General features: G+C 70.9%; 37 protein-coding genes and 1 pseudogene. 11 read left to right on the forward strand and 27 right to left on the reverse strand.

The features are described from left to right. The 5 genes from ACTOQ2_RS40005 to ACTOQ2_RS40025 form a co-directional block, all read right to left on the reverse strand. Window positions 1–413: ankyrin repeat domain-containing protein (locus ACTOQ2_RS40005; RefSeq protein WP_440106638.1), on the reverse strand; the 413-nt coding region annotated here is incomplete at its 3' end. 153 nt (window positions 414–566) lie between these two features. Continuing rightward, window positions 567–1,172 (reverse strand): tetratricopeptide repeat protein, encoded by a 606-nt coding sequence (locus tag ACTOQ2_RS40010; RefSeq protein WP_440106640.1) that lies wholly within the window; start codon window positions 1,170–1,172, stop codon window positions 567–569. Window positions 1,173–1,473: 301 nt separating this feature from the next. Continuing rightward, entirely contained in the window at window positions 1,474–1,899 is a 426-nt protein-coding gene (locus tag ACTOQ2_RS40015; protein ID WP_440072516.1) for a cellulose binding domain-containing protein, read from the reverse strand. 844 nt (window positions 1,900–2,743) lie between these two features. Continuing rightward, window positions 2,744–3,835, reverse strand: coding sequence for an alpha/beta fold hydrolase (locus ACTOQ2_RS40020; RefSeq protein WP_440106642.1), 1,092 nt, complete (start codon window positions 3,833–3,835; stop codon window positions 2,744–2,746). Then, window positions 3,832–4,308, reverse strand: a complete 477-nt coding sequence (locus ACTOQ2_RS40025; protein ID WP_440072518.1) for an anthrone oxygenase family protein — start codon at window positions 4,306–4,308, stop codon at window positions 3,832–3,834. The genes ACTOQ2_RS40020 and ACTOQ2_RS40025 overlap by 4 nt, the downstream gene beginning before the upstream one ends. 191 nt (window positions 4,309–4,499) lie before the next feature. Here ACTOQ2_RS40025 and ACTOQ2_RS40030 point away from each other — a divergent pair, with 191 nt between their 5' ends. Next, window positions 4,500–4,667, forward strand: coding sequence for a hypothetical protein (locus ACTOQ2_RS40030; RefSeq protein WP_440106644.1), 168 nt, complete (start codon window positions 4,500–4,502; stop codon window positions 4,665–4,667). A gap of 296 nt (window positions 4,668–4,963) precedes the next feature. On the opposite strand, the gene ACTOQ2_RS40035 is transcribed toward ACTOQ2_RS40030, so the two are convergent. Further along, window positions 4,964–5,653, reverse strand: coding sequence for a lysostaphin resistance A-like protein (locus ACTOQ2_RS40035; RefSeq protein WP_440106646.1), 690 nt, complete (start codon window positions 5,651–5,653; stop codon window positions 4,964–4,966). Window positions 5,654–5,995: 342 nt separating this feature from the next. Here ACTOQ2_RS40035 and ACTOQ2_RS40040 point away from each other — a divergent pair, with 342 nt between their 5' ends. Further along, window positions 5,996–6,796, forward strand: a complete 801-nt coding sequence (locus ACTOQ2_RS40040; RefSeq protein ID WP_440106648.1) for a hypothetical protein — start codon at window positions 5,996–5,998, stop codon at window positions 6,794–6,796. On the opposite strand, the gene ACTOQ2_RS40045 is transcribed toward ACTOQ2_RS40040, so the two are convergent. Together ACTOQ2_RS40045 and ACTOQ2_RS40050 are read right to left on the reverse strand one after the other, a co-directional pair. Next, entirely contained in the window at window positions 6,780–7,610 is an 831-nt protein-coding gene (locus ACTOQ2_RS40045; RefSeq protein WP_440106650.1) for a class I SAM-dependent methyltransferase, read from the reverse strand. The genes ACTOQ2_RS40040 and ACTOQ2_RS40045 overlap by 17 nt on opposite strands. A gap of 10 nt (window positions 7,611–7,620) precedes the next feature. After that, a complete protein-coding gene (locus ACTOQ2_RS40050; RefSeq protein WP_440106652.1) occupies window positions 7,621–8,763 on the reverse strand; it encodes a saccharopine dehydrogenase family protein in 1,143 nt (380 codons plus the stop codon). Window positions 8,764–8,851: 88 nt separating this feature from the next. Here ACTOQ2_RS40050 and ACTOQ2_RS40055 point away from each other — a divergent pair, with 88 nt between their 5' ends. Continuing rightward, window positions 8,852–9,805, forward strand: a complete 954-nt coding sequence (locus ACTOQ2_RS40055; RefSeq protein WP_440106654.1) for a LysR family transcriptional regulator — start codon at window positions 8,852–8,854, stop codon at window positions 9,803–9,805. Window positions 9,806–9,829: 24 nt separating this feature from the next. Here ACTOQ2_RS40055 and ACTOQ2_RS40060 read toward each other — a convergent pair whose 3' ends face one another. Further along, window positions 9,830–10,393, reverse strand: a complete 564-nt coding sequence (locus ACTOQ2_RS40060) for a CGNR zinc finger domain-containing protein (protein WP_440106656.1) — start codon at window positions 10,391–10,393, stop codon at window positions 9,830–9,832. Between the two features lie 66 nt (window positions 10,394–10,459). Here ACTOQ2_RS40060 and ACTOQ2_RS40065 point away from each other — a divergent pair, with 66 nt between their 5' ends. Continuing rightward, window positions 10,460–11,701, forward strand: coding sequence for an MFS transporter (locus ACTOQ2_RS40065; protein ID WP_440106658.1), 1,242 nt, complete (start codon window positions 10,460–10,462; stop codon window positions 11,699–11,701). A gap of 201 nt (window positions 11,702–11,902) precedes the next feature. Here the strand turns inward: ACTOQ2_RS40065 and ACTOQ2_RS40070 are convergent, their stop codons facing one another. Further along, window positions 11,903–12,289 carry a winged helix-turn-helix transcriptional regulator gene (locus ACTOQ2_RS40070; RefSeq protein WP_440106660.1) on the reverse strand — a complete coding sequence of 129 codons (387 nt, stop codon included), beginning with the start codon at window positions 12,287–12,289 and terminating at the stop codon, window positions 11,903–11,905. 102 nt (window positions 12,290–12,391) lie between these two features. Here ACTOQ2_RS40070 and ACTOQ2_RS40075 point away from each other — a divergent pair, with 102 nt between their 5' ends. From ACTOQ2_RS40075 to ACTOQ2_RS40095, 5 genes are all read left to right on the forward strand, one after another. After that, window positions 12,392–13,015 carry an NAD(P)-dependent oxidoreductase gene (locus ACTOQ2_RS40075; protein WP_440106662.1) on the forward strand — a complete coding sequence of 208 codons (624 nt, stop codon included), beginning with the start codon at window positions 12,392–12,394 and terminating at the stop codon, window positions 13,013–13,015. After that, entirely contained in the window at window positions 13,015–13,431 is a 417-nt protein-coding gene (locus ACTOQ2_RS40080) for a nitroreductase family deazaflavin-dependent oxidoreductase (protein ID WP_440072529.1), read from the forward strand. The genes ACTOQ2_RS40075 and ACTOQ2_RS40080 overlap by 1 nt, the downstream gene beginning before the upstream one ends. Before the next feature lie 280 nt (window positions 13,432–13,711). Then, window positions 13,712–16,045 carry a hypothetical protein gene (locus tag ACTOQ2_RS40085; RefSeq protein WP_440106664.1) on the forward strand — a complete coding sequence of 778 codons (2,334 nt, stop codon included), beginning with the start codon at window positions 13,712–13,714 and terminating at the stop codon, window positions 16,043–16,045. Window positions 16,046–16,249: 204 nt separating this feature from the next. Next, window positions 16,250–17,956: a hypothetical protein gene (locus ACTOQ2_RS40090; RefSeq protein WP_440106666.1), complete on the forward strand. Its 1,707-nt coding sequence runs from the start codon at window positions 16,250–16,252 to the stop codon at window positions 17,954–17,956. A 236-nt stretch (window positions 17,957–18,192) separates the two neighbouring features. Further along, window positions 18,193–19,332 carry an FAD-dependent oxidoreductase gene (locus tag ACTOQ2_RS40095; protein WP_440106668.1) on the forward strand — a complete coding sequence of 380 codons (1,140 nt, stop codon included), beginning with the start codon at window positions 18,193–18,195 and terminating at the stop codon, window positions 19,330–19,332. Window positions 19,333–19,361: 29 nt separating this feature from the next. Here the strand turns inward: ACTOQ2_RS40095 and ACTOQ2_RS40100 are convergent, their stop codons facing one another. Next, on the reverse strand, window positions 19,362–20,591 hold the full coding sequence (locus ACTOQ2_RS40100; protein ID WP_440106670.1) for a glycosyltransferase: 1,230 nt from the start codon (window positions 20,589–20,591) through the stop codon (window positions 19,362–19,364). A gap of 332 nt (window positions 20,592–20,923) precedes the next feature. On the opposite strand from ACTOQ2_RS40100, the gene ACTOQ2_RS40105 reads away from it, so the two are divergent. Beyond that, window positions 20,924–21,667 carry a helix-turn-helix domain-containing protein gene (locus ACTOQ2_RS40105; protein WP_440106672.1) on the forward strand — a complete coding sequence of 248 codons (744 nt, stop codon included), beginning with the start codon at window positions 20,924–20,926 and terminating at the stop codon, window positions 21,665–21,667. A 155-nt stretch (window positions 21,668–21,822) separates the two neighbouring features. Here ACTOQ2_RS40105 and ACTOQ2_RS40110 read toward each other — a convergent pair whose 3' ends face one another. The 10 genes from ACTOQ2_RS40110 to ACTOQ2_RS40155 all read right to left on the reverse strand — a co-directional run bounded on the left by ACTOQ2_RS40110 (window position 21,823) and on the right by ACTOQ2_RS40155 (window position 34,877). Then, a complete protein-coding gene (locus ACTOQ2_RS40110; RefSeq protein WP_440106674.1) occupies window positions 21,823–22,773 on the reverse strand; it encodes a cytochrome d ubiquinol oxidase subunit II in 951 nt (316 codons plus the stop codon). Beyond that, window positions 22,752–24,077 (reverse strand): cytochrome ubiquinol oxidase subunit I, encoded by a 1,326-nt coding sequence (locus tag ACTOQ2_RS40115; RefSeq protein WP_440106676.1) that lies wholly within the window; start codon window positions 24,075–24,077, stop codon window positions 22,752–22,754. Before ACTOQ2_RS40115 ends, ACTOQ2_RS40110 begins: the two co-directional genes overlap by 22 nt. Window positions 24,078–24,245: 168 nt before the next feature. After that, window positions 24,246–24,914 carry a response regulator gene (locus tag ACTOQ2_RS40120; protein ID WP_440106678.1) on the reverse strand — a complete coding sequence of 223 codons (669 nt, stop codon included), beginning with the start codon at window positions 24,912–24,914 and terminating at the stop codon, window positions 24,246–24,248. Then, window positions 24,911–26,101: a sensor histidine kinase gene (locus ACTOQ2_RS40125; RefSeq protein WP_440106680.1), complete on the reverse strand. Its 1,191-nt coding sequence runs from the start codon at window positions 26,099–26,101 to the stop codon at window positions 24,911–24,913. Before ACTOQ2_RS40125 ends, ACTOQ2_RS40120 begins: the two co-directional genes overlap by 4 nt. 337 nt (window positions 26,102–26,438) lie before the next feature. Next, on the reverse strand, window positions 26,439–29,306 hold the full coding sequence (locus ACTOQ2_RS40130) for a DUF5682 family protein (RefSeq protein ID WP_440106682.1): 2,868 nt from the start codon (window positions 29,304–29,306) through the stop codon (window positions 26,439–26,441). 20 nt (window positions 29,307–29,326) lie between these two features. After that, on the reverse strand, window positions 29,327–30,442 hold the full coding sequence (locus ACTOQ2_RS40135; protein ID WP_362846326.1) for an ATP-binding protein: 1,116 nt from the start codon (window positions 30,440–30,442) through the stop codon (window positions 29,327–29,329). A 10-nt stretch (window positions 30,443–30,452) separates the two neighbouring features. Beyond that, a complete protein-coding gene (locus ACTOQ2_RS40140) occupies window positions 30,453–31,898 on the reverse strand; it encodes a vWA domain-containing protein (protein ID WP_440106684.1) in 1,446 nt (481 codons plus the stop codon). Beyond that, complete coding sequence (locus ACTOQ2_RS40145; protein ID WP_440106686.1) at window positions 31,895–33,301, reverse strand: hypothetical protein; 1,407 nt, start codon at window positions 33,299–33,301, stop codon at window positions 31,895–31,897. Before ACTOQ2_RS40145 ends, ACTOQ2_RS40140 begins: the two co-directional genes overlap by 4 nt. Beyond that, on the reverse strand, window positions 33,301–33,816 hold the full coding sequence (locus ACTOQ2_RS40150) for a hypothetical protein (RefSeq protein WP_440106688.1): 516 nt from the start codon (window positions 33,814–33,816) through the stop codon (window positions 33,301–33,303). The genes ACTOQ2_RS40145 and ACTOQ2_RS40150 overlap by 1 nt, the downstream gene beginning before the upstream one ends. Before the next feature lie 161 nt (window positions 33,817–33,977). After that, complete coding sequence (locus tag ACTOQ2_RS40155) at window positions 33,978–34,877, reverse strand: AraC family transcriptional regulator (protein WP_440106690.1); 900 nt, start codon at window positions 34,875–34,877, stop codon at window positions 33,978–33,980. Between the two features lie 132 nt (window positions 34,878–35,009). Between ACTOQ2_RS40155 and ACTOQ2_RS40160 the strand changes: the two genes are divergently transcribed. Further along, window positions 35,010–35,825, forward strand: coding sequence for an NAD(P)H-binding protein (locus ACTOQ2_RS40160; RefSeq protein WP_440106692.1), 816 nt, complete (start codon window positions 35,010–35,012; stop codon window positions 35,823–35,825). A 66-nt stretch (window positions 35,826–35,891) separates the two neighbouring features. Here the strand turns inward: ACTOQ2_RS40160 and ACTOQ2_RS40165 are convergent, their stop codons facing one another. The 6 genes and pseudogenes from ACTOQ2_RS40165 to ACTOQ2_RS40190 form a co-directional block, all read right to left on the reverse strand. Then, window positions 35,892–36,734, reverse strand: coding sequence for a hypothetical protein (locus ACTOQ2_RS40165; RefSeq protein ID WP_440106694.1), 843 nt, complete (start codon window positions 36,732–36,734; stop codon window positions 35,892–35,894). Continuing rightward, complete coding sequence (locus ACTOQ2_RS40170; protein ID WP_440106696.1) at window positions 36,734–37,531, reverse strand: MerR family transcriptional regulator; 798 nt, start codon at window positions 37,529–37,531, stop codon at window positions 36,734–36,736. The genes ACTOQ2_RS40165 and ACTOQ2_RS40170 overlap by 1 nt, the downstream gene beginning before the upstream one ends. A 160-nt stretch (window positions 37,532–37,691) precedes the next feature. After that, entirely contained in the window at window positions 37,692–38,336 is a 645-nt protein-coding gene (locus ACTOQ2_RS40175; RefSeq protein WP_440106698.1) for a hypothetical protein, read from the reverse strand. Between the two features lie 158 nt (window positions 38,337–38,494). Further along, complete coding sequence (locus tag ACTOQ2_RS40180; RefSeq protein WP_440106702.1) at window positions 38,495–39,682, reverse strand: AI-2E family transporter; 1,188 nt, start codon at window positions 39,680–39,682, stop codon at window positions 38,495–38,497. Window positions 39,683–40,048: 366 nt separating this feature from the next. After that, window positions 40,049–41,263, reverse strand: coding sequence for a hypothetical protein (locus ACTOQ2_RS40185; protein WP_440106700.1), 1,215 nt, complete (start codon window positions 41,261–41,263; stop codon window positions 40,049–40,051). A gap of 110 nt (window positions 41,264–41,373) precedes the next feature. After that, window positions 41,374–41,760: pseudogene (locus tag ACTOQ2_RS40190) on the reverse strand (phospholipid carrier-dependent glycosyltransferase); the annotation flags it as partial.

Below are 41,760 nucleotides of genomic sequence, written 5' to 3' on the forward strand. Positions count from 1 at the left end.
ACGGCGGCGGCCTCGGCGGCGGACAGGCCGGCCTCCTCATCGGGAAGGGTGAACAGGTCGGGGGTGGGAGTGGCCAGTCTGAGCCGTCCGGGGGACCAGCCGTTCATCATCGGTCGCCACGGGTCCGCTCCGGCGGCGACCAGGGCGCGGGCGTTGTCGGGGCGGTTGTTGAAGACGGCTTCCCAGAGCGCGGTACGGCCTTCGTGCTCCGCGTCGACGTCGTCGACGCGCCGGGTCAGCTCCGCGACCACCTCGGGTGAGCCGCGCTCGGCCGCCTCGTGAAGCGGCCGTCCATGGAAGGACACCCCTGAGTTCGGGTCGGCTCCCGCGTCGAGCCGGGCACGGATCAGGCCGAGGTTCGTCCAGCCGTCCCAGCCGATGCCGGACCATCCGGATCCATCGTTGACGGCCATGGCCTCTCCCTAAGGGGATGTACGGGATGTATGACCGCCGATCATGGCGTACGAGGCCGACAGATTCGGGCCGCGGCGATGCGGTCCGGCAGAGCCCCGTTCCCGCGGTGTTGACGATCTCGCGCATCGCGTGGTTGTTCCGTACGGTTCTGATCAGCCCCGTTGGCGACGCAAGTCCATCAGGCATGCGTGTGCCATGGCCGCGAACTCCGGGTGCCGTGTCGCGATGACCCGCTCGAACGCCGCCTCGGCGTCCGCGACGCGACCCGCGGTGAACCACAGGGCGCCGAGCTGGGTCAGCGCTCCCGGCGACTCGTCGGGATGACCTGAATCCACCGCGCGCTGCAACGCGCGCATCGCCTCTTCGGTATGGCCCTCTCCGGCGAGCAGGCCCCCCAGATTGAACGCCCCTTTCGGCGCGGCCTGCGGGTGGCCCGACTCCATGGCGAGGGGCAGGAAGGTCCGGGCCTGCTTGGTGTCACCTTCGTAGAACAGGATGATCCCCAGGTTCAGCGCGGACATCGCCGCCGCCTCAGGATTGGGAGAGTTCACGGCCATCCGGTACGCGCGCTGGGCGCCGCGCGCATCACCGCGAGATTCCAGCACCACCCCCCAGTTGAAGGCTGCCATCCCGGCGGGGGACGGGCTGCCCTTGGTCGCGAGCAGGCGCAGCATTTCCTCCGCCGCGGCGACGTCACCTTTCTCGTAGGTACTCTTCGCCACCGCGATCGCCAGTTCCTCGGCCTCGGAACCGCTCACCTGGGCAGTGGGGATACCCCGTTTCCGCGCCGCCGCCAGCAAGAGGTCGGCGAAAGAGTCGGATTCGGCCGCACGTCGTCGCCAGCGTTCAGGCTACCACCGCATCCCCTGTCACCCCTTCGGCGAAGAGCCTTGCCTCATCCTTCAGCCACCCTCCTCGCGGGTCAACACAAAGCGGTGGCGAAAATTCGGAGTGGCCGACGACCGATGGGAGTGCCACTCGCGTGAGGCGGAGCCCCTTTTCTACCTAGGACGGTCGCGACCGGCGGAGTTTTGCCCGCAACCGTCGGATGCGCCGCCATCAGAAGGTGAGACCGCACCTTTTGAGTATGGGCAGAGGTGAGACATCCCAGGTGGGCGTGCGGACCTCAAACCCGAAGTATGCGCTCTGGCCCGGCCGGATGACTTTGTTCCACTCCACATGGGTCCACAGGTACTCCGTCACCTTCGTCACGTTCCAGTACTGCGGAATGACCGAGCCCGAGGGAAAGCGGATGGCCGTCCTCCAGTCGGTCGACGGCATCGCGCTGACGTTGGTGAGCGTCGCATCGACCTGCCACCTCACCTGCCCGTCGATGGTCGGCCAGGCGTTGGCCTTGAACGTTAACGTGCAGGTGACGGCGGCGCGGGCGGGAGTCACGATGGTGAGTGCGCCGACCGTACCGAGCAGGACGGCGACCAGCCCCGCGGTCAGACGCCGTCGCAGGGGGACACGCCGGTCTGTCATGGGCCTCTCCTGTCAGGAAATGCGCGCGGCAGGCCGCACGCATCAGGGGGAGCCGATCGCTACGATCAGCATCGACTGTTATCAATAGAAAGGAATGTCACGGCGTAGGGCATTGAGCTCACGCGAGCGAGCGCATCGAGTATTGTCTGGACCCGCCGGCGATCTTTTGGCTCCCACGATCAACGTGTCGACACGGAGAACGCGGCTTCGCGCTGTTCACCCAACGCCGGCGGACCCTGCGACACGCCGCCGCCGGCCCGAGTCTTCGAATACCGCTACCTACGAAATGCTTATTGAGATCACCTCACTGACTCCGCGCCACGATCGGTCCGCAGCCGGCTTTCGTGCTGTGGTCACAATACGGCGGGGGACTGGCCTTGAATATGCCCATCCCCCATAGACACCAGATTGTGTGGTCGAACGCCTTCGACGGGTTTCGTACGGCCCGCTCGCTTACATCGCGGTTTTCCCAGCCAGTCGACTTGCCTGGGAGAATCGCGGCCACCCGGCTCTCCGCGAACAGATCAAATCGCTGCGTGAGCCGGAAAAGAAACGTTCACGACATACTGCCCGCGACCGTCAGCCTCCTGCTGAAGCGACGCCGCCCCGATCGGCATGCGATCCCTCACTGCCGGACTGGCGTGACCCCGGACGGATGCGGATGTCCGGCCATGGGCAGATGTCGCATGATCCGGTGAGGCGATGCCGTCCCAACGCGCCCGCGGAGATCAGTGCTCATGGATTGCTGCCCTTTTTGTCCGTGTCGGTGCGCCCAGACGGGTATGTCCGGGCACACCGGAATGGTGAGGGACGACGTGGGGGGCGCCCGGTCCTGGACGAGTGCTCATTCGCCTGGCGCGTGCTGCCGGAGGAAGTCTCGCGCCGCGGCTTGTGCCTGACTCGCCTTCGGGCTGAGCCAGAAGCCCAGGTGATCGTCGTGTTCCATCCAGTACCGTTCTGCGCCGGGTATCCGCTCGGCTGCGAACTTCCCGTGGTCGAACGGCACATCGCCGTCTTGTGTGCCGTGGATCAGTAGTGCCGGAGCCGAGATCCGCTCCAGAGGCGGCTTTCCACGTCGGGCTTGCACCGCGTCGTTGTCCGTGCCCGCCCAGCGCTTCTGGTAGGGGAACGTCGTATCGAACATCGCTTTGAAGAGCTCCCGCACATGTGGCGTGTTCATGATGTGCGAGACGCGCTCCGCCCGTTGCCCGTCGGTGTAGGTGCTGGTCTCGCTCAACGTCCCCGCGACGACGGTCTCGAACGAGACCTCCGCCGTCAGCCGGGCCAGCTTCTGGCCCACCGTGTCCAGGAACGCTCTCCGCAGTGGCGAGCCCGTCCCGGCAGGCCGCGGTTTGCTCACTCCGCCGATGGAAACCAGTGCCCAGATCCGATCCGGATGGCGCGCGGCGAAGGTGTAGCCCACCGGGCTTCCTGCCGAGACCGCGAGGACTCCGACTCGGTCGATGCCGAGCTCGTCCAGCAGCGCCGCGAGCAGATCCGCCTGCTCCTCGTCGGTCCGGCCGCTCTCCAGCGGCGTTCCGAGGTAGCCGGGCCGTGAGGGGCTGAGAATGCGGAACCCGTCCTTCTGCAGCCAACCGGCGAACAGCCGTCCCTGGTCGGCTCCACCGAGCCCGGCGTGAACAGACAGCAGCACAGGGCCTTCTGTGCCGTGCAGGTCGTACTCGACCGGACCGAGCCGTGTCATGGCGGTCCGCAGATCGATCCGGACGTCACGGAGGATCGCCCGGCGTGGATCGGTGTCGATGCCGCCGTCCCAGAGGACGAGCCCGGCGACTCCCAGTGCCGGCACCCCGATCAGAACAGCGAGCGTCACACTGACGATCCTGACGACTCTTCGTTTCCACATGGCTTCACATCCTTCGGGTATCCGGTTCGGGTTGACGGCGGCGTCTCGCGGAGAGCCGAGCTCTTTCAACGGGTCTCGGGCCGGGTGAGGACAGCGATGCTGATTACCAGTGCAAAAGCAGATAAAGCGGTCAGAGTGCGGATCGTGTGGAAGAGCTCCCACCTTTGAAGGATCTCGGTGTGACCGGCCGGGGCGGAGGCGGCGGCGGCCCATCGCCTGATGTGGGCGTGCAGCGGGATGTTGCCGAAGACCGTCACCAGCAGCGAAGCCACTGTCAGGGCGCCGGCCCCGAGCGCCAGGCGCCGTGGCAGGCCGTGGCAGACGACGGCCAGGCCGAACGAGGTGAGGATCGCCAGCGCCATCGCACTCTGCATGATCGGCTCGTTGACCTCCATCATCGCGGTGTGGAAGGTCAGACGCACGTCCAGCGGGACGGTCCCGAAGGTGGGGACCACGTTGGCCGCGCCGTACCCGAAGGCTCCGGCGAGCAGCCCGGTGGCCAGCAGTGCGGCCCCGTGGACGTACCTGGCTGGGGTTCTCATGGCCGTAATCGTCGCTCGCCCGCCGACGCCGGTCGTCGCACCGCAGGAGACTTTCACCCGTACGACATCGGGAGGAGAGACGGTCTCTCTACGACACCGGGAGTAGGCACGCACCATGGCGCCACGCGGATGAGGAAGGTTCCATCTCGCCCGTAAAGTGCGGGGAGTTCGATCCGAGCGGGCGCGCCAAGGTGTCCGACGTCATCGCCGGCATGGCCCTGGCGGTCGTGCTCGGTGCCGGAGCCACGACGGTACCCGGCGTCGGGCCGCTGAGCTACGTGGTGGTCGCGATCGGCTGCCTCGCCGGATACGGCGGGGAGCGTCGTCCCGCCCCAGCCGTGAGCTCGGCCCAGCCGTGAGCACGGCCCAGAGCAGTGTCGTGGTCACGGTCGCGCTGAGGACGATCGCCACCACCTGTCGCAGCAGGACCCACCCTCGCGGCGTGCCGGAAGCGACGAGCATGGCGGACGTGAGCCGGGGGAATCACCAGGAGCTCGAGGACGCTCGCGCCGGGTACGCCGAATCGGACCGGGTACCTCCTGAAGCGCTGACGTCCCTTCGACTCGGCCTTGAACTCCGCGGGCGTCAGGGGTCGAGGAACATCGGAGCGAGAAGGGGTGCCAAAGACACGTGATCATGGTCTTTGGCGTGACGATCAGCCGGGCCCGGTGGTTCCGGTGATCAGTACGAACAGAGGCAGGCCCATGTTGTGGACGGTGTGGACGGCCACCGCGGGCCAGATCGACCCGCTGCGGCGCATCGCTTCGGCGGCGATGACGCCCACCACGAACGCCGTGGTCATGGCGATGTTGACGCCGTGGAAGAGGGCGAAGATCGCCGAGCTGGACAGGACGCCGACGACGGGCCCGTAGCGCAGCAGGGCGTTGGTGACGACACCGCGGAAGAGGAACTCCTCGCCGATGGGGGTGAGGACGGCCAGGAAGGCGAAGGTCAGGATCAGGGGCAGCACGCCGCCGCCGGCCGCGTCGTAGTACGGGCCCTGGGGATTGGCGTCGAACCCGGTCAGGGTGATGACGGCGTAGTTAACCACGCCTTTGAGCACGAACGCGATCACGCCCGCGGCCGCGCCGATGCCCATCCAGCGCCAGGTGGTGCGGCGCACGCCGAAGGCGCCCCAGGAGCGGACGCGGATCAGTGCGGCCGCGGCGAAGCCGACGAGGCAGACGATGCCCGACCAGGCGGCCAGGGTCAGCCCGTACACCACCGCGTCCAACTCCAGCCCCAGCGGGCCGAGGAACGGAAGCACGGCCGTGGCGGCCGCCATCGCGAGCAGGCCGACCACGATCTCGGGCCAGCCCGGGCGCGCTGGAAAAGTGGAGGACATGCCGTCGATTCCAGCAGTCGCCGTGCTCGGCGGGCAGTGCGACCACGTCACGACCTCGTCATGACATTTCCTGGCCGAACGTATGACGCAGCGTCACTGGTGGCGCCACGAAACGCGGAGAATAACGGACACTCGGCGCTATTTGCTCCCGGAAAGTCACTCGTGGGCACCGAAGCCCCGCGCATCCCGCCGACGGCCGCCGCGACCGTCTTCCTCTCGTGAACACCCCGGCGTGGCGTTCGAACGCGCCCGCGGGCGCACGCCACCTGGCGCCACTCCTCATGATCGATTGTAGGGTGAGGCGTTCGCTCCCATCCCCTCCGAATCCCCAGGAAGCGTCCCGTGTCACGTCGTCACCGCTCGGCCCTGCCCGCCCTGCTCGTCACCGGCCTGTACGGCGCCGCGCTGACGGTCGCCGTCGTCGTCGCCCTGGTCTCCGGCGACCTCGGCCCGTTGTGGTGGCTGACGCTGTTCGCGACCGTGACCGAAGGTGTCGCGGTGACAGGGCAGAGCCTGCTCCTCCTGGTCCTGGCCGGGCTGTCCTGGGCGTGGGGGATCTGGCAGATCCTGCGCGGGCCGCCGGCGGGGCCGCAGCCCCAGCAGGACCGGAACACTCTGCGGTTGCGGGTGGCGCTCTACGTCGCGACGGCCACGACGTGGCTGCTTTACGGCACCGAGTCGTGGATCTGGGTAGATGCGACGGTGATCGTCTCTGCGGCGATGTGGGTGGTCGTGCTGCTGTTCATGCGGGTGCTGGGCCGCGACCGGCAGTACACGGGGGGCGCGGGGGTGCTGGGGTACGGCGGGTTCACCGTCATCGGCGTGCTCGACCTCGTCGGCCGGCCCGTCCCGGATGAGGTGGAGCTGATCTGCGGCCTGGCCGGCCTGGCCTGGGCAGTGCTGATCCTGCGGGCCCAGTGGCACGACGACCGCTGGGAGACGGCGACCGTCGCATACGGTATCGCCGCCCTGGTGGTGCCCATCTTTCTGGTGCTGGTGGCATTGCCGTTCCCGGAGGAGGAAAGCGCCGCCGAGGCTCTCGGTGTGGTCTCGAGCGTCCTGATGATGATCTGGCTGGCCCGCTCCGCCCACGACCTCGCCGCCCCGCGTCCCCAACCGGCCGAGGTCACCGCCGGGCGGTGACCATCCAAAGCTCTCCGCCCAGGCGGACGCCTTCAGGACCCGCGTAAGGCCGCAGCGCGTCCTCCAGAACGGTTCGGGCGGCGTCGGCCGTCATGACCGCGTCGTCGAGAATCGCGCGAACGGGGCCGGTGCCGAGGAAGAAGCCGGCGGCGCTCGCGGCGTCCTGGCCGAAGAACAGGGGAACCTCGACGGCGGTCGTCGTGACGGACCCGAAGCCCGCCCCGCCGAGCACGTCTTCTATCCTCCCCCGGTCGGCGAGCGAGAACATCCCAGGTTCGTACGCGTTCGTGGAGGGCTCGGGAGGCCCGGTCAGGGCGGAGATCGGGATGGTGTACCACTCGCATCGGGTCATCTGCCGGGGGCACACGAAGACGAGGCGGCCCGCGGGTTTCAGGGCGCGGCCGATATTGGCGAAGGCGGCCACGGGGTCGGCGAAGAACATGATTCCGAACTGGCTGATGGCCACGTCGAACTCGCCGTCGCCCAAGGGATGGACCTGGGCGTCCCCTTCCTCGAACCGGAGGTTGGCGAGCCCGGTTCGGGCCTGGTCGGCGCGGGCCCGTTCCAGCATCGGCCGGGAGAGGTCGAGTCCCACGGCATGTCCGCGGGACGCCTGACGAGCTGCCAGGATGGTCGTCTCGCCCGCGCCGCATCCGATGTCCAGGACCTTGTCCGTTTCCTCTATCGCCGCGGCCTCGAACAACAGCCGCTGCAAGGCGGTGTTGCGGCCCGTGGTGCGGTCCGTGCTCTCGGCCCAATGGGTTCCTTCGGGCCCGTTCCATGAATTCGCCTGTGCGGCGTTCGGGAGGGACATGGGTCTCCTTTCACTCGGGTCGTTCGTTCGTGGCGCTGTGATCGACGGTCGTCAGGTGCTCGCGCAACTCCTCGAGAAGAGGCCGGGAGGGCTGAAGCGCGTCGATGTGCAGGACTCCGGCGGGAAGCGAGGTGGTGAACAGGTCGCGAGCCACCAGAGCCGCCACGGCGCCGGTGATCTGGCAGGAGTCGCGGCCCGTGACGGTGCTCGACACCGCGTTCCCCCCGGCGTCCGACGCCCTCACGTGGACGACGAAGCGGTCGGACCCGCGGTGCCACCGGGAGAGCGCTGACGCGAGTGGCGATTCGGCACGCAACCGACCCATCAGGGTGAAGAATCCGATGGCCGCGAGCCCGAAGAGGACCGAGGTGACGAGGGCCGAGTCGAAGCAGATCCGCGTGGTGACCGTGGTCCGCGACGATTCACCGATCGTCTGCTGGTCGGAGAAGGGGAACGGGTGGACGGTACGCGTCCCCCAGCCGGGAAGCCGGACGCGTGCTCGCCGGGCACCGGGCCGCCGCCGTCCGTCCGGGCGGGTGAGGCCGGCGACGATCCATCGCACCGAGTCCGCGCCGTGGTCGCCGCCCTGGCCCAGCAGGAGGCTGATGTCGACCCTGTTTCCCGACGGGAGGCGTTCGAGACAGTGACGGGCCAGCAGGTTGGTCAGCCCCGGGGCCACGCCGACGCTGAGAACGGCCGTCGCCCGGTTTCGCACCGCGAGCTTGTCCAGCGACTCGATCTCCCGGATCACCGAGGTGGACGCGCTGACGTCGACGTAGTGCACCCCCCGCCGCAGACACGCCTCGGCCAGTGCCGCATTGGCGCGCTCGACGCACATCACGACCACGGCCGCCTCGTCGAGCAGCCGATCCACATCGGCGGGATCGCCGACGTCGACGCCTTCCGCTCTGACCGCGGCGCCGGTGGATCGCGCCAAGGCCTGCGCCTTCGTCGGATCGCGCCCGGCCGCCACGGTCCGGCCGGGGAACCAGCGGCCGAGTTGTCGCGCGGTCGCGCCGCCGACCGCTCCGTACCCGCCGATGACGACGATCGACTTGCCCGCGCCGGGCCACTCCCGGTACTCGTCGGCGCTTGTGCGCATGCTGTGCCCTCGCAGTTCGGTGTCGGGAAGCGCTGAGGTTCCCAGGATCACGTGAGAGTGATATGCACACCACTGCGGATGTCTTATGGGGGACATGCGTGGCCCGCATGGCAGGCCGATCGGAGGGAGTGGCTCGCACATGCTTGATCCCTGGACGTTGCAGGTGATGGTCGAGGTGGAGGAACGCGGTTCCTTCTCGGCGGCGGCCGAAGCCCTGTCGATGACCCAGCCGGCCGTGTCACGGCAGATCGGCGGTCTGGAGCGCAGGCTCGGCGTGTCGCTCTTCCGGCGCACCGCGCGCGGCGTCGAGGCGACGGCGGCCGGTGAGATGGTCGTCAAGCAGGCGCGGGACGTCCTGGCGCGCCTGCGGGCTCTGGAGATGCGGGTGAACGCCTTCACCGGCGCCGAGACCGGGCATCTGCGCCTGTCGGCGTTCTCCAGCGCGAACACCTGGCTGATGCCGGAGGTCATCAGGCGGTTCAGCCGATCCCACCCCGGAGTGCGGCTGAGCCTGATGCGGGAGGACGCCGCGGGGCCGATGGCCGCGATCAAAGAGGCCCGGATCGACCTCACCCTGGTCACCGCCTGGAACCTGTACGCGGATCCGCCGGCGGCCAAGCGCGACTCGTCGGCCGAGCCCCTCGATCCCGCCGACCTCACCGGGGTCGATCTGCTGCCGTTGCTGGATGAGGAGTTCCAGGTCGCCTTGCCGGCCGACCATCGGCTGGCCAGGCTCAGCCAGGTGCCGCTGTCCGATCTGTGTGATGAGGTGTGGATCGAAGGCGGTTACCCCGACTGCCTCGGCCCGCTCCCGCAGCTCGCCGAAGCCCTGGGCCGACCCCCTCGGATCGGGTTCTTCTGCGAGGACTGGAACGGCAGGCAGGCCCTGGTCGCGGGCGGATCCGGCGTCATGCTCGTGCCCACGCTGGTGCGGGGCGCCGTACACCCGGGGGTGGTGATGAGGCCGACCGTTCCTTCGCTCCCTTCCCGCCGGTTGTACGCGGCCTCCCTGGCGCCGCCTTTCCGCCTCCCGGCCGTGACCGCCCTGCTGGACGTGATCGTCCGCGTGAGCCGGGAGCAGACCCGGGCCTGATCCGCCGGGCAATGGGTGGATCTCTCAGCGTCGCAGCCGGCCGCGGTACGCGGCGCTCTTGGCCCGGGCGGTGCAGGCGGGGCCACAGTACCGGCGCGATCCGTTGCGCGTGAGGTCGACGTAGACGGCGTCGCACCGATCGGCCGAGCACCGTCCGAAGCGCTCGGCCCCGTAGCCGTCCACGATCAGCGCCAGGGCGGTGGCGAACTCACCGCCCATCGCCTCCACGTAGGTGCCGCCCTGCCCGTGGAAGTGCAGGTGGAAGGGCTGACCGACGTCCTCCACCAGGTACGGCTGCGCGCCGTACCTGCGGATCATGGCGTTGATGAGCGCGGCCTGGTCCGCCGCCCGCTCCGCCAGCAGCGCCTCCCGCAGCTCCCCGGCCAGTTCGGCGAGGCGTTCCCCGGCGTCGGAGTCGTCCCGGAGCGCGGTCGCGACGCGGTCTCCGGCGGTGGAGGCGAACGCGGCCACCAGGTCGTCGCCGCGAGGGCACGGTGTGGCGACGCCACCCCGCCGCTGGGAGGTCGCCAGATTGACCAGCTCGGTGATCAACGGCACCTGCCGGGTCACGTTACAGGCTATTTCCACTTGACCAGTAACACCTTCTCGTGATGCGTTATGGGCTAAACAAGATTCGATGGTAACGGAGGCGTTGTGGTCACGTCCTATCGCCGCTTCCTCTCCCATCCGGGGGTGCCCTTCCTGCTCGCCGTGGAGGTGATCGCCAGGCTCAGCACTCCGATGCTCGGTCTCGCGCTGCTGCTGTCCGCCGCCGGTCAGGACGGCACGTACGCGACGGCCGGGCTCGTCCTCACCGGGCACGCCCTCTCCCTGGCCGGGTGCGCTCCCCTCGGCGGCCGCCTTGCCGACCGTCACGGCCCGCGCCGCACCCTCACGGCCTACCTCGGAGCCCACGCCGTCTCCTACGTGCTGCTCCTCGCCGCTCATCGGGCCGGGCCCGCCGCGATGGTCGGCACGGCGGTCCTTCTCGGCGCGACCACACCGCCCGTCTCGGCCGTCATCAGGGCCAACTGGCCCCGGCTCGTCCCGCCCGGCTCGCTGAAGACCGCCTACGCCGTGGACAACGCCGTCAACGAGGTGATGTTCATCCTCGGCCCCCTCCTCGTCCCTGTCCTGATGCTGGCCATGCCGGCGTACGGCGTGGTCGCCACGGCGGGCGCCGCCCTGCTCGTCGGCGGCGCGCTGACACTCCTCGCACCATCCGTCCGGCAGGCCGGACCCTCGAACACGCCGGCGGCGACCGGGTCCAGGCTGACAAGGCTGGCCGGGCCGCTGGCCCATCGCCCGACCCTGACCCTGCTGGTGCTGGCGGCGTTCGGCACCTTCACCTTCGGCTGCCTGCGCATCGCCACCGTGGCGGCGGCCACGGCGTCCGGCGCACCGTCATCGGCCGGAGTGCTGATGGCGCTGTTGTCCGCCGGCGCGCTCGCCGGCGCGCTCGGCTTCGGGGCCCGCGACCGGCCCGTCTCCGCCAGACGATTACTCGTCGTGATCTCGGTGGCCGACGGCGTCGTCATGGCGGCCGCCGCCCAGGCCCCGAATCTCCTCGTGCTGGCCGCGCTGATCACCGTGATCGGACTGGTGACGGGACCCCGTGACGCGCTCCATCCCACCCTGCTCGCCGAACACGCTCCCGCCCGCCACCGAACCGAGGTCTTCGCCTGGTTGAACACCTTCATGTGGACGGGCTACGGCCTGGGAACCGCCGTCGCGGGCTATCTGAGCGAGTCGGACACCGGCGGAGCGGCGGCGTTCACGGCCGCCTCGGTGGTCGCCCTGTCAAGCGCGATCGTCGCGGCCGTCGCCTACCGCCCGCATCACACGCCACCGAACGAGCGGGAAACGATTCATCCTGTTCCGGGAAGCGATCGTTAGGCGTCCGATCCGTTCCAGGTCAGACCCTCTCGTGAACACCGCGTCAGGTCAAAGGCCGTTTCCGAGCAACCGGGAACGGCCTTTCGCGTTGCCGGGTGACCGACTGAGTGACCAGCCCCGCCACCGGCGGTCGCCGCCTCCTCCATCGCGAGTTCGTTCAACTCGTCGAAGGCCATCACGTGCGGGTCGCGGCTCGACGCGTCAGCCGGCGCGGTCGAGGCGGGCGTTGTCGTCGTACGACTCGCGGGCGTCGAGCAGTTCGTCCCAGTGCTCCTGCGTCCAGGCGCAGGCGATCGCCATCGGCCGGAGCATGCTGTGGCCGAGCGGGGTCAGCTCGTACTCGACACGCGGGGTGGCGCTGGCGTGGACGGTGCGCTTGACCAGCCCGTCCCGTTCGAGGGAACGCAGTGACCGGGTGAGGACCTTGGGAGTGACGCGGCTCAGCGGCACGCGCAGCTCGGAGAACCGGCGCGGCCCGTGTTCGAGGCAGCGGATGACGAGCGCCGCCCACTTGTCGCCGAACCGGATCGGATTGAGCGAGGACGGGCACAGCTCGTCGAACATGTCGGCGGGCAGGGGTTCCCTCATGGCCTCACGATAGCCGGTATCCCAGCGGTAACCGGGGCCCTCGATAGCGTCCGCGAAGCGGCCGGGCGGATGGGATCCGGCCCCGGTGAAAGGTGGTTCGCCATGAACATCGTGGTCTTCGGCGCGGGCGGCAGGGCCGGTGGGCGGATCGTCGCCGAGGCGCACCGGCGTGGGCACCGGGTCACCGCCGTGGTGCGTGACCCCGCGGACCGCAGTGACCTGGCCGATGTGCGGGTGGTGGCGGGCGACGTCACGGACGGGACGAGCGTCGCGCACGCGGCCGCGGGGCACGACGCGGCCGTCAGCGCCGCCGCGGACCTGTCGGTGCCGCCGCACGAGTTCTTCACCGCGTCGGCTCGCGCCCTGACCACCGGCCTGGCGGAGGCGGGCGTGCGCCGGCTGGCGGTGGTCGGCCTCGCGTCGATCATGCCTGGGGCGTCGGGTGTTCCCCTGATGGACGAGCCCGGTTACCCCAACGAGTACCGCGCCTTCTATCTCGGCCACGCGGCGGGGCTCGCCGTGCTTCAGGGCTGCGACCTCGACTGGACGTACGTCGCGCCGGCCGGCGACTTCGACCACGCCGGCACGCGCACCGGCCGGTACCGGATCGCCGATCATGCGGACCCGGCCGCCAGGATCTCGTACGCGGACTTCGCGATCGCGCTGCTCGACGAGATCGAGACCCCTCGCCACCACCGCGCCGCCGTCGGCATCCGGGAGGCATGATGCCCGAGATCCATGACAGCCCGGATCCCTGGATCGCCGAGCACATCCGTCGTTTCCGGGAGACCGGCGGCCGGCCGCGGCCGGGCGTGAACGATCTCCTGCTGACGACCCGGGGCCGGAGAACCGGCGCGCTGCGCCGCACCGCGCTGGTCTACGGGCTCGACGGCGACCGCTACGTCCTGGTGGCCTCCAACCGTGGCGCCGACCGCCATCCAGCCTGGTACCTGAACCTGCTCGCCGACCCGTGCGTCACCGTGCAGGTCGGTACGGAGACCTTCGCCGCGCGAGCGCGTCCCGCCGTGGCCGCGGAGCGTCCGCCCCTATGGCGCCTGATGGTGTCGGCGCGGCCGGAGTACGCGGCCTACCAGGAGCGGACCACCCGCGAGATCCCCGTGGTCCTCCTGGAACGCCGGTGACGACCGGCACGGTGCTTTCGGGGCGCTTCTGGGCGGCGGTGGCCACGTCCTGACGCTCACGGCGAAGCTTGAGCGCGTCGGCGCGGCGCTTCGGGCCCACCGGGTGCGGCGCCTCGGGTTCACCGGGTGTAGGGCCCGGCGTCCCGGTGGGCGGGCGTCGTGGCGTGGCGAGAAGCGGCAGCGGGCCGGGAAAGCTCCGCACTCGCCGCAGCTTGATCAAATTTCTGGCGACTCGCTAGGGTTAGGCGCTTTGACCGCTCCGCCCTCCCGAGAGATGGCCATGCGTCGCTACCGTTTCGGCAGGATCGCCGCCCTGATCGCGCTCGGCCACCTCGTCGCGATCGCCGTGCTGGGCGTCTTCGCGCTGACCACCGACCAGGGCGATCTCCTCTGGAAGGTCGTCACCCGCGACTCCAGCATGGGCTGGTTCCTCGGTCCGGAGGAAGACACGTTCACCGTCCCGTGGGGGCTGGCGCTCGTCCTGGTCCTCATCGGGGCGCTCCAGGCGTGGGCCCTGTGGCAGGTGCTGCGCGGGCGCGCCCGCGGCGAGCTGACACGCCGGGGCAGGAAGGTCGGCCTGCTGCGGCTCGCCCTGTATGTCAGCGTCGGCCACGGCCTGATCAGCATCGTCAGCGTCCCGCTGATTCTCGCGTTGGAGATCTACTGGTTCTGGTCGGTGACGGGGATCGCCTCCGGTTTCGTGCAGCTGGCCATCGTCTGGCTGTTCTTCCTGGTGTTCCGTGACATCGTCTCCCGCAGGCTGCGGCTGTTCTCGCTCGTCGTCGGCGTCGTCGCCTGCGTGAGCGGCATCGGCCAGGAAATCACGGCCGCCTTCGACCTGGGCTCCGTCGCGCAGATCTTCACCCTTGCCGGAGGGTACGGCTACGTCTGGTCGGCGTGGTCGGTGTCGATCCTGATCGCCCAGGCCAGGGATCCCCGCTGGAGCGCGGCGACCGTCCGGATAGGCGTCATCGCGCAGGTGGTGTCCGTCCTCCAGCCCAGCGGAACCGTCTCCTTCGGCGGCAACGGGTTCCCCTACATCATCACGGTCTACACGCTCCTCGGCGCCGTCAGCGTCTTCGGGCTGGTGTGGAACGCCAGGACCGCCCACGAGCTGGCGAACCCCCTTCCGCGGCCGGTCCCGAGGCAGGCGCCGGCGCGGTCGGCGACCAGGCGGTGGCCACTGCCCGCCGTGGCGGTCGTGCTCCCGCTGATCCCCGCCGCCGTCAACCTCGCGCACGGCAGGTACCTCTGGATCGGTCCCAGAGGCACGATCGAGTATTTCGTCCGCGTGGACGGAGGCAGCGGGCACGCTCTGACCTGGTGGGTTCTGGACGCCTTCGTCGGTGTCGGCGGCCCCGCGCTGCTGATCCTGGCCGCCGTCCTGCGCCGGACCCGCCGCATCGTGCGGTTCGCGACGTCGGCGCTGACCATCGCCGCGGCCGTGGGCTTCGTCAGCGCGGTCACCGCGGTGCCGGTGTCAGACGACTTCGGCGACTTCTTCTACGAAGGCGCGCAGATCTACCCGGAGGGGCTGTTCACCCCGGGGAGGGACGGTGAGATCTTCTTCGGCATCTCACCGCTGTGGTACAGCGCGGCCCTGCTCGCCTCCGCCCTGCTCCTGCTGTTCCTGCACCCGGTCGCGCCCACCCGGCGCGTACGCCACCGCGTGCTGCTGGCCGGGCTCGCCACCCTGGTCACGCTCGGGTTCGTGCCCGTGGCGGACCAGGCCCGCAGCCCGGTCACCGCGGCCGAGGACTGCGCCCCGCGCGAGCCGTGGAGGGGCGAGCCCGAGGAACCCGAGCTCACCCGGGACCAGCGGTTCGTCTGCTCCCTGCGGCGGGGAAACCCGACCACGTTCGCCGCCACCGCGCCCGACTCCGTGGTCCTCGCCCGCGCCCGCTGGCTGTGCGGCATCTACACCCGCAACGATCCCCAGGAGGTCGCCCGCCTTCAGGCGACGGAGGGGCTGAAGCGCGATGACCTGGTCTACCCGCTCGCGGAGATCTGCCCCAGCGCCGGCGCCGTGGTCAAGGCCGCGGCCACCGAGCAGGAACGGGAGGACCAGGAGTGGGAGGACGACGCGCAGCGCATGTGCGACTCGAGGCCGCGCCACCGTCCGCTCATCAAACCGGCCAGGGTGATCCGCATGAAGGAACCCCAGTGGACGGACTACGGGATCGTGGAGGTGTACGAGCCGACCGAGGACGGCGGGGACCCGTTCGAGGACGGCCTGCTCGAGCGGACTCAGGAGGACGGCCTGGTGGCCGCCCTCCCCGGCCACCTGATGATCCGGACGCACTCGGACTTCGACCTCTGCGTCACGCTGGAGACCTACACCCGCCGCCCGCCGGTGGAGACCAGGGGCTGGGACCACGTCGCCGAGGTCGGCTACGAGAGCCCCACCGGCGAGATCGTGCTCAGGGACGATCTGGGTGGCGCCGAATTCCCCGACCTGTCACTCGACGGCCGTGCGGGTCACTACCGGATCCGCGTGCACTATGACTGGTTCACGTGGAAGGGAAAGCAGGGGAACGGCCAACGTCTGCTGATCATGGCGTTCCCCGGGAAGGGGGACAAGCCGGTCACGTACCGCAGGCCTCCCGACCGGTGAGCACGCCCCAAGCCGGCCGGTGGCCAGGCCGGAGCGGGTGTGGAGCTTCGGCCGACGATGCGACCCTCCGGGCCGGCTACCGCGTGGAAGGCCGGGCCGCCGGGCCGGAAACGGCCGTGGGCCGTGCGGGCCGACCAGCTCCGGGGGGACCTCACCGGACCTTCACGAGAGCGTCGCCCGGTCGTACTACGATCATGCTTCATCGTGCGCATACACCGTTCGGCGGCTTTCGCCTCCCTGGTCGTCACCCTCGGTTCGATCATTCTCAGCCTGGTGATCGGCACCGCGACACCCGCCTGGCTGGTCACCATGTGGTACCCGCCCGGCGAGAGCATCGGAAGGTCTCCTCTGGTGCTGGGCGGGTTGCTGCTGCTCGGGCTGGTGAACTCGTGGATGCTGTGGCAGGTTCTGCGGGGACCCGCGCCCACGGCCGTGCCGATGGGCCGGGCGGCCACGTGGCTGCGGCTGCTGCTGTACGCCGACGTGGTGTGGCTGCTGATCCCCTCGTTCCTCCCGGACCTGGTCGAGACGGTCATCGGGCTGGCGCTCTGGGTGCCCGCGCTCGTGCTGTTCACGGTGGTGCTCACCGGGTCGGGGTGGCCCTTCCGTCTGGCTCTGCTCCTGATCGGGCTGGTGGAACCGGCCATATCGCTCGCGAACAGCCTGGCGGACGATTCAGAACTCCGGTTCTTCGTGAGTTCGGCCTACCGGGCGACTGCCATGGCCGCGGTGGTGACCACGTTCGTCGTGATGGTGTTGCTCCTGCTCGCCCAGCGGCGCGACGGACGCTGGAGCCGGGTGACGCTCCTCATCGGTGCGGGCACGTTCGCGAGCGGGTTCCTGGTGGAGCTCGTGGACACCCTGACGCGCGGCGGCCCGATCGAGTCGATCGCCGAGGCGATGGACGTGCTCTACATCGTCTGGCTGGCGCGCACGGCCCACGAGCTGAACCGTGAGCCGAGGGCGAAAGCGCCTCTGCGAGTGCCCACGGCGGTCGCGGCCGCCGCCGCCGTCCTCCCGCTGATGGTCGTCGGACCCGAGGGCCGTCCGCATCTCACCTACACCTGGCAGAGCGATGGGCTCATGGGGTGGCAGGGCGATGGGCTCATGGGACGGCAGGACGATGAGTTCGCGGAGTGTTGGGCGTGGTCGAAACCGCCACGTGTCGCGGACATCCCGGCCCACAAGCGCGATTGGGCCTACTTGTGCAGCGTGACCAAGCCTGGCCGGCATGTCTCGGACCAGGCACTGCTCGGCAGGGGCAGGGACGCGTGCGCCAGGTTCGCGGCAGGGGAGCCGGTCAAGGCTCGGCCCGCACTGCTCGCGCTGCTCTGCCCGGAGGTGGTTGGACGGAAATATCCGGATCTGTTGCTGTCGTCCGCGCAGATAGAGCAGCAGAGGGCAGAGAAGGAGAACATCGTGCGCGAACGGCTGGCGCGCGAGGCGCGCGAGGAGGACGCCCGGTGCCGCGACCCGTGGCCCGCGTTGCGTACCCGGTTCCAGGCGACCGCGTCCTACTACGACTGGGACGCCCAGCCCTACGGCATCTACGACGCGGAAGCGGACACCGAGGAAGATTCCACGGCGATCTGGAGCGCGGAACGGGCCGACACCCTGGCGACCAGCGGTCAGCTGGCCCTCATCTTCACACCCAGCCAGGACTGGGCGACCTGCGTGACGGCGAAGGCGCTGCGCTCGGTCCCGCCACCCCTGCGACGCAAAGGCTGGGACGCGGTGGTCGAGGCGGACATCGTCAGCGAATCGGGTCGCCTGGTGATGGAGACGCTGTCGGCGAGCAAGGTGCGCTTCCCCGATCTCGCACGCAGCGGTCCCGGCCTCTACCGGCTGCGCCTGTACACGCGACCCGGCGTTGACCTCATCCTCATCTATCCGGCCAGGAGAGCGGCGTAGCGATGGCCGGCCGGTTACGCCGATCGCACGCTCTCCCTGCCCACGTCGGTGCGTGACCCTGAGCGAGCGTCCGCAGTTTCCCGGCGCGGGCTTCGAGGAGCCCGACGCCGGTTCTGCGGCCACCTCTCGCCAGAGGAGCGATCCACGGTCTCGAGTGTGGCGACGATGTGGAGGTATAGGGCAGGTAGCGTGCAAACCATCGTACGGATGAGGCATCGCCCCTACCGTCGCAAGGTATGCAGACAGTGGATGTACTGGTCGTGGGTGCGGGCCTGGCCGGCCTGCGCACAGCCCGCCTGCTCGCGCGACGGGGACTGAGCGTGATGGTGGTCGACCGTCGCAGGTCGCTGTCGACGGGCATCCGCACGACAGGGATCTTCGTGCGCCGCACCCTCGAGGACTTCGACGTGCCGGATCATCTGCTCGGGCCGGGTATCCGGGACGTGCTGCTGTATCCGCCGTCGCGGCGGGCGCCGATCCGGCTCACCAGCGACCGGGACGAGTACCGCGTGGCCGACATGGCGGCCGTCTACGAGCACGAGCACCGCGCGGCGGAGTCGGCCGGGGCGCGGGTTCTGCTGGGCGTACGGTACGTCGACGCGTCGATGGGTTTCGTGCGGTTCGCGGATGCGGAACCGGTGACGGCCCGGTTCGTCGTCGGCGCGGACGGCGCCCGCTCCCGGGTGGCCCGTGATCTCGGCCTTGATGTCAACCGGCGCTTCCTCGTCGGTGCCGAGATCGTCCACCCGATCGCGTCGGGCACGACCGTTCCGGCGTTCCACTGCGTGCTGGACCCCCGGATCGCTCCGGGGTACCTGGGATGGGTCATCGACGACGGCCGGTACGCGCATGTCGGCGTCGCGGGATATCCGAACGCGATGCGTACCGGCATCCGCCACCTGCTGGACGCCTTCGCCGCGGACGCGCCCGGCGGCACACCGCCGGCCGGGCCGGTCGAGCGCCGGGGCGGTCCGATCCCGGTCGGCGGTGTGCTGCGACGGCTGGCGTGCCCCGCCGGACTGCTCGTCGGAGACGCGGCGGGCGCGGTGTCGCCGCTGACGGCCGGTGGGCTGGACCCCTGCCTGCGCATGTCCGAACTGGCCGCGGCGGTCACCGTCGGGTACCTGCGTACCGGCGACCAACGCGTGCTCAGCCGCTACGACGGGCACGCGTTGCGGACCCGGTTCCGAGGCCGACTGCTGCTGCGCCGCGTGTTCGCCGGCATCCGATCCCCCGCCGCGGCGGAGGCGGCGGTGACCGCGCTACGCGGTCGTGCCGGTCGTGCCTTGGCGGCGCGGATCCTGTTCGGCGACGGCTCGTTTCCCGAAGTCAGCTCACGGCTCGCGGACCTGGCGATCGACCACCCTCACCGGTGACGCCGGCCGGCTCGCCTGTGACGGAGGCGTCATCGTCCTTCGCGCCAGGCTCCGTCTCGCGGAAACCACGGCCCGGGAAGGGCTGATCCGCCGGTTTCACCGGACAGCACATGGCCGACCGCCGCCACGAGCAGTCGCGCCCTGTCGGTGCCGGTGGGCCCCACTCGCGTCCTGCCGCCCTCCCCGGCCCGGTTGTCCCGATCGATGCGACTCAGAATCGCGTCCCCGAATTCCTCCGGTGTCCGCAGGCCGCCCAGGACCTCCTCACGGACCTCCTCGTCGAGAAAGTCGTCCCTGGCGACGACGGGTAGTCCCGCGAGGGCGGCCTCCCACACCGTGATTCCCTGTGTCTCCGTGACGGAGGCGGTGGCGAAGACATCGACCCGGCGGTAGAGGTCCGACAGTATTCGACGCTCCACGGGGCCCACCACGAGAAGGTTCGCTCCCAGACGCAGCTGCGCCGCACGCAGCCGAAGCCACGTTCTCGGGTCTTCGCACGGGCCCACGAGGATGAGAGCCGCTCGTGGCCGGCGCTTCGTGACGTGCCCGAACGCCTCCACCAGGAAATCGATTCCCTTCTCCCGGCTCAGACGGCCGACGTAGACGACACGGCTTCCCTCCGAAGTGGCTTCGACGGCCTCGACCAGCCCCTCCGGCGGTGTTCCTCCCCTCAACTCCGATTCCTCGACGCCGGTGGGCAGCACGAAAACAGGCCGCTCGGCTCCCAGGCCCTTCAGGTAGGAGGCGGTTCTGGCGGAGGGGGCGACCACCAGGTCAGCGGCATCGGCCACATACGCGAGGATTTCCCGGATAACGCCGGACCCGCCGGCGCGGGCTGCCTTTCTCGTCAAGTCGAGGCATGACCGAAAACCTCCTCCCCTCAGAACGATGTATGCGGGAAGTATGAACAGCCACGCTAGCCGATATCTGTTGAGGTATAACTCGAAATCCGTATGCCAGGAGAGCGCGACAGGCAATTCCAGCCGGCGCGATGCGCGCAGAGACGCCACCCCGAGAGAGCCGATGGTCTGAACGGAGATGAAATCCGGTTCGAAAACACGAATGATTCTGGCGAGGCTTTTCGCGGAGGCAAGGGAGAGCGGATATCCGTCCAGTGGCGTCCTGAACGACGACACGCGCCACCGCTGCGTGCCCGTTTCGTCCACCCCGTACTCCGAGCGCCGCCCCGGAAAGACCACCCCCACATCATGGCCGGCGGAGACAAGGCCGTGAATCAGAGATTCGACGGAGACCGCCACCCCGTCCATCCTCGGCGAAAATGAATCCGTAACGATAAGGACGCGCATCCCAGGCTCCAATTGATGCGAAACATCCACATATCACCCTGTCCAGGACGATAGTTGTCGAGTCGACAATGCGTAAAGGCCGGATCGTGCATTCTTCCCGTACGTATTCGAAACTCCTGGGGCACGAACGGCAGCATCGGTCCGCGGTGAACGATCTCGCCGGCAGGCCGCCCGGCAAGGGCGCGACGCGTCCACGGGCGGCTGTCCGCGGAGGGCCGAGAACCGTGTGCCGCCGTTCATGGTCGCTTGACCTTGTCGCAGGGGCAGGGGTTCTACTGTTCGTCATGTTGCTGATAGGCGAAATCGCCAAGCTCGCGGGCGTGACTCCGCGCACCGTACGTCATTATCACCGGATCGGTCTGCTTGCCGAGCCGGAGCGTACCGCCGGTGGTTATCGAAGCTACGGTATGAGCGCGTTGAGCCGCTTGCTGCAGATCCGTAAGTTCACCGCGCTCGGCATGGGACTCGGAGAGGTCGCCGACGCCCTGGCGGACACGGGCGCGGTGGACCTGAGGGAGATACTGACCGAGCTGGACGCGGAGCTGGCCGAAGGAGAGTCGGAGATTCAGCGCCGCCGTGCCGTGATAGCGCGCCTCCTCGAACACGGGGACGATCCGACGCTGTCACCCGAGCTCGCCGCGGCCGTCCGCGGCCTCGATCTGCCCCAGAGTGAGATCGGGATCCTCCGGGCGGCGGAGGTGGCGCTGCCCGAACTCGTGGACTCCTACCTCACCGGTGCCGGGCGGGAGTCGCCGTGGCAGGGGTGGGACCTGAAGATGGCCGCGCTGGCGGACACCGGCGCGAACGACCCCCGCGTCGAGGAGATCGCGGGCGAGCTGTACGCGATGCTGCCGGGTCTGCTGCCCACGGACGTCCCCGCCGAACTCACCGCGGACCAGACGGCCACCGTCGCCGCCACGGCACGCTTCGGGCAGATGATGTTGACCGATATGAGCCCTGGCCAGCGGCGGGCCATGGAACTCCTCGTCGAGTACGGACGGCGAGAGCCGGAGAGATGGGGACAGTGATCAGCCGATCCCGGCATCTTCGCCAGGCGGGACGTTTAGGGGGCAATCCATCAAGGGATGGCACTCTTCACCACGGGTGGCGCTCTCCGACACAGGTGGCGCTCTTCGCCACGGGCGGCGCTCTCCGCGGGAACGGGAACGGGAGCGCGGGTGACTCAGAAGAAGGACGGGGCGTCCGGCTCGACGTGCCTGTCGAACAGCCGCCAGGCCCACACCTGCGCGACGACGACGAGGACGAGCGCGCCGAGCCCGTAGGCGGTCAGCACCGCCAGAGCCCGCCCGCTCGCCGGGTGGGCCAGCAGATCGGGTGCGACGGCCAGCCCGGCCGTGGCGGCCGGGACGCTCACCGCCACGGCGCTGAGCGCGAGGATCCGGCCGCCTCCGTCGAACGGGCGGGACCGGATCCACCACAGCGCCGCCACGGCGGCGAGGAGGGGGAGCATCGCCGGGACGTCGCCGAGCCCCCGGGTGACGACGCTCACCGCCAGGCCGCCGCCCGCCGCCACGGCGGTGAGCGCGAGGGCGAGCCTCGTGACCCTGACCCCGAGCCGCCGGACGCCGGGACGGAGACGGCCGGGCAGGCGGCGGGCCAGGAAGGCCGTGCCGTGCGCCGCGAGCAGCGCGGGCAGGGTCACCGCCCACAGCACCGCGTAGGGGGCGAACAGCGTCCCGGGTGACAGCGGCGTCCCGGGCAGGCCGAGGAGCAGGTTGCCGATGACGAACCCCCACGCGACGGCCAGCAGCCCGCTGCCGACGACGATCGCCCTCGCCCACAGGCGCCGCCAGGCACCCCCCGTACGGCGGAGCCTGAACCACAGCCCCGCGTCACGGACGACCCATCCGACGAGACCGGTGACGACGAACGGGTAGAGCCCCGAGATGATCTCTCCTTCCACGAGCGGGAACGCCCCCATCAGCACGCCCGCCACGGCGACCAGCCATACCTCGTTGGCCAGAACGAACGGTGCGAAAGCGGCCACGGAGACGTCCGTGTCGTCGCGCGTGCCGTACCTGCCCAGCAGCAGCCCCGCGCCGAGGACGGCCCCCTCCAGGACGAAGTAGCCGACCAGGACCAGCCCCAGGATCAGTAGCCAGACGACGTCCATGGCGTTTCCTCCCTTTCCGATCTTTCCGGTCTTTCCGGCGACAGGTGAGTGGCGGCGTCGGCCTCCGGCGCCGGCAGGGTCCTGGCGCCGAGCCTGAGCGCGTCCTCGTCGGGGCCGCGCCGGACGAGGTGGGCGATGAGCGAGTAGTCGACGGCGGCCAGCAGGAGCAGGACCGCGGTGAACGCGACCAGCGATCCGGTGATGGCCCCCGCGCCGATGTCGCCGAGCGCCTCCTCGGTTCTCAGCAGGCCGTAGACGGCCCAGGGCTGGCGGCCCACCTCCCGGACCACCCATCCGCAGATGACGGCGACGAACGGGAGCGGGATCAGGAACACCATCACGTGCAGCAGCGGCCGCAGGCGGACGCTCCAGCGCCAGACCATCAGCGGGAGGAGGATCAGGGAGAGCAGCGCCAGTATCTGGCCGATGTAGACCATGACCTGGCTCACCTCGTGGATCCACGTGGGCGGGGTGAGGTCGCCCGGCCCGAACCGGGCGGCGAGCAGGCTCCGGGCCCTGGCGAGCTCCTCGGCGCTGCCGCCGGTCAGCGCCGTCTTGGCGGGCTGGAAGCCGCCGATCACCGGGAACTGCGCGATGCCGGTGAACATGACCGACGGCGCGGTCACGGCCGCCACCACCAGGCCCACGCGCATCGAGCGGCGGAAGAAGTCGGCGTCCCGCGTGCGCCGGACGAAGTGGTGGGCACTGACGCCGGCCACGAAGAACGCCCCGACGCTGAGCGCGGCCGGCAGCAGATGGGCCAGGGCCACCGTCAGGGCGGGGTTGCCCACCAGCGCGCCGAAGTCGGTCAGGCGGATGCCCGCCCCGTGCCTCTCGTACCCGACCGGGTGCTGCATGAAGGAGTTCGACACCATGATGAAGAACGCCGAGGCGTAGGCCGTCAGCGTGACGACGGCGAACGCGCCGAGGTGCGCGATCCGGGGGAGCCGGTGCCATCCGAAGATCCACAGCCCGAGGAAGGTGGACTCCAGGAAGAACGCCACCAGGGTCTCCAACGCGATGGACGCGCCGAAGACGTCCCCCGTCAGCTTCGCCAAGCCGCTCCAGTTGAGCCCGAACTGGAACTCCATCACGATGCCCGTGGCGATGCCGAGCGCGTAGTTGACGAGATAGATCTGCCCCCAGAACCGGGTCATCCGCTCGTACACCGGCCTGCCGCCGAACACCCATCTGGCCTGCATGTACAGGATCAGGGGCGCGAGACCGAGGGTCAGCGCGACGAAGAGGAAGTGCAGGCTCGTCGTCAGCGCGAACTCAAGCCTGGCGAGGTCGAGTGGCTCCATGGTCTCGCACGCTAGAGGCGTGCCCGGGGGCCGGTCGTCATCCCGTGGGGGCGTCAGGAAGCGCCGCCGGGCGTATGCGGCCCGCTCACCGTACGCCGGGAGGCGCCGCCGGGCGTACGCGGCCTCTCACCACAGGCCGGGAAGCATCGCCGGGCGTACGCGGCCCGCTCACCGTACGCCGGGAACGACCAGTCCCGTCTCGTAGGCGATCACCACGAGTTGCGCGCGGTCCCGCGCCCCCAGCTTGAACAGGGCACGGCCCACGTGGGTCTTCACCGTCGCGGGGCTGATGAAGACGCGCCGGGAGATCTCCTCGTTGGACAGCCCGCCGCCGACGAGTCCCACGATCTCCTTCTCGCGTTCTGTCAATACGCCCAGAGGCGTGTCGTCGAGCCGGTGGGGGCGCTCTCCTGTGACGAAGCCCTCGATGAGGCGGCGCGTGACGCCGGGGGAGAGCAGCGCCTCCCCCCTGGCCACCACGTGGACGGCCCTGCGCAGCTCGTCGGGGTCGGTGTCCTTGAGAAGGAAGCCGCTGGCCCCGGCCCGCAACGCGTCGAAGACGTACTCGTCGACCTCGAAAGTGGTGAGCATGACGATCCGCACGTCCCGCAGCGAGGCGTCGCCCACGATGGCCCGGGTCGCCTCGATGCCGTCCAGGACCGGCATGCGGATGTCCATCAGCACGATGTCGGGCCGCTCCCCGCGTACCAGTTCGACGGCCTCGGCCCCGTCGGACGCCTCACCGACGACGACGATGCCGGGGTCGCGTTCGAGCAGCGCGCGGAAACCGGCGCGCACCAGCGTCTGGTCGTCCACCAGGGCGACGCGCGTGCTCACCGGTGCCCCTCCTTCGTGGGCAGCCAGGCGTGGACGCGGAACCCCCCGCCGGGGGCGGCGCCCGCGGTGAGGTGGCCGCCGAGCACGGCGACGCGCTCCCGCATCCCGGTCAGGCCGTGGCCGGGCGGCCCCTCCTCGGACCCTCCCGGCCCGCGGCCGTCGTCGACGACCTCGATGGAGATGCCCGACGGCTCGTAGGAGACGGTCATCTCGACCACGCTCGCCCCCGAGTGCCGAATCACGTTCGTCACCGACTCCTGGATGATCCGGTAGGCACTCGCGTCGACCGCCGCCGGAAGGTCGTACGGCTCCCCGCGAGTGTTCCAGCCTACGTGGAGTCCCGCCCGTTCCGCCATCGTGGTGAGGTCCCGCACGCTCGACAGACGGGGTACGGGAGAGCGGGGCTCCCCGCCAGGATCGAGGTGGCGCAGCAGGCCGATCGTCGAGCGTAGCTCGTTCATCGCCTCGACGCTCGCCCCGCGGATCACCGCCACCGCCTGCCTGCTCCGCTCGGGCCTCTCCTCGAACAGCTCGTGGGCCACCTGGGCCTGCACCTGGATCACCGTGACGGTGTGGGCGATCACGTCGTGGAGCTCCCGGGCGATCCGCAGCCGCTCGGCCTCGATGCGGCGCTCGGCCTCGGCCTCCCTGGCCTCCTGGGCGATCCGCAGGCGCTCGCGCACCTCCTCCGCGAGCGCCTGCCTGCTCCGCGCCGCCTCGCCGAGGAAGAGCACGGCCGCCAGCAGCGCCGCCTGGAGCGCCGCCTTCTCGACGAGGAGGCTGAGCACCGGGTCCCGGACGACGATCGCGCGGTAGCCGACGCTGTAGACGCTGAGCGCGCCCACGACCACCGCCGCCCAGCCGAAGTGTCCGCGCTCCGCGGCCGTGTACGTGGCCACGCCCAGGACGATCGCGACGGACAGGCTCGGGTAGGCGAGGGAGTGGTAGACCAGCACCAGCGCGCAACTGGCCACCAGGACCGGCAGTGGCCAGGCGCGACGGGCGAGCAGGACCAGGCCCATCCCCGCGCCGATGGCGTAGGCCGTCGCGTCCGGGGGCCTGGCGCCCGGCTCGGCGGACACGCCGATCATCGTTGTCGCGGCGACGGCGACGAGGACGGCGAGCGTCCCGTCGAGCATGCTGGGCGGGACACCTCGCAGTAGCGCCCGGAGGGCTCGTACCGGCATAGCGTGACCATAGGACGGCTGCGCCTTTCCCGCGTCATCCTCAAAGACGCTTTCGTCATCCTCGACGACGTTTTCGACATCTCGAAGACGCTTTCGCGGCCGGTCGGCCGGCCTGCGCCGGGGACACCGGTGGCGAGATCTGGGAACGGCGAGATCCCACCCGATCATGTCGATCGGACGGGACCTCACCGTTTCGCGCCGGCGCCCGCGCCGCTCGGCAGCGGGCGAGCAGCACCGCGACCGCGCCGCTCGGCCGGCGAGCAGCATCGCGACCGCATCGGCGCCCGCGCCGCCCCGGCCGGCGAACCGCACCGCGACCGCGCCGACGCCCGTTCCCTCAGCCGGCGAGCAGTGCCGCGACCGCGCCGGTCGTCGCCGGGTGCCGGGCGAGCAGCTCGCCCGCCGCCGTGCCGCCGGCGGGCGCCGCCCACTCCACCGGGTGGCCGAGCAGCGCGGCCACGGCGTCGCACGCCCCCGGATGTCCGGCCAGCAGGGCGGCCACCGGCCCGCCCGGCGCGCGCCGGACCGTCTTCGCGGGCGCGGGCGCCGCTCTCTCCCACGGCGGGACCCACGCGTCGAGCTCGGCCAGCCCGCCGGGGAAGGTCCGGCCCGCCTCGCGGACGAGCACGGGCACCAGCTCCAGCGCGTGCCGCCGCAGCGTCGTGATCAGCGTCGGCAGCCACGGCAGCAGGACCGGGTCGGGCAGCCGGGCGAACGCCTTGGACAGCACCTCGACCACGAACGGCGCGAGGGCCGGAACCGGCTCCAGCGCCTGGACGAACCCGCTCAGGTAGAGCGGGAAGGAGGGGATGACGAGCGGGTTGGCCAGCAGCTCGTCACACCGGGCGCGCAGCTCGGCCTGCGAGAGCAGGCCCAGCTGGGTTCTGGCCGCCCACAGCAGCGCCACCTTGGCAGGGGCCTCCGGGTGCGACTGCCGCACCGCTAGCTCCAGCTGGGTCCGGTCACAACCCAGCGACAGCGCGAGGCTCTCCATGCCGAACAGGAAGCCCAGCGTGGCGCCGACCTGGCGGACACCGGTGTCCTCGTCCACGAAGGCGGTCGGCAGCAGCGTGCAGTAGTGCGCGTAGCCGGCCGTGACGAACGCCTCGCACCAGGCCGGCAGGTCCGGCTGGGTGGCCCGGTAGTGGGCCAGCAACCTGCGGATCCGGTGCAGCACCTCGGGAGCGTCGTCCACGGTGCGTTCGGCGGCGAGCAGTTCCACCGCGCGGTTGCCGAGCTCGTCGGTGAGGCGGCGGCCGCCCAGGTAGAGAATGGCGTCCTCCACGGCGGCCAGGGCGGTCCCCGCGGTGGCCCGCGGCTCCCACACCTTGCGGCGCAGCCGCTGTTCCAGCACCTGCTCGACGGTGACGCCCTCGTAGCCCAGCTCGATGATCGACCGCTGGTGGCGGCCGATCGCGATGTCCCAGCTCTCCTGGATCGGCCGCTCACCCAGGCGGCGCGTCCCCATGATGGGCCGGACCGCGTCCTCGGGCAGCAGGTAGCGCAGTTTCCACAGCAGATCCGAGCACGGCACCAGCTCGGGATCGACGGTGAGGTCGAGCAGCGCCCGCTGCAGGGTGCGCCTGCTCAGGTCCAGCCCGAGCGGTTCCAGCCGGTCGTACACGTCGCGGGCCAGCGGCGGGAGCGCGTGGTAGCCGACCTGGCCGATCCGGTCGCCGCCCAGCAGGATCTCGCACAGGCGGCGGATGTCGCGGCGGCCCGGCACCACGTCCTTCTCGATGCACGTGACGGCGGCGTCCTGGAAGTCGTACGGCGTCGGCCTGGCCCGGTTGCGCAACCCCGCGAGCAGGATCGAGGTCTCGAACACGGCGATGGCGTCGGCCGTACTGGCCAGGTAGCCGTTGCGGCGGGCCAGCCGCACGATGTCGACGCACCATCCGCGCAGCTCGGCCTCGTCCAGGCCGTCCAGCGCGGGCGGGGTGGCGAGGAATCCCGACAGCCGGTCGGTCACCGGCTCCGGCGGGACCGGTTCCACGGCCCGCGCGGCCCGTGCGGTCTTCGCGCGCGAGCGCGTGCCCTGCTGCCCTCCCAGCCGGTACGGGGTGACGCCGCCGCGCGTCGTGGCCTTGGCCCAGGTCGCCGCGGCGATCGACACCGACCCCTGGGCCAGGCCGAACTGGGCCTCGATGGCCGAGTGGCTGGAGGGGATGAGCCCGTACAGCCAGCGGGTGGCCGTGCGGGGGGTGACGACGTAGTCCTGCACGCCGGACGCCAGCCCGAACTCGGGCACCGTGCTGACCGCGTGGAAGGCGCCGCACACGTACAGGCAGTGCGCGGGGTCGGCGCCGGAGGAGGCGAGGTGCTCGTGGATCCGGGTCCACATGTAGCGCTCGCGCTCCTCGTCGTCGGCCAGCCGGTCGCCCCCGGGGCCCAGCCGCCGGAACAGGCTGCCGACCAGTGCCATGGCCTGCCGGTAGGTGTCGTGGTCCGCGCCGGTCAGCGGCTGCTCGACGTACTGGTCCCACCACTCCGACCAGTGCCGGACCTTGCCGTGGCGCAGCAGGTGCTCCTCCAGCTCGGCGAAGCGCGGGCGCAGGTCGCCCACCTCCACGCCCACGGCGTCGCCGTGCAGGTCACCGGCGCCCTCGCCGGTGCCTTCACCGGTACGGCCGGGGGCGACTGGTCCGGCCGGTCCGGCCGGTTCCCGGGGCAGCCACTGGAAGACGTGGTCCGACGAGCGGTCGACCAGCACCAGCTCGACGTCCGGCGTCTCCAGCGCGTAGGCGATGGCCTGGTACTCCGCCGACGCCTCGGTGACCGGCGCCACCACGCTGAGCGGGCCGGAGCCGGGCGGGAAACCCTCGAGCTCGGTGGCGAACGCCTGCAGCGCCACCGGCAACCGGCAGTTGCGCAGCTCCTCCAGCAGCGGCCGCAGGTCCTCGCACAGCTCCAGGTAGATCACCTTGGGTTGCTTCTCGCGCAGCCGCCGCGTCATGGCCAGCGCGGAGGCCGGCGAGTGGTGGCACACCGGGAAGATCTCGAGCTCCTCGCCCAGCGCCCGGTCGACGTCGTCGACCAGGCCCGTCAGGATCCCGGACAGCGCGTCCGGGCCGCCGGCGAACGCGGTGGCGGCGCCGAGGAGCTGCTCGCGCAGAGCGGTGAAGGCGCTCCTGGCAGTGCTCACCTCAGTGCTCACCGCAGTGCTCGTGTCAGTACTCACCGCAGTGCTCGTGTCAGCGCTCATATCAGCGTTCATGACAGTGCTCACGACAGGGTGGAGATGGCCTGGCGGCCGCCTTCGAGGAAGGCCGTCCACTCCCCGCCCTCCCGCTGGCTGCGCGGCTCGACGACCCCGTGCCAGTACTTGTTCAGGATGGCCAGGTCCTCGGGGGCGCGCCTGGCCAGCGAGCCCACCAGGGCGCCGGCCAGCGTCTGGGCGCGCAGGGTGCGGTCGCCGAAGAAGTTGCTGTGCAGAATGGCGTCCTCCAGCACGCCGATCTGCTCGGCGGTGGACAGCGCCGACTCCAGCTTCTCGTCCTCGCTGCCGGCCGAGGCCGCCGCGGCGCGCAGGTCGGCGAAGCTCTGCAGCAGGATGTCCAGCAACGTGGGCGGCAGGTCCAGCTCGATCCGGTGGCGGCGCAGCAGCTCCTCGGTGCGGAAACGGACGATCTCCGCCTCGCTGGCCTTGCTCGTCACGACCGGGATCCTGACGAAGTTGAACCGGCGCTTCAGCGCCGAGGACAGGTCGTTCACCCCCCGGTCGCGGCTGTTGGCCGTGGCGATGATGGAGAACCCGGGCCGGGCGAACACGATGTTGTCGGTGTCGAGCTCGGGGATGGACATGTACTTCTCGGACAGGATCGAGATCAGGGCGTCCTGCACGTCGCTGGTCGAGCGGGTCAGCTCCTCGAAGCGCCCGATCACGCCCTGCTCCATCGCCGTCATGATCGGCGAGGGGATCATCGACTCGCGGGACTGGCCCTTGGCGATCACCATGGAGACGTTCCACGAGTACTTGATGTGGTCCTCGGTCGTCCCGGCCGTGCCCTGGACGCCCAGGGTGGAGTTGCGGCAGATCGCCGCGGAGAGCAGTTCGGCCAGCCAGCTCTTGCCGGTCCCGGGGTCGCCGATCAGGAGCAGGCCGCGGTCGGAGGCGAGCGTCACGATGCTGCGCTCGACGAAACTGCGGTCACCGAACCACTTCTGCGGGATCTCCCGCTCCAGCCCGTCGGAACGCTCGGAGCCGAGCACGAACAGCCGCACCATCCGGGGGCTGAGCCGCCAGGAGAACGGCTTGGGGCCGTCGTCGACCGACTCCAGCCAGTCGAGCTCCTCGGCATACTTCACCTCGGCGGGGGCGCGCAACATCTCGTTGGTCATCGGGGGTCTCCTAAGCGAGGAAGTTCTTCAGTTCGAGTACGAGCTTGCGGATGTGGCCGGAGATCACCGGCGTGCCCTGGTCCTTGAGCTTCTGCCGGAACCACGGGTTGACGCTCTGCTGGCCGCCGCTGTTCACCGAGCCCACCGGGATGAGCCGGGCACCGGAGCGGTGCAGTGCCTCCATGCCGGCGAAGACGGCCTCGGACCGCCATTCGTAGAAGTCCGAGATCCACACGACCACGGTGTTGCGCGGGTCGGCGACCTTCGGCTGGGCCAGGGTCAGGGCGGCCGTGCCGTCGGTGCCGCCGCCGAGCTGGGTTCGCAGCAGCACCTCGAACGGGTCGTGCACCCACGGGGTGAGGTCGAGCGCGCGGGTGTCGTAGGCGATCAGGTGCACGTCCACCTTGGGCAGCCCGGCGAAGATCGACGCCAGGATGGTGCAGTTGACCATCGCGTCGACCATCGAGCCCGACTGGTCGACGACCACGATCATCCGGGCGGGGGTGGTGCGCCTGGCGGTTCGCCGGTAGTACAGCCGGTCGACGTAGAGCCGCTGGTCCTCAGGATTCCAGTTGACGAGGTTCTTCCAGATCGTGCGCTCGACGTCGAGGTTGCGGAAGACCCGCTTGGGCGGCACCGACCGGTCGATGACGCCCGCGCCGGCCTTCTCGACCTGCGTGCGGAGCACCTCGGCGACCTCGTCGACGAACCTGCGGATCAGCGCCTTGGCGTTGGCCAGCGCCACCCCCGAGAGGTTGGACTTGTCGCGCAGCAGCTGCTCGACGAGCGACATGCTCGGCGTGAGCCGCCTGGCCAGCACCGGGTCGGCCAGCACCTCACGCAACCGCATGCGGCTGACCAGGTCGGCCTCCAGTCCGGCCAGCACCGCGGCCAGCTCGCGGTCACTCTCGGTGCCGCCGCCACGGCCGCTCCCGCTGCCCGCCGCGTGGCCGTTCCCGTTCCCGGTTCCGTTCCCGGTTCCGGGGTCGTTTCCTTGACCGTTCCCGGGGCCGCCTTCCGGGCCGGTCCCGCCGTCGCGCGCACAGCCCAGGGCCTGCCTGAACCAGCCCGCGTCCTGCTGCCAGGCCGCGAGCCGGGTGGCGGTGACCTCTCCCGTCCCGGTGGCGAAGACGTTGAGCAGCAGTTTCGACACCAGGGCCGCCCTGCGCACCTCCGCGCCGGACGTATCGGATTCGCCGGTCGCGTGCTCCGGCGGTGTCATCAAGGTCTGGAAGTCGGCGGCCAGCTCGGGGAAGCGCTGCACCAGGGTGTCGACCGACACCGAGGGGTCGAGCAACGCCCCCGGCAGGCCGAGGTCGTCGACGACGGCCGCGCTCGCGGTCTCCAGCGCGGGCTGCTCGTCATTGTCGAAGAGGCGGGCGAGCAGCCGCCAGTAGAGAACCTGGCGGCGGTTCTGCTCGGCACTCGTCACGGTGTCGTGGCTGTTCTCGCTCATCGTCGCAGCAACCGTCCGGCCCGCTCGCGCAGGATGGCGACCGCGTCTCCGGTCCTGGCCTCGGCCTTCACCGCCTTGGGGTCGGTGGGTCCCAGCGCCCAGTCGCCGGTGTGCACGTCGAGCGTCTCGCGCTTGACCTTGGTCTGGACGGCCAGCGGCTGCAGCAGCCAGCGGCCGTCGTCCCAGCGGACCAGCCCGATGCACGCCGAGGAGCCCGCCACCAGCTTCGGGGTGAGCGGTCCGCAGGCGGGCAGCAGGCCGGTGTCGACGGCGAGCACGGCGCCGCCCAGGTCGAACGAGCCGTCCGCGGTGACCTTGTAGCCCTCCACCAGCACGGGCTCGGCGATGCGCACCGGATGGCGGTCGAGGGGCGGTACGGCGGGCGCGAGCACGCCGGCGAGCCGGAGCCTGGCCACGGCGAAGGGGTCGGCCGGTTCTCCGGCCCGCGCCCGGCCGTCGTCCCACAGCAGGTCGCCGCCTGCCAGCACCGGCATGTCGGTGATCTCCAGGCTGCGCCGTCCGGCCAGCGCGCCCAGCAGCAGGGGGTGGCGGTGCAGCAGCTTCCACACGGCGGGACCGACGATGGTGTCCACCTTGGCGGCGGCGACGGTGGCGCGCACCAGCCGGGCCTGCCCGCCGCCGGCGGGTTCCAGCACCCCGTGCACCTGCGCCTGGACGGCGGTGGAGTGCTCGTGCACGTCGACGCCGAGGATCAGCAGCCGTCCCGACAGTTCCGGCGGACGGCCGGCCGGAGCGGACTCGCCGGTCCGGCCGCCCGTGCCGGTCAGGAGGAGGGCCCGGGTCCACAGGTCGGCCCAGCGCCGTACCGGCAGCCGCTCCATCGTGCCGACCGGGCTGGAGGCGCGCAGCTCGGCCGCGAGGCCGTCGAGCAGCACCGCCGGCCTGCGCTGCTCCGGCACGGCCAGCAGCGCCTCGATGACCTGGTCGGCGGCGGAGACGAGACCGTGGTCGACACCGCGCCAGCCGGTGATGGCCAGCTCGCACAGCCAGGACCGGGCGGCGCCGAGCAGGTTTTCGGAGTCCGTCCCGGCGTCGGGCGCGGCCTGCCACGTGCCGCGTTCGCGCCCCAGCGCCCCGTCCAGGCCGGCCAGCAGGGCGTCGTGCACGGCGCCGAGCAGCGCGGCCCGGCCGCCGGCCAGCGTCGTCAGCGACTCCTCGGTGATCGATCCTGCGGTGATCTTGGCCGTGGCCTCCGCGAGCCCCCCGCCCAGCGGGGTGAGCGCGAAGGCGTCGGCGAGCGCGGTCAGCGCGGCGGCGCGTTCCTCGGCGAGCCGGGCCAGCCCGTGCACCAGGGCCTCGTCGAGGCCGGTCACCAGGTCCAGCGCCTCCCCGAGGCCCGCCGGGTCGCCGTCGAGCAGCTCGGTCAGCTGCACGGGGAGCATCAGCGCACCACCCCCGTGGCCGGGGACGTGGCCGGGAACCAGTGGAGCTCGGGGATCGGCGCGGTGGTGTCGGGCAGCTCCAGGTAGGCCAGATGGCGAAGGAAGCGGCTGAACACCATGGCCGCCGGGGCGGGCTCGTGGCCGCCCCGCAGGCAGTCGATCAGCTCGGCTCCCTCAGAGACCTCCGCCCGCAGGTAGCGGGCCACCCGGTCGGCGCCGTACTGCAGGACGGCCTCGGCGGCGAGGGCCCGCAGATGCTTGCACGGCGAGCCGTACAGGCCGCCGCACGGGCGGTTGTTGTTGGTACTGCAGTTGTAGGCGTGGGTGCCCGCGGCGATGGAGGAGACGTAGACGCGGCTGATGTCCGAGCCGCTCGACACGACACCCTGCAGCCGTCCGTCCGCCAGCTCGACGAAGGGGACCTTCGCCAGCTTGCGGGGCTGGACGGGTGGCACCACCCGCACCCTGCTGCACTGCTCCCATGCGGCCCTGCCGGCCGCTGAACGGTCGATCATGAATCGGGAACCTAGCGCCGCACACCGACAGAAACACTGCGAAGGCGGGAACCGACCCGCGCGGGCGGCGAAGCGGTCATCGGGCGCGCCGGGCCCGAGCGTTCGCGGGGCGGGGACGGCCGTTTCCCCCGCGGGTGTCGCTCAGGCGGCCGGGGCGCTGCTCAGGCGGTGTCGCCGGTGTCGCCGGTGTCGGCGCCGTCGCGGTAGGCGCTCGGGCTCACGCCCAGGACGCGTTTGAACGCCGAGCTGAAGCCGAACGCGTCGGAGTAGCCCACCCTGCGCGCCACCGTGGCGACCGTCGCGGCGGGCTCGGCCAGCATGTCGGCGGCGAGCGCCATCCGCCACTCCGTCAGGTACGTCATCGGCGGCTCGCCCACGAGCTCGGTGAACCGCCTGGCCAGAGTGGTGCGCGAGACGCTCGCGGCGGTCGCGAGGGAGGCGAGCGTCCACGGCCTGGACGGGTCGTCGTGGATGGCGCGCAGGGCCGGTCCGGCCACGTCGTCGCTCAGGGCGGCGTACCAGCCGGGACTGACCGCCTCCGGCCGGTCGAACCAGTCGCGCAGCGTGCACACCAGCAGCCAGTCGAGCAGCCGGTCCAGCACGATCTGGTGACCCGGGCGGCCGGAGAGGAGCTGCGCCTCGAGGTAGGCGCCCATGGTGGCGCAGTCATGGTCGTCCGGTATGACGAGCACGGGGGGCAGCACCCGGACCAGGCGGCGGGCGACCTCGCCGTTGACCCGGTACGACCCGGCCAGCAGGATGGTGTGACCGGTCAGGTCGCCGGCGACGGCGCCGTCACGGCGGACGTCCCGCGCCGGGCGCGGTGTGTCGGTGTCCGCGAACACGAAGGGCTCCGGCCCGCGCACGATCGCCGCCTCGCCCATCCGTACCCGCCGGGCGTCGTCCCCTTGGACGATCCACCCCTCGCCGCGCAGGGGGACGCAGAGCGTCAGGGAGGGACCGTCGGCGAACCTGAGCGCCCACGGCGGCGACAGCACCGACGCGCCGAAGACGGAGCCCTCGCCGCGCACCCCCCGCAACAGGTCGTCGTACGGGTCCATGCCGCTCACGATAACGGGATGATCGGGCAGGCGCGGCGTACGCCTGGGATGCCACGACAACGGGACGATCGGACAGGTGCGGCGTACGCCCGGCCATGGGCGGCCGGCTCCCCGCGCGGTTGGCTCTGTGACATGAGAGAGATCCTGATTCTGGGCGCGACGGGCAAGACCGGTCGCAGGTTGGTGCGGCGGCTGCGCGCGGAGGGAGAGCGGGTACGGCCCGCGTCCCGCTCCAGCGAGGTGCGGTTCGACTGGTCGGAGCCCGCCACCTGGGAGAACGCGCTGCGAGGCGCCGAAGCGGTATATCTGGTGGCGCCCGACGACCCCGCCCCGGTCCACGACTTCGTCAAGCGGGCCGCGGACGTCAGGCGCTTCGTGGTGCTGTCCGGCCGGGGCATGGACCTGGTCGGCGAGGACTTCGGGCAGGGCATGGCCGCCGCGGAGCGGGCAGTGCGCGACTCGGGGGCGGAGTGGACGATCCTGCGGCCGAACAACTTCAACCAGAACTTCGACGAGGACCTGTGGCACGCGCCGCTGCGGGCGGGGCGGCTGGCGCTGCCGATCGGCGACGTGCCCGAGCCGTTCGTCGACGTCGACGACGTCGCCGCGGTCGCCGCGGCCGTGCTGACGGGGGACGGGCACGCGGGGCGGACGTACGACCTGTCGGGGCCGCGCGGGCTGACCTTCGGCGCGGCCGTCGAGGTCATCGCGCGGGCCGCGGGCCGGTCCATCGAGTACGTCGAGCTGACCCCGGAGGCCTACCGGGCCGAGCTGCTCGCCCAGGGGTACCCGGAGGCGGCGGTCAGCGCGCTGAACGCCCTGTTCGCCCTACACCGCGCCGGTCACACCGCCGAGCCCGCCGACGGGGTCCAGCGGGTGCTCGGCCGACCCCCGGTCGCGTTCGAGGACTACGCGACCCGGATCGCCGCCACCGGCGCCTGGTCGTGACACCCGGCGGGACCCGGTCGTGAGCTCCGGCCGGGTCCGGCCACGGGCGCCGGCGGTTCCGGGGCGTCAGGGTGCGCTGTGGCGCGGGGAGGACCGCAGGGCGTCGAGCAGGGCGTCGGGGGTGTCGGTGAAGAGACGGATCGTGGTGGCCTCGGCGCGGCCGCCGAGGGGGCGGACCACGGTGACCGGCTCGGTCAGCTCGACGACCACGTTGGTCTGGGAGGACACCACCACGCTGAGCCGCGAGCCCGTCAGGGTGATCATGCCGCTCTCGTCGTAGGCGCGCGACAGCCGTACCGAGGAGATCAGATCGCGGGGGACGCGCAGGTCGAAGTACACGCCGGAGCGGATGCGCAGTTCCCCGGGAGTCACGACGTGGGGCCGGGTGACGCCGGCCGCGCCGACCATGAACACGTACACGATCCCGTAGAGGTCGGCCACCAGCACGGCGAGGCGCACCCCGTGCGGCACGTCGAGCGCCTTCAGCAGCAGATCGATCCCCACCGTCTCCACGACCATCACGAACAGCAGCACCAGCAGGATCGACGACTGCTCCCGCGAGTACGGCGCGGCGACGGCGCCGGGCGGCACGCCGTCGCGGCGGCGCCCGATCCACAGGGCGATGCTCACCAGTCCCTTCAGCTCGAATCCCACGAGCCTGCGCACCTGCACGGGCACCAGGAGGTGGAAGGTCGCCACGAGCGCCGCCCGCCGGTCGGCGCCGCCCCGGCGCTCGGCCCCGAACAGCCGGTACGCGGTCACCGCCTCCAGGACGAGCACCGACGCGACGGCCAGCTCCGCCACCACGATCACCGGGCCGGGCAGCGGCACCCCCGACACCAGCAGGACCACGAGCAGCAGCTCCATGGGGATGACGGCGAACAGCGCGGCACGGGCGGCCCCAAGCATCAGGTTCTCTCCTTGAGTGTCGTCATGACCAGCTGGAACACCTCGGCCTGGGCGGGGGACACCTCGGCGTACATCGTCTCCAGCCACCGCCCGCCGTCCGGCCTCTCCGCCGGGCCGGAACCGGGCGGGCGCGAGGGGCCGGGGGCCGGATCCAGGTTCGCGACCATCACCGAGGCCATCTCGGCGGGGATGTGGGCGACGAGGTCGGCGGCGAGCGCGGCGACGCGGGGATCGCCGGGATCCGCGTCCGCGAGCTCGTCCAGCCGCCGGTAGAGGTCGTGCCCCCGCGCGAGCGCGTCGGGCTCGGTGAGCGGGCGCATCAGGTCGAGCAGCTGCGCCCGGCCGGACGGGTCGGCCACGGTGTCCACCAGCGCGAGCAGCTCGCGGTCGATTTCGGCGAACCTCGAACCCGTGGCGGGAAGGTCGCGGAGCACCGCGGCCATGTCGGGGGAGACCATCGAGTCGGGGTGCGGGTCCGCCTCCGCCAGCAGCGCGGCCAGCCGGTCCCGCCTGGCGCCGATCGCCTCCTGCTGCCTGGCCAGGTCCGTGTCCAGCTCCTGGAGCACCTCGCGCAGTTCCTTGCCCCGGTCGTCGGCGAGCACGTCGCGGATCTCGTCCAGCGACAGGCCGAGTTCGGCCAGCCGTCGTACCCGGGCCAGGACGACCGCGTCGCGCAGCCCGTACTCCCGGTAGCCGTTGGCCAGGCGCACGGGCTCGGGGAGGAGGTCCAGGTGGTGGTAGTGGCGCACGGTCCGGGCGGACACCCCGACCAGCGCGGCGAGCTCGCCGATCCGCATGCCCTCATTAGAAACGTTGACGCTACGGCAAGGTCAAACCCGGCGGCTGATGCTCAAGTGGATGCTCGGCCGGTCGCATCACGTCCCCTGCGAGGTCCCGGGGAAAGGGATGAGGGCCGGTCGGGGCGCGCGTGGAGAGCGGGCCCCGACCGGGAGTGGGTCAGATGTCGCCGTTCTCGATGGCCTGCTTCAGGCCCGCCTGCGTCGCCTGGTGGGAGGAGACGCCGCCCGCGACGACGAAGTCGATCAGCGCGGTGTCCGCGTCGAAGGTGAGGTACTCGGTGACCTGGGTCTTCCCGGGGGACAGCTTCTTGAAGACGATCTTCTGGTGCGTGACGACGCCGGGCAGCGACCAGGTGTCGGTCTCGTAGGAGAGGGTCGCGTAGTCGATGCGCTGCTGCGCGTGCGTGTTGCTGACGACGATCGAGCCCTCGTAGGGGATCTCCTCGACCGCGGTGAAGTTGACGTGGCGCTTACCGTCCTGGAAGCAGTCCTTGTGGGTGACGACCCGCTTCAGGAACGAGTGCATGCCGAGGTGGTTGTTGATGTTCGAGTACGCCGGGAACACGCGGCTGACGGGGGCGTCGATCGTGATCGAGATGCTCTCCTGCGCCCGGCTCCGCCCCGAATCCGGGAGGGGAGGAATATTCTCGTAGAACTTGTGGGTGTCCCAGGCTGCCTGCCACTCGGCGGCGAGCTGGGGGTCGGTGTCGGAGGTGGCCGCGCCGGCCGGGCCCGAGAAGGCGGTAAGGACGAGGACCGCAGCGAGCAGCTGGGCCGCGAGGAGTCGGAGATGCTTCTTCACGTGTACCCCAAGGGGAGGCATTAAGTACAAGTGATCTTTTACCGCATGTTGTAGTGATCTCGGTACTTTTGCGGCGAAGAGGCGAAAAAATCTTTTTATGGCGTTATGTACGTATGGGTGTGCCGAGAAGCCCGGCGCGATCTCCTGTCCCGCGCCGGTCAGGCGCGTTCCTGCCGGGGCAGGACCACCTCCCGCAGGATGAGCAGGATGGCCGCGGCCATCGGGATGCCCAGCAGCGCGCCCACCACGCCGAGCAGCGCGCCACCCAGCAGGGCGCCGACGATCGTGGCGAGCGGCGGCACGTCGACCGAGCTCTTCATCACGGCCGGGGCGATCCAGTAGTTCTCGATCTGCTGGTAGATCGTGAAGAAGACGAGGCAGACGATGCCGACGGTCGGGGAGACGAAGAACCCCACCAGGGAGGCGACCCCCGCGCCGATGAAGGCGCCGACCAGGGGGATGAGGTCGGTGAGCGCCACGATCAGGGCGAGCGCCAGGGCGTACGGGACCTGCATGATGCTCAGGAAGACGAAGGTCGTCACGCCGGCGATGAGCGAGATGATCAGATTCCCGGCGACGTAGCCGCCGATGCTGTCGATGATCTGATCGCCGAGCAGGGTCGCGCGGGTCCGGCGGGTCCGGGGGACGAGGCGGTAGGCCATCCGCTTGAGCGACTTCAGCGAGCCCAGGAAGTAGAGGGTCAGCACCAGCACCGTCAGCGAGTTGAAGACCGCCCCGATGAGGACCGTCCCGATGCCGAGCACGCCGCCGAACATCTGGGTGCCGAAATCGCCGCTCGTCACGTACGTCTGGAGCTTCTCCAGCAGCTGGAAGCGCTGGTCCAGGTCGCGGATCACCGGGTTGTTCTGCAGCTCCTGGACGTACTGCGGGAGCTGGTCGACGAACTGGGAGGACTGCGTGGTCAGCGGGGGGACCACGGCCAGGCCGAAGACGACGAAGACGAGGATGACGCCCAGGAAGACGATGGTGATGGCGATCGCGCGCGGGACGTTGCGCCGCTGGAGGAACTCGACGGCCGGGTTCAGGCCGATGGCCAGGAAGAGCGAGACGACGATGAGGATCAGCACCGAGCTCGCGCTCGCGACGGCCTGCACCAGCCACCAGGCGGTGAGCACGCCCAGGGCGGCGGTGAAGCCGAACACGAAGGGGTTGTTGCTCATCGAGCGCCCTGGACGGCCGAACGGAAGGTTCGGCGCCACAGCCGAGGGCGGGGCCGCGCCGGAGGACGCGGTGGCCCCGCGAGCGGGGCCGTACCCGCTCGCGGGGCCGCCGGGGTCCGCGGGCGGGGTGGGCGGCAGGACCAGGGGGCCCGCGGAGGTCAGGATCGGCTCGGGCGCCGCGGGGTCCGCGGGCTCGGCGGCCGGTGCGGCCGAGGCGTCTGACCCGGCCGGTCCGGTCGACGGGGCGGGCGCGGCCGGTCCGGCTGAGGTGAGGGGCTCTGCGGTTCCGGCCGATGAGGTTGATGAGGCCGGTGCGGCCGGTGCGGACGCCTCCGCGGGCGGAACGCCGGGGGCGGGCGGGGACACTGCCGCCGCTGTGGCGCGGTCAGCGGAGATGGGCTCGGGCACCAGCGGCCACTGCCCTTTCCAGAGAGAGATAGTCAGCTTCCGTCACCCTACTTTTCCCTGGTCACCGCACGGTTCGAAGCACCGGAGGGACGGGAGGGGCGGAAGGAGTGACGGATGGTGCCGTCAGGGCATGTTGACGTACTGGCGGGGCCGCAGGGCGTGGCTGCGCAGGGCGGCCAGGGCGGCGGAGCGGCCCGCCGGGGTGAGGCGGCCGTCGACGCGGAGGCCGAAGGCGTCCAGGCGCCTGCCCAGCTCGGTGAGCGAGGCGTCGACCTCCACGGTCTGCCACTCCGCGCAGTCGATCACGGCGGTGACGTGGTCGCGGTCGGCGGGGGCGCCGTCGGCGAGCAGCATCAGCGCCACCTCCCTGGCCGAGGCGCGGAAGCCGTTCTCCCCCGACGCGGGGGCGAGCAGGGCGGCCGCCGCGGTCTCCCAGAGCAGGTCGGCGTCGGCGAGCAGGCGCTCGCCGGCCGGGGTGGTCACCAGGCGCCTGCCGGTCTGGCGCAGAGCGCCCATCTGGTCCTGGGCCACCTCGCGGACGGCCGCCAGCTCCGCGCCGCTCCAGGTGCTCTCGGCGAGCACGGAACGGGCGAGGTTGTGCCGCTGGGTCAGCGGGATGCCTCCGGGGCGGCGGCCCACGGTCAGCAGCCAGCGCAGCGCTCCCAGGTGGTCCTCGTCCGGCGCGGGGATGGGCGCGTGCAGCCGCACCTCGAAGGGCTGGGCGAGCTCGCGCCAGGCGGTGCCCCGGCCGAGGACCCAGCGGTTGAGCCGCTCGCCCTGGACCCGGTGCAGCCAGTTGTCGCCGCCCAGCTCGGGACGGGGCGTGGTGAGCCAGTGGCTGGTGAGCTTCTGCCGCTCCTCGGGGCCGGGGACGAGCTCACCGGAGACGATGGCCAGCTCCAGCGCGGCCGAGCAGGCGCCGTGCGCGCCCAGCTCCTCGGGGCCCATGATCGAGCTCCACCGCAGCTCGGGGACGTCGGGCGGGAGCACGCCCGTCGCGTCCAGGGCGGTCTGGTACGCGGCCATTCCCGCGTCCTCGCCCAGCCGGGCGTAGGTGCGCAGGATCTGGGTCGTCGTGGCCGACGAGCACAGGGCGGCGTAGCGCTCGAGGCCGCCCAGCCGCAGCAGCCGGCCCAGCGCGCGGGCGATCGCCGGGCGGTCTCCGGTGACCTTGGAGGGCAGGGTGTACCAGAGGAACTCGCACACGTTGAGCTCGGTGATCGTTTCCAGTGGCTCGCCGCCGGTCAGCCAGTCGATCGCGCTACGGGCGTGCTCGGCGGAGGCTGGCTCGGAACGCTCCAGCTCCGACAGGAGTGCGGCCACGTCCGGTGCAGGCATGCTTCGAAGTCTGCCGTATGCGGGCCTGCTCTGACGATGGACGTGACGTAATGGATCCTGCACGGTGCCTACCCTAGGAAATGTCTTCTAAGTGGCTCATATGCGGACGCTCAGATCCAGCCCTTCTTGAAAAGCATTCGTGAACTCCACTCGGCGTACGGGACGATCTCGGCGGTGAGCACCGGGTAGAGCCACCAGAAGTTGACGAGCGCGAGTAGGGCGAAGGCCCCCACGACCGCGGCGCCGACGATCCGGCGTCCCTGCGGGGCGCTCGCCGGGCCGAGGATCAGCCCGGCCGCGAGCACGATCGCCATGATCATGAAGGGGACCATGGGGATCGCGTAGAACAGGAACATGGTCCGGTTGTGGACGATGGCGTAGTAGAACCAGGGGAGCCAGCCGGCGGCGTAGCCCAGGAGTACGGTCCCGGCGCGCCAGTCGCGGGTGGCGACGTACCAGGCGATCATGGCGATGAGGGCGGCGAGACCCCCGTACCA

The sequence above is a fragment of the Streptosporangium sp. H16 genome (assembly GCF_051918855.1).
GTDB lineage: Bacteria > Actinomycetota > Actinomycetes > Streptosporangiales > Streptosporangiaceae > Streptosporangium.

Bases quoted from the DNA above. Each gene is read 5' to 3' on its own strand.
- ACTOQ2_RS40055 (WP_440106654.1), top strand. From the start codon at position 8,852: ATGCTTGATCCCTGGACGTTGCAGGTGATGGTCGAGGTGGAGGAACGC.
- ACTOQ2_RS40115 (WP_440106676.1), bottom strand. From the start codon at position 24,077: ATGGAGCCACTCGACCTCGCCAGGCTTGAGTTCGCGCTGACGACGAGC.
- ACTOQ2_RS40015 (WP_440072516.1), bottom strand. From the start codon at position 1,899: ATGACAGACCGGCGTGTCCCCCTGCGACGGCGTCTGACCGCGGGGCTG.
- ACTOQ2_RS40155 (WP_440106690.1), bottom strand. From the start codon at position 34,877: ATGGACCCGTACGACGACCTGTTGCGGGGGGTGCGCGGCGAGGGCTCC.
- ACTOQ2_RS40110 (WP_440106674.1), bottom strand. From the start codon at position 22,773: ATGGACGTCGTCTGGCTACTGATCCTGGGGCTGGTCCTGGTCGGCTAC.
- ACTOQ2_RS40045 (WP_440106650.1), bottom strand. From the start codon at position 7,610: ATGTCCCTCCCGAACGCCGCACAGGCGAATTCATGGAACGGGCCCGAA.
- ACTOQ2_RS40080 (WP_440072529.1), top strand. From the start codon at position 13,015: ATGCCCGAGATCCATGACAGCCCGGATCCCTGGATCGCCGAGCACATC.
- ACTOQ2_RS40125 (WP_440106680.1), bottom strand. From the start codon at position 26,101: ATGCCGGTACGAGCCCTCCGGGCGCTACTGCGAGGTGTCCCGCCCAGC.
- ACTOQ2_RS40070 (WP_440106660.1), bottom strand. From the start codon at position 12,289: ATGAGGGAACCCCTGCCCGCCGACATGTTCGACGAGCTGTGCCCGTCC.
- ACTOQ2_RS40140 (WP_440106684.1), bottom strand. From the start codon at position 31,898: ATGAGCGAGAACAGCCACGACACCGTGACGAGTGCCGAGCAGAACCGC.
- ACTOQ2_RS40095 (WP_440106668.1), top strand. From the start codon at position 18,193: ATGCAGACAGTGGATGTACTGGTCGTGGGTGCGGGCCTGGCCGGCCTG.
- ACTOQ2_RS40105 (WP_440106672.1), top strand. From the start codon at position 20,924: ATGTTGCTGATAGGCGAAATCGCCAAGCTCGCGGGCGTGACTCCGCGC.
- ACTOQ2_RS40035 (WP_440106646.1), bottom strand. From the start codon at position 5,653: ATGTCCTCCACTTTTCCAGCGCGCCCGGGCTGGCCCGAGATCGTGGTC.
- ACTOQ2_RS40185 (WP_440106700.1), bottom strand. From the start codon at position 41,263: ATGCCTGCACCGGACGTGGCCGCACTCCTGTCGGAGCTGGAGCGTTCC.
- ACTOQ2_RS40075 (WP_440106662.1), top strand. From the start codon at position 12,392: ATGAACATCGTGGTCTTCGGCGCGGGCGGCAGGGCCGGTGGGCGGATC.
- ACTOQ2_RS40150 (WP_440106688.1), bottom strand. From the start codon at position 33,816: ATGATCGACCGTTCAGCGGCCGGCAGGGCCGCATGGGAGCAGTGCAGC.
- ACTOQ2_RS40130 (WP_440106682.1), bottom strand. From the start codon at position 29,306: ATGAGCGCTGACACGAGCACTGCGGTGAGTACTGACACGAGCACTGCG.
- ACTOQ2_RS40085 (WP_440106664.1), top strand. From the start codon at position 13,712: ATGCGTCGCTACCGTTTCGGCAGGATCGCCGCCCTGATCGCGCTCGGC.
- ACTOQ2_RS40135 (WP_362846326.1), bottom strand. From the start codon at position 30,442: ATGACCAACGAGATGTTGCGCGCCCCCGCCGAGGTGAAGTATGCCGAG.
- ACTOQ2_RS40165 (WP_440106694.1), bottom strand. From the start codon at position 36,734: ATGCTTGGGGCCGCCCGTGCCGCGCTGTTCGCCGTCATCCCCATGGAG.
- ACTOQ2_RS40170 (WP_440106696.1), bottom strand. From the start codon at position 37,531: ATGCGGATCGGCGAGCTCGCCGCGCTGGTCGGGGTGTCCGCCCGGACC.
- ACTOQ2_RS40025 (WP_440072518.1), bottom strand. From the start codon at position 4,308: ATGAGAACCCCAGCCAGGTACGTCCACGGGGCCGCACTGCTGGCCACC.
- ACTOQ2_RS40145 (WP_440106686.1), bottom strand. From the start codon at position 33,301: ATGCTCCCCGTGCAGCTGACCGAGCTGCTCGACGGCGACCCGGCGGGC.
- ACTOQ2_RS40160 (WP_440106692.1), top strand. From the start codon at position 35,010: ATGAGAGAGATCCTGATTCTGGGCGCGACGGGCAAGACCGGTCGCAGG.